The sequence below is a fragment of the Sinomonas susongensis genome, from assembly GCF_005877005.1.
GTDB lineage: Bacteria > Actinomycetota > Actinomycetes > Actinomycetales > Micrococcaceae > Sinomonas > Sinomonas susongensis.
Window position 1 is genome coordinate 1 of sequence record NZ_SSNH01000005.1, and the last position, 57,671, is coordinate 57,671.

The window sequence follows — 57,671 nt, forward strand, 5'->3', positions numbered from 1 at the left end:
GCCTGGACAGGGACGCGTCCCCCCACGACTCCGAGGCCTTCTTCGCATGCCCGACAGCGGTCTCGAGATCGGCCGCGTCCGCCAGGCGCAGCTCCCCCGACTGCGCCCCGGTCGCCGGGTTGAACACCGGCTGCGTCCGCTCGCCGACCCCATGGGTCTCTTCCCCGTTGAGGAAATGCGGAATGGTCTTGATCGTCATGCTGGTACTCCTTGAGGGCTTAGTGGGTGTTCAGGTCGTCGGGCACCGAGACCGCCTGCGGGAGGCCGGTCACCATGGACCGGTGGAGGGCGGTCCGCACAGCGATGTTCTGCTCTGTGAGCTCGCGGAACGGCATGGCGGGTCCGGCTTCGTGGATCAGCTCGCTGAAGGTCTCGATCTCGGCCTTGAAGCTGTCATCGGTGAAGACGAAGGCCTGTTCCCCGCCATCGCGCGCGCAGAGCGTGACGGTGACGGCCTCGTCTGGGTCTGGGTCGAATGCCCTGTCCATGGTGATCTGCCCGTGGGTGCCGATGATCTGCACGGTCTGGGCCCGCGGGCCTTCGAAGCCGCAGTCGAAGGTGCCGAGGATATCGCCGTAGTCGAGTACGGCGGCCATTGTCGTGTCGACGGGATCCGACTGGCTCGTGCCGTGCCCGTAGACCGTTGCCGGGGGACGTCCGACAAAGGCGTTGAGGGCGTCGACGCAGTAGGTCCCGACGTCGTTCAGGGCGCCGCCGTCCATGCCCGGGATGAGCCGGGGTTCCCCGGGCTGCCGCTTCATCGTGAAGTGGAAGCGGGCGTGGGCAGAGACGATGTCCCCGATCCGGCCCGACGAGATCAGCTCGCCGACCCGGGCCCGCTGCGCGTGGAACCGGTACATGAACGCTTCCATCACCCGCACCCCTGCGCGGTCTGCTGCGGCGAGGACACGCTGGAAGTCGTCGAGGGTTGCAACCAGCGGCTTCTCGCACAGGATGTGCTTGCCGGCGTCGGCGGCCCGGACGGCCCATTCCGCGTGGAGGCTGTTCGGGAAGGGAAGATAGACGGCATCGATGTCGGGGTCGGCGAGGAGTTCCTCGTGGCTTCCGTATGCCCTCGGGATGCCGAACAGCCGTGCCACCTCCGGGGCGCGACCGCTCGGACTGCTGATCGCGGCCGCTGTCGCGTTGGCGGCCTTGGCGACGGCGGGGAGGAACCTGTGCTGGGCGATGCGCGCCGTCGTGAGAACGCCCCAGCGGATGGTGCTCACGGTCCGGGCTCGTTCTCGAGGGATTTCAGGTAGGAGATCGACGCGCGGACGTCCGCGACCGGGCCCTCGTCGAGGGGCTCGCCAGCCAGGATCGTGTCCTGTTCCATGGTGAACCAGCCCTCATAGCCGGCGTCCAGGAGGCCGAGGACGATTTCACGGATGCCGACATCGCCTTTGCCCAGGGGGACATACATGCCCGCCTTGACGGCCTCGGTGTAGGTCAGCTCACCATCCTGGACGCGGCGGGCGAAGTCCACGCGGACGTCTTTGAGGTGAGTGTGGCCGATGCGGTCCGCGTACTCGCGGACGAGCTGCTGAGGATCGCTCCCGCCGATGAGCAGGTGACCCGTGTCGAGGCAGACTTGGGCTGTCGTGCCGTCGAGGAGGCGCCGGACGTCCTCCGGCGACTCGACCATGGTGCCGACGTGCGGGTGGACGACGACGGTGATTCCGCGGGCAGCGGCCGCCGCGACGATGCGGTCGAGGTTGCGGCCGAAGAGCGACCACCCCTCATCGTCGAGAACATGGCGATGATCGTATCCGGCGGCCCCGGTCTCAGCGGCAAGGACCATGACGGTCGCGCCGGCGGCTTCGTAGGCGTCCAGCTCAGGCGTCACCGCATTCATCGGATCCTTCTCGGAGTCGTGGAGGATCACAGGGAAGAAGCCCCCGATGGCCTGGAGCCCATGGCGGCCGAGCACGTCGGCGCGCGGTCCGGGTTCCGAGGGCAGGAAGCCAGCGGGTCCGAATTCGGTGGCGACGACGCCGAGCTCGGACATCTCGCTCAGGACCCGTTCAGCGTCGAGCTGATGGCCCCAGCCCGGGACCTCGCAGACTCCCCACGAGATGGGGGCGGCCGCGATCCGAGCGGAAATCCCTGTTCTGGTCATTCTGAACCTCCGATGACGTTCTGGTCCCAGTCGATGACGGAGCCCGTGACGACGCCGCTGCGGTCTGAGAGAAGGAATACGACGAATTCCGCAATCTCGTCCGGCTGGCCGAGCTTGCCCATGGGGACGTTCGAGCTGGCCTTCTCGAGCCAGTCGTCTCCCGCACCGTGGAAGCGCTTCTGGGTGTCGGCTTCCCCGGCAGTGGCGGTCCAGCCGATGTCGAGCCCGTTGATCCTGATCCGGTCCCAACGGTGAGCGTGGGCCGCGTTGCGGGTGGCCCCGGCGAGACCGGCCTTGGCTGCCACGTAGGGCGCGAGGTAGGGCTGCCCGCCATGCTCCGCGATGGAGAGGATGTTCACGATGCTTCCCGGGGCGCCGCGGCCTACGAGGTGCCTGATGGCCTCCGCCATGATGAAGAAGGGCGCCCGGAGGTTGATCGCGATATGCGCGTCGAACAGCTCGGGCTCCGTGTCGAGGAAGCTGCCCCGCGATGTGAGGCCCGCGCAGTTGGCGACGCAGTCGAGCTGCCCGAAATCGGCGATAGTGTCCGTCACCGAGGCCCGGGCCTGGGCGACGTCGGCCAGATCCGTCTTGAGGTAGAGGGCTCGTGTGCCTGCGGCCTCGAGCTCTGCGCGTACTCGTTCGCCCTCGTCGGCGTTCCGCCCCGTGACGGCAACGGCCGCCGCGCCCTGGGCCGCGGCCCGTCTCGCCACAGCCTCTCCGAGGCCCTGGGTGCCTCCGCTGACGAGGACGGTCTTGCCTGCAAGCTGAGGCTCGTCCATCACCACGCTCCCTGGACGTCGACGCTCTTGCCGGATGCTGCCGATTCCGTGGCAGCGTCGGCGAGGACGAGAGCAGCCATCCCGTCTTGGAAGCCCGGGGAGGGTGCCGCCCCGGTCCTGATCGAGGTGGCGAAGGCGTCGAGCTCCGCCCGGTAGGCGGCGTTGTAGCGTTCGAGGAAGAAGTGCTGGTACAGGCTGGCCTGCTCCGTGCCGGATGCACCGTACGCGCGGACGGAGTCCGCAGTGACGTTGCCGACCGACAGCATGCCGCCCGAGCCGAAGGCCTCGAGCCGCTGATCATAGCCGAAGACGCAGTGCCGGGAGTTCGTGATGGTGATCAGTTCTCCGCGCGATCCGCGGAGGGTCACGACTGCCGTGTCGTAGTCTCCGAGCTCGCGGATGTCCTCGCTGAACTGGTTCGATCCGTGCGCGGTGACCTCGACGATGTCGGGGACGAAGAACCTCGCCATGTCGAGGTCGTGGATGGTCATGTCTCGGAAGATCCCGCCGGAGGCCGACAGGTACCCGCGGGGCGCGGGCTCGGGGTCGCGGCTGACGATCGTCAGCTGCTCGAGGGCACCGATGTCCCCTGCCTCGACCCGCTGCCGCACCGAGGCGAAGCCGGGGTCGAAGCGGCGGTTGAACCCGAGCATGATCGGCACTGAGGCCCCCGAGATCCGGTCGCGGCACTCGCGGACGGTGGCCAGGTCGAGGTCGATCGGCTTCTCGCACAGGACTGCGAGACCGCGCTCGATGGAGGCTTCGATCAGCTGGACGTGTGTGTTGGTCGGCGAGCCGATGACGACGCCGTCCAAGCCCTCCATATCGAAGGCCTCTTCGGGAGACCCGACCGCCACGGTTTCGGTCTCGGCCGCGAGTTTGGAGGCTCCTTCGAGGAAGGGGTCGGCGATGACAGCCAGTTCGAGTCCGGGGTGGGCGGCGATGTTGCGCGCGTGGACCTGTCCGATCCGGCCCGACCCGAAGAGGGCGATGCGGTGTCGCTCAGGGGACATGGGGATGTTTCCTTTCGGTGCCTTTGGAGATGGTTTTCTTGCGTAGTTCATGACCCAGCCACCGCGGCGGGCGGGTTCCCGTCCAGGACGGCAAGGGCGCCGAGGACGGCATCCTTGACCGTGTTGGCCATGCTCTGCTGGGTGAAGCCCATGAGGTGGGGGGAGAGGGTGACGCCCGGGTGGTCGAACAGGGGGTGGTGGGCCGGGGGTTCCGGGTCGAAGACGTCAAGGCCGACGCCCCCGAGCTGGCCGGATTCGAGGGCTGCCAAGGCCGCGTCGAGGTCTACCAGACCCCCGCGGCTGCAGTTGACCAAGATGCTTCCCCGCCTCATCGAGGCGAGTCGGCCGGCGTCGAACATTCCCTGGGTCTCTTCCGTGAGCGGAAGGTGGAGCGTGATGAAATCGCTCTCCTTCAACACTTGTTCCACGGTGTCCCGACGGATTTCGGTGGGGACGTCCGCGAACGGGTCGTAAGCGAGGACACGCAGGTCGAAGGCGCGGGCAAGGTGCTCGACCCTTCTGCCGATGCGCCCGTAGCCGATGATGCCGAGAGTGAACCCGTCCAGGTCTCCGACCCTCACTTCGCGGCGGTCTTCCCACCTTCCGTCGCGCACGACGGCGGTGAGCTCGCCGAGGCGCTTGACGAGGGCCAGCAGGTGGGTGAAGACCCCTTCGGCGACCGAGCGGGTGTTGCTGCCCGGTGTGATCACCACCGGAATGCCGCGTCGCTTCGCGTCCGCGACATCGACGAGGTCGGTGCCGACGCCCGTGCGGGCGAGCACCTTGAGTCTGGGCATCCGGTCCAGCACCGACGGGTCAACCCTGTAGGCCGCGCGCACGATGGCGGCGTCCGCAGACGCGAGGTCTTCCTCGTCGGGCTCGGCGACGAACCGGTGCTTCGCGCTTAACAGGGGCTCGACGAGCGCGGGCTCCACTGGGCCCAGGGCCACGATGGTCTGAATGGTTTCAGGCATGGTTTTTCCTTCGGTCCTGCTTGGCAGATGCGGCACGCTTCAGATCGTTGTACTTGATGCGAGGGGGCGGCGGGAGGCCGTCTCCGTCAGTTGAGCCCGTGGAGGCTCGAACCCCGCACGACCAGATGCGGGGTGATGGTCTGCTGGCTGTAGGGCTCCTGGGTCGCCGCGCCGATCCTGTCCAGGAGGGTCTGGGCTCCGAGGAGGCCAATCGACTTGCTGTCCGGGTCGACCGTAGTGAGCGAGAGCCGCGGCATCGCGGCGACCGAGATGTTGTCGTATCCGGTGATCGCCACGTCGATGCCCAGTTCGTCCGCGGCGGTCATCGCACCCAGGGCTGCCAGGTCGTTCAGGCACACCAGCGCGGTGGGTTGCATGCGCCCCGAGGTGCTCAGGGCGCTCTGCGCTCCGGCGCGTCCCGCCTCCTCCCCGAAGTCCGCCGGGTACACCGCGGCAAGGCGCTCGAGGCCGTGGCGTTGCATGGCCTCCCTGTAGCCCGTGGCGCGCGCACTCGCCGCCGACCCGCCTTGGCCGCCCACGTGCGCGATCCGCTCGTGGCCGAGCGAGACCAGGTGGTCGACGACCATGGCGATGCCTGCCGCGTCGTCGCTTCGGACGATGTCCGCGGTGCCGACGTAGTCGGGGCCACCGCCGGCGAAGACGAGCGGTCCCTGGCCAAGGGCCTCGTGGAAGAGCGCAGCGTCCGGCACCGATCCGACCACGAGCAGGCCGGAGACGCGCAGGTCGCGGTAGGCCTGGAGGGTGGAACGGTCCACCCCTCCCTCCCTTGAGGCGGTCGCCGCGCTGAAGAGCACGGTGTGCCCGGCATCCTCGAGGACCGGACGGGCGGCGTCGGCAACGTCGAATGCCCAGGGGTTGTGCAGGTCGCTCACCAGGATCCCGACCGTCCCGTTGTCGCGGGTGGCCAAGGACCTGGCTGCGAGGTTCATCTCGTAGCCCATCTCGTCGATGACAGCGAGCACCCGAGAACGACGCTCCTCGCTCACCCGCGTGGAGTTGCGGAGAACAAGCGAGACCAGGGACTTGGAGACGCCCGCGGCCTCGGCCACGTCCCTGATTGTCGGTCGTCCTGCGGATGGTGCTGGCATGGTCAGGCCCGCGCCGCCGTGGTGCCGTCGATGTCCTCGAGCTTCTGCCACTGCCCACTCTCCGCGGAGGTCTCGGCAGCGGAGACGATGGCCGCGGCCGAGGCCGCGTCGTGGATGTTCGAGTTGGCCTGCTCGCCGCCGGCGACGGCCAGGAGGAACTTCTTTGCCTCGATGACCTTGAGGTCGTCGAATCCCATCGAATTTCCGGGGCCGGGCTGGAAGCGGGCGTAGTCGCCGTGCTTGGGGCTGGCGTTGACGATGGTGTAGCCCTGCTCGTCGTTGTTGCGCCCGAGGCAGACCTTGAGCTCGTTCATGCGCTCGAAGTCCCATTTGAGGGATCCCTCGGTGCCGTAGACCTCGATCTGGTAGCCGCATTCAGGACCGACCGCGACCCGAGACGCCTCGATGGTGCCCACAGCGCCTGCGCCGCGCGCCGAGGGGCCGAAGCGCACGAGCGCCGCGGCATAGTCCTCGTTCTCGACGTCGCCCATCTCTCCGTCCTCGATCACCGCGAAGTGTGTCCCGGTCCCCATCGGGATCTTGGGCCGCTGCGCGTACACGGTGTTCGTCAGCGCTGTGATCTCGGCAACGGGACCGACAACATACTGGCACAGGTCCGCCGCATGGCTGAAAAGGTCCGCGAGCACCCCGGTGCCGGCGAGCTTGCGGTCGAAGCGCCAGGACAGGGCGCCATTCGGCTCCGAGGCGTAGCCGGAGAAGAAGGCGGCCCTGACGTTGGTGATCCGGCCGAGCTTCCCGTCGGCGACGAGGTGCCGCGCGTGCTCGACCGCGGGTGCGTGACGGTAGTTGTAGCCGATCGAGGTCACGACGCGGGCCGCCGTGGCGGCCTCCCGCACGGCGTTGGTCTCCTCGGCTCCCCGCCCGACCGGCTTCTCGATCCAGAAGTGCTTCCCGGCCCGCGCCGCCGCGATGCCGATCTCCGCATGGAGGAAGTTCGGTGCACAGATGGAGACCACGTCGACCTCCGGGTGGGCGAGGACTTCGCGGTAATCGGTGGTGCCCTCGGCGAACCCGAGGACGTCGCGCGCGAAGTCGACGCGGCTGGGCTCGGTGTCGGCGGCGATCACGAGGCGCGGCTCGATCCCCAGCTCTGGGTAGACGTAGGGGACGGCGGTGTAGGCGCGGGCATGCAGCTTGCCCATCCACCCGACGCTGATGAGCCCGACGCCGATGGTCCTGGGTCTGATGGTCATGCTGAGGCCTTCCTTGTATCTACGAGAGGTGGTGTACGGGCCAGGTCGAAAGAGCTCCGGAGCGCCGCTGACAGGACGGTCGAATCGGAGCCGACCGCAACGAAGCGGAACCCCTCCGCAACGTACTCCGCGGCGGCGGAGCCGTCGAGGGCGAGGATCCCTGCGGCTTTGCCGTGCCGCTCCGCGGCCGTGAGGACCCGCTGCAGCGCGGCACGGTATTCGGGGCTGTCGAACCTCCTCGGGACCCCTAGGGCGGTGGAGAGGTCGAGTGGGCCGACGAAGAGGACGTCGGCGGCCTCGAGGGCGGCAATCTCCGCCACCTCGTCCAAGGCCTTGAGGTTCTCGATCTGGACGATGCCCAGGCCCTCCTGCTCCGTGGCGGACAGCGGGGAGGTGTCCATGCCCCAGCGGCACGACCTGTTGTAGGTCGCTACTCCGCGGTCGCCGTGGGGCGGGTAGCTCAGGTGTCCCAAGGCCTCCGCCGCCTGTCGGCTGCCCTCCAGGCGGGGCAGCATGATCCCCGCCGCACCCTGGTCGAGGACCCGCCCGATCCGGATGCGATCGTCGGTCTCGACGCGGACCAGTGTCGGCACCCCGTAGGCCCCCGCGGCCAGGACCGCTGGGCCGACCACTTCTTCCGCCCCCGATCCGTGTTCGAGGTCGACCAGGATCCAGTCTGCGCCGGAAGCTGCGCAGACTTCGGCAGCGGTCTGGGAACCGAGTCCGACAAACGTGCCGATCGTCGTCTCACCCGAGTGGATACGCCTGCGGAGGGATCCGCCGTCGAGAGGGCTGGCGCTCATCCGAACCACCGCTGACGGCCGCGGGCATCCTCGTACTCGGAGCGGAGCTTGCGGACCCATTCGTGCTCGGAGACCTCGGCAGGCGCGACGTCCCACCACACGTCCCCGCCGGGAAGATCCACGTGCGGGACAGTGGCGACGACGATGACCACCGGACCATGGGTTCCGCGGGTGGACTCGAGGGCCTCGCGTACCTCCTGGGCCGTGGTGGCGCGCAGGGCGGTGGCGCCGAGGCCTTCGGCGATCTTTCGGAGGTCGACCTCGAGGTAGGAGCCTTCGAGGCGCGCCGGAGCACCGTGAGCCGCGGTCGCCGGCTCCGTGACAGGACCGGGCTGCGCCCGATAGCGGAATTCGTTGCCGAACTCGCGCCCGCTCCGGTTCATCTGCAGGCGGTGGATCACCTGGTACCCGTGGTTCTCGGACACCACGACCGTCATGTCAAGCCCTTCCTGTGCCGCCGTGAGCAGCTCGGTCGGGGCCATGAGGAAGGTGCCGTCGCCGATGAACGAGACGATCCGCCCACCGGTGTTCCCCTCGGCGAGGCGGACACCCAGGCCCGCGGCGATCTCGTAGCCCATGCAGGAGAACCCGAACTCGAGGTGGCAGGCGCGGCCGTCAGTCGCGTCCCAGACCTTCTGGAGGTCGCCGGGAGGGCCACCTGCTGCCGCGATGATGGTGTCCCCGGAGCGGGCGTGCTCCTGGAGGAGGCCGATGAGCTGGGGCTGCGTCAGCACTGCTCCCGTCGCGGGCGCGTCGGGGTAGTCCTCCGGGCGGAAGGTCTCGTCCGGGTCCAGCCACTTCGCCCGGATCGGGGCCCACTCCTCGCGGGCAGCCTGGATCTCCTCGCGCCACGCCTCGGAGGTGCCGTGGCCTTGGAGCGCTGCCGCGAGTGCCTCGAGCGCAAGGCGGGCGTCGGCGAGGATGCCCGTGGCGCCCTGCTTGCGCGTGTCGGCATCGACGACGTTGATCGAGGCGAACTGCACCTCGGGGTTCTCGAAGATCGACTGGGAACCTGTGGCGAAGTCGGTGAGGCGGGTGCCGACGCTGATGACAAGGTCGGCCTGCTTCACAAGGTGGTTGGAGGCGAAGTTGCCTTCGAGGCCAACGCCTCCGACCTGCCACCATTCGTCCTTGGTGACTGCGCCCTTGCCGCCGAAGGTCTCGACCACCGGAAGGCCGATCTGATTGGCAAGTGCCTCGAGGGCCGCGTGTGCGTCGGAGTAGTGGATTCCGCCTCCTGCGATGAGGACGGGCCGTCTGGCGGCGCGGACCATCTCGGCGACCTCGGAGACCTCCTGGGGGTCCGGGAGGGGCCGGCGGATCTTCCAGTCGCGGGCTTCGAAGAACTCGGCCGGGAAATCGTAGGCGTGGGACTGGATGTCCTGAGGAAGGGAGAGGACGACGGCGCCGGCGTCGGTCGGGCTCGTGAGGACCCGCATGGCCTGCGGCAGCGCGGTGAGGAGCTGCTCAGGCCGGGTGATGCGGTCGAAGAAGCGCGAGACAGGGCGGAACGCGTCGTTGACGGTCGCGTCTGCCTCGGTGGGATGCTCGAGCTGCTGCAGGACGGGCCCCTGATGACGGGTGGCATACGTGTCGCCCGGAAGGAGGAGCACCGGAATCCGGTTCACGGTCGCCAGTCCTGCTGCCGTGACGAGGTTCAGGGCTCCGGGCCCGATCGAGGCAGTCACGGCAAGAATCGAACGCCGCCGTGAAGCCTTGGCGTAGGCGGTCGCGATGTGGGCCAGATACTGCTCATGGCGCCCCTGGATGAACGGCAGGTCCTCGGAGTACTGGTCCAGGGCCTGCCCGAGGCCCGCGACGTTGCCGTGCCCGAAGATCCCGAGCGCGGCCGGCACGAGGCGGCGTCGTTCGCCGTCGGCGACGGAGTGCTGGACGGAGAGGTACTTCACGATCGCCTGGGAAACCGTGAGCCTGACGGTGTTGGTCATAATCGTTCCTGTCGTTCTTCGCTACCAGGGGCGCCCATGCAGGACGACCGTCTTCTCCTCGGTCATCTCCTGCACCGCGGACCGGATGCCCTCCTTGCCGATGCCGCTTCCCTTCAGCCCGCCATAGGGCATGAGGTCGGCGCGCCAAAGTGGTGTCCAGTTGATGTGGATGTTGCCGGCGTCGATCTGGCGCATCGCCCGTACGGCCCCGGAGACATCCGAGGTGAAGATGCCCGCGCCGAGTCCGTAGGCGCTGTCATTGGCCAACGCGAGTGCGGACTCCATATCGTCTGCCCTCGAAACCGCCACTGCCGGCCCGAAGAGCTCGTCCTGGCTGAATGGGCTGCGGGGGTCGACGTCGGCCAGGACGCTCGGCTGCAGCACCGCGCCGGACCGTTCCCCTCCCGTCAGCACGCGCGCACCGCTGCGACGGGCTGCGTCGATCGATCCCTCCACCCGCTCGGCTTCCCTGGTGGAGATGAGAGAGCCGAGCCGGGTCGAGGCGGACGTCGGGTCGCCCACCTCGATGGCCTTGACCATCGGGACGAGCGCGTCGAGGAAGTCTGCTTCGACCCGCCGGTCGACGAGGACTCGCTGCACCGAGATGCAGACCTGCCCGGCGTTGATGAATCCGCCCGCTGCAACGGCCGATGCGGCGAGCTCGATGTCGGCGTCCGGCAGGATGATGACGGGGCAGGATGCTCCGAGCTCGAGGGAGAGTTTCTTCACCCCGGCCGTCGAGGCGATATGCGTTCCGGTTTCGGTCGAACCGGTGAAGGAGACCTTCCGGACACGGGGGTCGCTCACGAGTACGTCGCCGAGTTCTCCGCCGCTGCCGGTGAGGACCGAGAGTGCCTCGGGCGCGAGACCGGCGTCGACGAAGCATTCAGCGAGCTTGAGGGCCGTCAGGGGAGTGGACCGCGCGGGCTTGAGCACCACGGCGTTTCCGGCCGCGAGGGCTGGCGCGATCTTGTGCAGGACCAGGAGCGAGGGGTAGTTGAACGGCGTGATCGCCACGACGATCCCGCACGGCTGGCGGAGCGTGAAGCCGATCTTGTCCTGTCCGGTTCCGGGGTTGGCGTCCAGCGGCAGGCTGTCGCCGTACAGCTGCGTACCCTCATAGGCCGCCAGACGGATGATGGCACCGGCCCGCCCCGCCTCCCCACGTGCCTCCGTGATCGGCTTGCCGGTCTCGGCGGTGATGGTCTGGGCGATGGCCTCGGCGCGCTCGTCCGCCAGAGCCGCGGCGCGCAGGAGGATGTCAGCGCGGGCATGTGCCGGGAGATTCCGCTGGATCCTTGCTCCGACCTCGGCCCTGTCCAGAGCGGCCAGCGCATCATCTGGAGTGGCGACGGGGACGACGTCGACCACATGTCCGTCGAAGGGGGATATCACTTCTTCCTTGCGGCCGCTCGATGAGTCCTGCCACTTTCCCGACACAAGCATCTGCATGACGTGCCCTGCTTCCTTCCTAGTTCGCTGAATGGCTGCCGGTGGCGGCTGCCGCGGCCTCGGCCTTGGCTTCTTCGAGGGCCTCGCTGTGGCCTCCGAGCTGTTCGAGCTCGTGGGCGAGTTCGGCGAGTTCGGCGCCGCCGGCCATCTGGGCCGTGAGCTCCTCGAGCGTGATGTCCTTCTTGTCGTAGTAGCCGATCGAACGGCCGCGCTTGAGCAGGAGGAACCGGTCGCCGACGGGGAATGCGTGGTGAGGGTTGTGGGTGATGAAGATGACCCCGAGTCCCCGGTCGCGGGCTTGGAGGATGTACCGGAGCACGACCCCCGACTGCTTCACTCCCAGGGCTGCGGTGGGCTCGTCCAGGATCAGCACCTTCGCGCCGAAGTAGACTGCCCGGGCGATCGCGACGCACTGGCGCTCTCCGCCGGAGAGCTGTCCGATGGGCTGCTCGACGTCGCGCAGGTCGATGCCCATCTCGGCGAGCTCCTTCTTGGTGACCTCCTTCATCTTCGCCACGTCCATGCGCCGGAGTGGGCCGACGCCGGTGGTGAGCTCGGAGCCGAGGAAGAAGTTGCGCCAGATCGGCATGAGGGAGACCACCGCGAGGTCCTGGTAGACGGCGGCGATCCCGGCGTCGAGGGCTTCCCTGGGGCTCGATAGCCTGCGGTCCTCGCCCATGATGGAGAAGGTTCCCTCGTCGTGCTGGTGCAGGCCCGCGATGATCTTGATCAGCGTGGACTTGCCCGCGCCGTTGTCGCCGAGCACGCACGTGACGCGGCCGTTGTCCACGGCCATGGTCACATCGCGCAGGGCGATGACGTTCCCGTAGTGCTTGCCCACGCCCTCGAGCTTGAGCAGGTGCACGGCGCGGTCGGTGAGCGGGTCGGTCTCGCCCTGCAGAAGGGTCTCGTTGCTGATGTGGCGCCCGCCCTCGGGGGCGGTGTCCTTCGCGGCTGCTGTCTGCGGTTCCATGGTGTCCTCTCCTAGCCCTTGTCCGCGCGTCGCTTGACGATGAGGTTCACGATCGTGGCCAGCAGGAGCATCAGGCCCAGGAAGAACTTGAACCAGTCAGGGTTCCACTGCGCGTAGACGATGCCCTTGTTGGCCATTCCGAAGATGAAGGCCCCGATGGCCCCGCCGACCGCCGAGCCGTAGCCGCCCGTGAGGAGGCACCCGCCGATCACGGCGGCGATGATGTAGAGGAACTCGTTGCCCACGCCCTCGCCCGACTGGACGGCGTCGAACGCGAACAGGTTGTGCATGCCGAGGAGCCAGCCGCAGAAGCCGACCCCCATGAAGAGGCCGATCTTGGTCCTGGTGACGGGGACGCCCACGGCGCGGGCAGCGTTCGCGTCCCCGCCGGCGGCGAAGATCCAGTTGCCCACCCGTGTCCGCAGCAGGATCCAGGATGCCACGAGGACGAGGACCACCCAGTAGAGGATCGGGACCTTGATGTCCATCCCCGCCACGGTGAAGTCCGAGGCGAAGACCGCCTTCGCCGCACTGAACCCGTCCATCACGGCGATCGAGGGCGAGGAGACGGCCCCGCCGATCGCCCGCGTGAGGGCGAGGTTGAGGCCCGAGAGCATGAGGAACGTCGCAAGGGTGACAATGAACGACGGCAGCTTGGTCTTGATCAGGATCCAGCCGTTGAGGAAGCCGATTCCGAGCGAGACGACGAGCGCAAGGCCGACGCCGACCCAGACGTTCATGGAGAAATACCACGAGAAGAGCGAGGCGGTCAGCGCCGAGGTGATGACCGCGACGCCGGCCGACAGGTCGAACTCGCCGCCGATCATGAGCAGGGACACGCCGACGGCCATGATGCCGATGGTCGAGGAACCGTACAGCACCGTGGCGAACGCGTTGGGCTGGAGGAAGGTGCTGGAGACGGAGGAGAAGAAGACGAACAGGACGACGGCGCCCACGAGTGCGCCCACCTCGGGGCGGCCCAGGAGCTTCTGGAACGGGTTGCGGCGCCCGACCCTCTCGTCTGCGATCGGCGCCGGTGCCGAGGGCAGGGTTGTTGTTGCCATGGGAAGAACTCCTTGTCGGTCGGGTCGCGCAGCGCGGCGCGGCGCTGCGCCGCGCGGCCCTGTTCCTGGGTCTAGCGGATGCCCTGCTGGGCGAACTTGAGCACGTCTGAGGCGTTGGACTTGTCCACGATGGCCGGACCGGTCAGAACGGGCTTGCCGCCGCCGAGCTTGAAACCACCGAGCTTGTTCTGCCAGAGGGCGTCGACGGACATGTATCCCTGCAGCCAAGGCTGCTGGTCCACCGTGAAGATGACCTTGCCGTCCACGATGTCCTGGGCGAGCTCGGCGTTCAGGTCGAAGCTCGCGACCTTGGCGCTGCTCCCAGCGTCGGCCACCGACTTGAGGAGCGTGACAGAGAACGGAGCGCCGAGGCCGACGATGACGTCGGCGTCCTTCGTCGTCTGGAGCTTGGCCGTCGCCGTCGACTCGACGGACGTCATGTCGGTCCCGGTGACGTAGAGGATCTCGGTGTTGGGCTCCTTCTCCTTGACGCCGGCGCAGCGCTTCTCGAGAGCGACGTTGCCCTGCTCCTGGATGACGCAGATCGGGTGCTTGAAGCCGTCCTGGGCGAGTCGGGCTCCGACGGCCTCGCCCGCGAGCTGCTCGTCCGAGCCGAAGTGCGTGAACGCCCCGAGCGAGGCGGAGACATCAGAGCCCGAGTTGAGGGTCACGACGGGGATCCCTGCGCTCTGGGCCTTCTTCAGGACGTCCTTGAGAGCATCCGGCTTGGCGAGCGTCACCGCGATTCCGTCGACCTTCTGGTCGATGGCCTGCTGGACCAGCTGGGCCTGTCGGCCGCCGTCTGCGTCGCCGCTGTAGAGCAGGTCTACGTTGTCCTTCGACGCCGCCTGCTCGGCACCCTTGCGGACGATGTCCCAGAACGTGTCGCCAGCTGCAGCGTGGGTGATGAGCGCGACCTTGATCTTCGGCGTCGAAACAGCCTGCCCGCCGCCACCCGCGTTCGCGTCCGGCTGCTTGCCGCCCTGCGCGGAGCAGGCAGTCAGGGCGAGCATCGGGGCCAAGGCGAGGACCGCCAGTCCCTTCGACCATGTCTTCTTCAGCACAACCATCTCCTTTGATCTTGTGTGAGGTCCGGGCTCCTGCGAACGGTGCGCCCGTACTGTGACTCGCGTCACGAAGTGGACCGGTCCAACAGTAAGACGCACCTCTGAGCAATGTCAATGGACCGGTCCACTGATCGAGTGACCGGGACTGGAGTGCCTCGCGCGCAGCCGGCCAAGCGCCCCACCCTGCCGGGGTGGAGTGAGGGGCAAAGGTGCTCCTCGAACTGGTTCGTCAAGCACCGGGCGAGACGGAGATGAAGCAATAGCGTCACAATCGGGACTTAAGTCCCGGTTTTCGGCGGGGGTACGGCGCTTCAGGCTCCTGTTCCAAACTCTGGTCCTCCCTGCCCTACTGAATAGTCGCTTCCAAGGGGTATCTTTTGGACACCTGCGTTGGCGGGGGACACGGGGAGGCGCAATGCGGTGGACGGCCGGGGTGTCTGAACGGCACCATGCTGGCGCTCGTGCGTTTGCTTCGGATCGGGTCCAGTGGGCACGGAGCGTCCGCAGCGACGAGCTGCGGGCAGCACGTGAGGCATTGAGCAGTGCCCAGAGCTACGGGATCGTCGTGACGGGAGCGCGCGACATCGGCAAAGGAGCCTTCCAGACAGCCCTCGTCCGGTCGCTTGCGCCAGAGATGTACGCGCAGACCCTCCGCAGCACGATCGGCGGGACCGAAACCCCGTACGGTGCGCTGGCGCCCTTCCTCGCACGGCTTCCTGACGCCGCCCTCGAGAACCCCGCCGCCACCATGCGCGGCATCATGGAACTCTTGACTGCCGACGCTGCCGGACGCCCCGCAGTGATCGCCCTCGAGACGCCAGGCGGCCTGGACGAGCTGAGCACGGCGACGCTCGTGAACCTCATGACCACCGGGACGGCGAAGGTCATCGTCGTCGCGAACCGGACGAGCGACCTGCCCCAGGATTTCCACTGGATGCTCACCGAAGGCCGCATCCGTGAGATCCAGCTCGACCTCCTGAGCGAGGACAAGACGGAACAGGTCCTCGGCGAGGTCCTCGGCGGCATTGTGGCGCGGACCGTGGCGCGCATGCTGCATGCGATGGCCCACGGCAACCCCGAGCTCCTCTACCGCATCGTCGGTGACTTCCTGCAGAGCGGGCAGCTCCGCGTGACCGACGGCGTGTGGACGCTGGCGGAGGACGCCGAGACAACGCGCAGCCGGGAGATCGACGACGTCGTCCGTTCCCGGGTCGAGCGCGAGTCGCCGGAGGTGCAGGCCGTCATCGAGGCGCTCGCATGCGCGCGGCGGCTCCCGCTGCAGCGCATCACGACCGTCTTCGGCGTCGACGTCATCTCCGTGATGGACGAGGCCGGACTCATCGCCGTCGACGAGAGCGAGCACCACTCCGTCTCGCTCTCGGACCCCGTCATGGAGGAGGTCGTCCGCGGGTGGCTGAGCATCCCGCGCAGGCGGGAGCTGCGGGCGAAGATCCTCGGGAACGAGGAGCCGTCCCTTGCGGGCCTCGGCGTCGTCGAACTCCTCGGCTACGCCGCGTGGACCCGAGAGTGCCAGGTCGCTCTCGCACCGTCGCACGCCGTGGCTGCCGCGGGCGCCGCGCTCCGCCTCCACGATCCCCACTTCGCGCTCGACTGCCTCGAGGGAGTTCCGCGGACTCCCAGTTCGTGGGCCACGGTCCAGCTGCTTCGCGCCTACGCCTATCTGGCGCTCGGGCTCCCGGTGCAGGCCCACGTCCTCCTCGAGCAGGTGACGGAGGAGGAGCTCGCCGCCGTGCCGCCCGTGGCCTACGCCAACTTCATCGATGGAATGGCGGCGGTCAAGCGCTCGACGCCGGGACGGGACGGCGAGGTGGGGGCCCTGTTCGAAGAAGCGCGCGCCCGGCTCCTCGTGAACTCTGGCCTGAGCGACGTGCCCGACGACGAAGTCCGGAAGGCGCGTGCCGTGCTGGATCTCGCCGAGTTCGCGGACGCCGCCTACCGGGGTGAACAGGCCAAGGTGCTCGACCGGCTCGAGGCGGCCGCCGCGGGCGTGCAGGGGGGCGACGACGAGCTGAGGCTGCGCTCCGCGTGCCTGCTCATGCAGGCGCAGGTCGCCCTCGGGCGCGAAGACGAAGCGCTCGCGACGCTTCACCGCATCTCGAGCGAGCTCGCCGGCCCCGCAGGCACGTCCCGGGTCCGCCAGGACTTCGTCAACCGGGGCTTCGACGTCCTCCTCCTGAACGGCCACTGGCGCCAGGCGCTCGCGCTCGTGCGCTCGGCCGGCTACGAGACCGTCCCGAGCCTCCGCTTCGCGGGGGCCCACTACGAGTTCGCCTCGGGCCTTGCCCTGGTCTATGCGGGACGCGGCTCGGAGGCCATCTCGCCGCTGCTCGCCGCAATCGCGCAGCTCGAGCAGGGCAACGTGCGGGCAACGCTGGGCTGCGCCTACGCGGCGGCCGCCTTCGCGTTCGCCCAGCAGGGCGACAGTGCGGCGGCCCGAGCCTACCTCGATCGGCTCGAAGGCTGGTCCGCGCCGACGAGCTACACGCTGCGCGCCTCGGCCGAATTCTGCGCCGACATGGCCCGCCGGTGGATCGGCGAGCGGGGCGCCGCGCAGCGCCTCGTCGAGGCCGCGAAGGCTGACATCGCCGCGGGCCGCTGGACTATCGCTGGCATCCGGCTTGTCGGCGCGACCGTTGAGGGCGGGCCAGAGGAGCTGGCCCTGCTCGAGGAAGTCTGCGGACACCGGCAGGGCGCCCTCGCCGACATCGGACGACGGCTCGCCCGCGGAACGCGGCTCCGCAACCTCCAAGACCTTGTGGCGGCGTCCGACCTAGCCGCGGGGCTCGAGCTCGACACGCTCGAGTCGCGGTGCACCGCCGTCGCCCTCGACGTGGCCCGGGACACCGGCGACGTCCGCTCGGCAAGGATCCTGCAAGCCCGGCTCGACCGGCTCACCGGACTCGTGGAAGTCCTCCCGGTGGTGCCCCAGAGCCTCGGACCGCTGCTCACGGCGCGGGAGAGGGAGGTGGCCGTGCTCGCTGCGCGCGGCGAATCGAACCGGACTATCGCGGAGGAGATGGGCCTCTCCGTCCGGACAGTCGAGGGCCATCTGTACCAGGTCTTCTCGAAACTCGGCATCACGTCCCGCGCCGAACTGGCGGGACTCCTGTGAGCGGCCTAGCGTTCGTGGGGCGCTCGCGGGAGGTCGAGCAGTGCGCCGAGATGCTCCGCGGGGGTGTGCCAGCTCTCCTCATCCTCGGCGAGACGGGTGTCGGGAAGTCAGCCCTTGTCGCCGCAGTGCGGTCAGAGCTCGGGGACTACGCCGAGGCGTTCGAGATTCATGGGAGCCCGTCGCTCCAGCGCGTGCCGTACGGCGTCCTCGCTCCTTTCCTGGGCGGCCTGCCGACGGAGAAGGCCGGCTCGCGCATCGCCGTGCTGCGGACCTTCTGGCGCCGCGTCGAGGAACTGCGGACGCAGAGCGAGGGGCGCCTCGTCCTCATCATCGACGACGCGCACACGATTGACACGCTCACGGCCGAGGTGGTGGCCGAGCTGGTCGGGGCCGGGTGGGCCCAGGCCCTCGTCACGTCCCCCGACGGTGCACTGCTCCCGCCGCCCCTCATGCAGCTCTGGATCGACGGCGGAGCCGAGCGCCTCGACCTCGAGCCGCTCACCGCGGCGGAGGCCGCGACCTTCCTCGAGTCGGCGCTCGGAAGCCGGGTCCTCCCGTCCACGGCGCGCCGGTTCTGGCGCGACTCGCAGGGCAACCCCATGCTCCTCCGCTGCCTCATGGACGAGGCGCAGCGCGAGGGCGCCCTCGTCGAGCGGCGCGGGACGTGGCTGCTCGCCTCGGAACCCGAACGGCGCAGCGACGGCCTGGTCGGCCTGGTCCGGGACCAGCTCCAGCGGCTCTCGGCCGAGGAGCGGGAGGCGCTCATGCTCGTCGCGATCGCGCAGCCGGCGCCCCTGAACCTCATCGAGGAGAACTTCGGAGGCGACGTGGTCCGCAGCCTCGTGATGAAGCGGCTCGTCCTTCCGCCCGAGGGTCCCGAGGGCTCGGTGCGCCTGCGGCACGTCGTCTACGGCGAGGCGATCTTCCAGCTCATCCCGCTCATCCGCTCCCTCAAGCTCCAGCAGCTCGCCGCCGGCCACCGGGCGGAGCAGATCTCCACCGCCGACGGCCTCCTGTGCGCCGTCTCGTGGGCGCTTGGCTGTGGCCTGGCCCTCGAGGAGACTACCTTCCTGCGTGCGGCGCGGCTCGCAGCCCGCTTGGGCGAGAACTCCCTGGCCCTGCGCGCAGCGGACGCCGTGACGTCGCCCGAGCTCGAGGCGCAGGCGCGATTCGTGCGCGGGCTCGTCGCCTACACCGCGAACCACTACGGGGAGGCCGTCACGCTCCTCGAGCCATCAGGGAACCTCGGGCCCGAGGGCGTGCTCGCGTCGGGACTCCTCTGGCTCTACAGCCGGGACGCCCTCGGCCATGCGCACGACGACGTCGCCCGGGACCTCGAGCGTCTCGCCGAGACGGGCGGGCCGGGGCCGTGGGACCTGCTCCGACTCGTCTTCGCCTCGGTTCGCGGCGACTACGTGGGCCTCGAGGTCGGCCTCGTGGCGTGGCGGACGGCGTGGCGGGCCGGGGGAGCGACCGAGCGCTCCGCGGCCGAGCGCGGGATCGCGGCTGCGCTCGAAGCAGAGGTCCTCGCATGCCGGGGGCTCCTGCTCGAGGCGATGGCGACGGCCTCCCAGGCGCTCGAGCTCCTCTCCTCCGACGAGACGATGGGTTCGCTCTCCGAGTTCGCCGCCGTCAGGTTCGTCTATGCCGCGGTCTCGGCCGGGCACTGGAACGCCCTCGAGTCCGTCCCCGCGTGGTTCGCCACGCCGCCTCTGCACGAGGACTCGTTCCAGCTCGGCGCGACCCTCCAATGCGCGCGCGGCGTCGCCCTCTTGCGCCAGGGACGCTTCAATTCCGCGCTCGAGCTCCTCGAGCCCACCCTCGAGGAGCTGCGGGTCTGCGACTCCCAGCACGTGTTCCGGCTCTGCGCCGCGGGGGCTGCCTACGCGGCTGCCCGGCAGGGCGACTGGGGTCGGGCAGCGGACTTCCTCGAGGACGCGCGTGCGCCCCACCGGGTGGCGGCGTCGATGATCCGGCCGATCGCCGAGCTGTTCGAAGTCGCGGCGGCCTGCGCGATCGAACCGGACACCGGCTCGCTCGACGCGCTTGAATCCGCGGTCGATGTGGCGTCCCAGGGGGCCCGGCGGGATGTGTGCCTGCAGGGCCTCTTCCTCTGGTTCGACGCCGGCCGGACGGACCGCCTGAACGAGCTCCTCTCGGTGGCGTGGCCCATGGAGGGGCAGTGGGCGGAGGCCGGCGTCCTGCTCGGCGCCGCCTTCGACGAGGGCAGCGCCGACTCGCTCCGTGCGGCAGGCGACGCGCTGCGGAGCGCTGGCTTCCCCCGGCTGGCCCGGGAATGCTACTCGGAGGCCCTCGCCCAGCTCGAGAACGCTCCGTCCCGGGCCGACGCTCGTGCGGTATGGGAGGGGCAGCGGGCGTGCGACACCGAGCTGGGAGAGGCGGAGGCCGCCGCGCAGCCCGCGGCTCCCGTCGGCGAGCTCACTCGCAGGGAACGCCAGATCGTCGCGCTGGCCATCAGCGGCCTCAGCGACCGCGAGATCGCGGACCGGCTGACCGTCTCGGTGCGTACGGTCGAGGGGCACCTCTACCGCGCGTATTCGAAGTTGGGGGTGAGCAGCCGTGAGCAGCTTTCCTCCGCCGTCGGCCTCGCACCGGAGAATGAGTACACGGCTCCGCAGGGCAAGTAGTGGCGGTTCGGCCGACACGGTGCAAATGGGTAGTCGCCACTCATGCCCTCCGTCCCCAATCGTGCGAGAGTTGTGCCACAGCCGATCGGGTCGGCTGATGGCACCGCCACCAAGGACGGAGCCGGCGACGACGGAACCTCCCCGAGACCAAGGTTCCTCCCCCAGCCGTCGCCGGCTCCTTCTTGTGGGGAAACCGCTCCTTCTTGTGGGGAAACAGGATTCTGGGGGATCAGTCTCCCGGGCTGGCCAGGGCCGCGGGAACGCGTGGGAGAATGGATTGCGGCACATAGCCGTACCCTAATTTGCGAGACACGCTGCGAGACAGCAGTCCTCGGAATTCATTCTTCCCTGTGAAGGAGCCGCCACCGTGGCCCTCGTCAGTATTCCGGCCCCACTCCGGCCTGACTCCGCCGACCCCGCGCATCCCTCCGACCTCGACGATTCCGAGGTTGAGCGCATCCGCCACGACTTCCCGGCCCTCGGCCAAGAGCTCGGCGGACGGCCCCTCGTCTACCTCGACTCGGGGGCGACCTCGCAGAAGCCACGCAGCGTCCTCGAGGCCGAGCAGGACTTCTACGAGACGCGGAACGCCGCGGTCCATCGCGGTGCGCACGAGCTCGCCGTGCGGGCCACGGATGCGTACGAGGAAGCCCGGGCGGCCGTCGCCGGCTTTGTCGGAGCCGACCCTGCCGAGCTCGTATGGACGTCGAACGCGACGGAGGCGCTCAATCTCGTCGCCTACGCGTTCTCCAACGCCACGCTCTGGGCCGAGCGCGGCCGCGGGGGATCGGAGCTGCGCCGGTTCGCGCTGGGCCCCGGGGACGAGATCGTCGTCACGGAGCTCGAGCACCACGCCAACCTGATTCCCTGGCAGGAACTCGCCTTCCGCACTGGGGCCGCGCTTCGCTACATCCCGATCGACGACGACGGGCGGCTCGACCTCGCAGAGGCCTCGCGCATCATCGGGCCGAATACGCGCCTCGTCGCCTTCTCGCATGCCTCCAACGTGCTCGGCACGGTGAGCCCGGTCGAGGAGCTCGTCGGCCTCGCGCGCCGCGCCGGGGCCTTCACGGTGCTCGACGCATGCCAGTCGGTGCCGCACCAGCCCGTGGACTTCAAGCAGCTGGACGTCGACTTCGCCGCGTTCTCCGGCCACAAGATGCTCGCGCCCACCGGCATCGGCGCGCTCTACGGGCGCCGGGAGCTGCTCGACGCACTCCCGCCGTTCCTCGTGGGGGGCTCGATGATCACCACCGTCACGATGGAGCGGGCCGACTACCTCCCCGCCCCGCAGCGGTTCGAGGCCGGCACCCAACGCATCTCCCAGGCGGTAGCGTTCGCCGCCGCCGTCGACTACCTCCGCGAGACCGGGATGCAGCGCATCGCGGCACGGGAGGCGCGCCTCGGCGAGCGGCTGGCCGAGGGCATCGCAGCCCTCGACGGCGTGCGGCTCCTCGGGCCCGCGCCCGGCGAGGACTGGTACGGACACCCCCGGTTCGGCATCGCAGCGTTCGACGTCGCCGGGGTGCACGCGCACGACGTCGGCCAGTTCCTCGACAGCCGCGGCATCGCCGTCCGAGTCGGCCACCACTGCGCCCAGCCGCTGCACCGCCGGCTCGGCCTCACGGCCTCCACACGGGCGAGCGCCTACCTTTACACGACCGAGGCCGAGGTCGATTCCTTCCTCGCGTCCCTTGCCGAGGTCCGCGGCTACTTCGGTCTGACTTCCAAGGCGGGATCATGAGCCTCGACGCGCTGTACCAGCAGGTCATCCTCGAGCACGCGAAGGAGCGCCATGGGAGCGGCTTCGCGGACACGCTCGGTGAGGCCCAGGCCGCCGGCCTGGGCGAGTCGCATCAGCTCAACCCGGTGTGCGGCGACGAGGTGACGGTGCGGGTCGCGGTCGCCGACGGGGCGATCCAGAGCCTCCGCTGGGAGGGCCAGGGCTGCTCGATCTCGATGGCGTCGGCTTCCGTGCTGCATGATCTGGCCGAAGGCGCAAGCCCCGAGGAGTTCCGGCGGCTCGCTGAGGCGTTCCGGGAGATGATCCGCTCCCGAGGACAGATCCCGGGCGACCCCGAGGTGCTCGGCGACGCCGCTGCCTTCGAGGGCGTCTCCCGCTACGCCGCGCGGGTCAAATGCGCGATGATCGCGTGGGTCGCGGCTGAGGACGCGGCGCGCCAGGCTACCGGCTGAACCACCGCTGACAGAGTCTGGCCGGTTCAGCACGAGGCGCAGTTCCCTATTGCGGGACTGCGACTTCGGCGTACGCTATGGCTGACTCGGGGCCGCATGTCCCTGCCGCCTCCGAGGGGGGAGGCTTGCCATGCTGCGGGATTCCGCTGTCTGGGTTCAGCCGGCACGGCCTGTGAAGGCGCCAGCTGATCCGACCGAACGGCAGGCCGACAGGCTCCGCTGGGCCATGCTCGTGCGGCAGGGCGAGCTGGACGCCGCGGTGCACGCGATCAAGGACACCGGCTCGCTCGGCACGGTCATCACCGGACCGCCCGGCGTCGGCAAGTCGTTCCTCGCCAGTGCAGTCCTGTCCTCACTCGGTTCGGGCGTCTATCCGCTCCGCCTCCGCACATCGACCACCGGTCCGTCGTCGGCCTACGCGTGCCTCGGCGCCCTGCTTGCCCGCCTGCCCAAGGGGGCGTCGGCGTCGTCCACGGGGCTGCTCCTCGCCGTCGAACGCATGCTGCGGGAGGACGCCGCGGGGCAGCCCGTGGTGCTCGTCGTCGAATTCGCCGGCCCAATCGACGAGGCGAGCATAGGGGTCCTGCTCCATCTCCTCCTGAGCGGGACCGCCCGCCTCCTCGCCGTCGCCCAGCGGGCGACCGACCTCCCCGCCGACTTCCTGCGGCTCGTGCGCCGGCGCCGCCTCGCAGAGATCCCCCTGCGGGGCATCGGCATGCCCGAGACCCGACGCCTCGTCTCGGCCCTCGTGGACGGCCGGGTCGCGTCGTCGGCGGTCGGCGAGCTGCACCACGCGTGCGGCGGCAATCCCGCAGCCGTCCAAGGGATCGTCCGGCGAGAGCGGTCGAGCGGAAACCTCCACAAGCGCGGCGGGGTCTGGACGCTCGACGCGCCCGTACAGCCTGAACAGGGGAGCGGAACGGACGAGATCATCCGAGCCCGCTGGGCCCGCGAACCCCAGGACGTCCGGGAGGTGATCGAGCACCTCGCGGTGGCCCGGCGGGTCCCGATCGCGGGACTCGCCGGGCTCTTCGGCTCCGAAGTCCTCGTCGACATGGAGGACAGGTCGATCATCGCCGTCGACGGCTCCGAACACCGCTGCGCCTACCTGCGGGAACCACGCATGGCAGAGCTCGTGCGCGAGCGGCTGGGGCCGGACCGGCACCGCGAGCTCGCCTCGCTGACGTCGCTCGGAGGTGCGCCCGAGGAGTCCGGGCTCGACCGGGAGGACCTGGTCTCGTACGTCGAGTGGTCGCTGGACGTCGGCAGCAAGGTGGGCTCCGAGCTCGTCGTCCACGCGGCACGCGCCGCGATCGGCCTGTTCGAGCCGCTTCGGGCCCTCGACATCCTGGACCGTGCCGGGAACCTGCGCGAACCGCTCCTGGTCGAGGCGGCATTCCACCGCGCGTCCGCCCTCTCGCTCCTCGAGCGGAAGGACGAGGCACTCGACGTGCTCGATTCGCTGCCGCCGGATGTCGTCGAGCGCCTCGAACCCATTGCACGGGCGCGCCACGCAGCCGCGAAGTCAGAGCTCCTCACGTGGCTTCCGGAGCGGGGGGACGCGCAGGAGCCGCTCCACGCAGCGTGGGACGCCTCCGCCCGGACTCCCCAGGCGGACCCTGCGGCGGTCCGGGACGCAGGGGAGATCCTCGACCTCGCCGAGTTCCGCATCCGCGCGTTCAGAGGCGACTTCTCGCCCGTCCTCGATTCCCTCGAGTCCGCCTCCCGTCGCGTCGGGTCAAGCGAGGACTTCCGGCGCGAGAGCTCGCTTCTCCTCGCCCAGGGCTGGGCGGCCTGCGGGCGCGAGGCGGACGCCGCGGCGCTCATCGCGTCCCTGGCGCTCAACTCGCCGCAACGCGTGGACGAGGACGCATACGTCGCCGCTGCCTTCGCCGTCTGGATCGCGAACGGCGACTGGAAGCGCTGCGTCGACCTCTGCGAGAGCTACGTGGACCGCGGCGGGCGGCGGCTGAGCCTGCGGGGCGGCCTCGCCGAGCTGTTCCTCGCCCTCGCGCTCGCCATCGCGGGCCGGGCCAGTACCGCGCTCGGCCCGCTCCTCAACGCCATCGCCCAGCTCGAGGAGTTCCCCGCCCGCAATGCGCTCGCCACGGCGTACGCGGCGACCGCGTTCGCGTATGCCCAGCTCGGCGACACCGGGGAGGCAGAGGGCTATCTCCAACGTGCCCGGGACGCGGCAGGGAAAGCAGCTCCCTGGCTCTTCGGGTACCTCGCGGAGTTCTGCGAGGGCATGGCCCTCCGCTGGCTCGGGGATCCCGGAGCGTCCGCGTTCCTGCTCGAACGCGCCGCCGCCGAGGAAGCCGCAGGCAGGATCGCCGCGGCCGGCAACGAGGTCTTCGGGGCGAGCGTGCCCGGCACGGAGCGAGAGTTCCTGTGGATCGAACGCCTCGCACACCGCAGGCAGGGGGCGCTCGCGCATCTCATGGCCTCGATTGCATCGGCATCCCGCCGCAAGGATCCCGAGGCCCTCCTCGACGCGGCCGAGGTCGCCTACGGGATGGAACTCGACGAGATAGAGGCGCGCTGCGCGGCCCTCGCGCTCGACTTCGCACGGGACCGCGCCGACTCCGCCGCTGCCGGCCGCGCCCAGACTCGCCTGGACCGGCTCACCCGAGTCCTCCCGATGCTTCCGCTCGTGCCCCAGGTGCCAGCGCCCGTCCTCACCGAACGTGAACGGCAGATCGCCGTCATGGCGGCCTCGGGCGCCGCCAACCGGGACATCGCCGAAGCGGTCGGCGTCTCCGTGCGGACGGTGGAGGGCCACCTCTATCAGGTCTTCATGAAACTCGGAGTGTCGTCCCGGGCCGGACTCGACGGACTGGTCTGACGTGACGGACACGACCGCGAGCATGGGGGTTCACTTGGCGGGAACGTCATTCATCAGGGACACGGCGCGGCAGGATCTCGCCGCTGCCGCTGCGGAGGCGCTGCGGCGTGAAGGGCCAGCCGCAGTCCTTGTCGTGGGCGAAAGCGGCTCGGGCAAGACGCACCTCCTCGAGGGGATCGTCGAGGCCCTCGACAACGGCGTCGAGGTCATGCGCATCCACACGGGGCGAAGCCTCCGCTCGATCATGTACGCAGCACTCATCGAGCGACTGCCGCGGCTCGCACCGGAGGACGTCCAAGACCGGATCAGCGTGCTCCGGGCCCTCTGGGCCGAGCTGCACCGCATGGCAGACCAAGCGGCGGGCCGCCAGATCGTCCTGGTCGTCGACGACGCCCAGGACCTCGACGACGGCTCCGCCGGCCTGATCGCGGAGGCCGTCGCGTCGTCGTGGGTCCGACTGCTCGCCGCGGGAACGTCCCGCAATGGGCTGCCGCGCGACTTCCTGGACATGTGGCACGACGGGATCGCGGAGCGGATCGAGCTCGGTCCACTCACCCTCGAGGAAAGCCGCCTGGTTGCCGAGCGGAGGCTCGGCGGGCGGCCGAGCCTCACGGCGGCCAACGTGCTCCACGCGCTCAGCGGGGGCAACCCCCTTCACCTCCTCTCGCTCATCGACGAGGCCCTCGAGGCCGGCACGCTCGTGTCCCGGCAGGGCATCTGGATCCTCACGGGAGGCTTCACGAGCCGCGGCGACGCGCTCGCCGAGACCGTCCGCAGCTCGATGGAGCAGCTCACCCCGGCCGACCGCGAGGCCCTCATGCTCGTCGCGCTCACCGAACCGCTTCCGCGGGCAGCGGCCCGCGCGCTCATCGACAGGGACACGCTCGACAAGCTGTCCGACTTGGGCTGGTTCGCCGATCCGGGAGCCGACGGCCTCCGCATCCGCTTTCCCCTGGAGGCGGACGCCGTTCGGCGCATGACGACGGCGACGCGCCGCCTGCACATCTACCGGCACGCGCTGGGCCTCGGCGGCGACGAGATCCGGCAGCCCGCCAACGAGCTGCGCCTCCTCGAACTCGCCCTCGACACCGGCGCGACCCTCCCGGCCGCGGAACTCGTCCGTGGCGCTTCGGCGGCCGTCCGGCGGTTCCGGAACGAGCTGGGGCTCCGGGCGGCGTCCCTCATCGACCGTGACGCCGAGCGCTCGCTCGCGCGCGGCCTCGTCGCCCGCGCATACCTGAACCTGGGCGACCCCCAGGCGGCGCTGGCCGCACTCAACGTTCAGCCTGCGACCCCTACGGACGCTCGCGACGTCCTCACGGGGTCGCTCCTCAAGTTCAGCGCGAGGGTTGCCGTGGGCGAGCTCGACGGCGTCGAAGAGGACGCCGCGGCGCTCGAGCGTGCCGCAAATGCCGTCGACAGCAGCTCGGGAAGCGGGCTCCCCTTTGGCCCCGGTGCCAAGGAGTCCGTGCTGAGGCGTGCCCGGCTCCTGCGCGCGCTCGCGGCGCTCGAGCGAGCCGACTTCGACGCGGTCTCCGCCGCCGTCGCCCACGACGGGCGCCTCCCGCAGGCCTCCCTCCCGCCCGTCGAACGGAACCTCTGGCTCTTCCTCGAAGCCGATACGCAGCTCGCTGCGGGCCGGTACGAGACGGCCGCGCGCGCCGCCGGACTCGCCCTCTCGGACAGCGGTGGCGACGACGAGCACTTCCCGCTCGAGGAGTTCGGGCTCGTTCGGTACCTGAGCGCGGCCCTCCTTGCCGGCGACTGGGCAAGCGTCGACTCCGTCCTGAACTCGTACCCGGGTGCGCACATGCGGCCCATCGTCGTGTTCGGACCTGGCCTCTACTGCGCCCGCGCATATGCGTTGCTGCGGCAGAGCCGCGACGAGGAGGCGAGGCTCCTCCTCCACGACGTGGCCGAGAACCTTGAACTGCTCGATCCGCTTCACCTGCGCGGGGTCGCCAATGCGCTCGCCGCGTGGGCTGCCGCGGCAGGAGGCCATGCGGCGGAGGCCCGCGAACGCCTTGTCCGTGCCCAGCAGACCGCGGGCATCGGCAGCGCGGCCATGCGCGAGCTCGCAGCAATGCACAGCGCGGGGGCACAGGAGCTCCTCGCTCCCGGTTCCGGGCTTCCCGAGCTCGAGGCCATTGCGGAGGCCGACCGCGAGGCGGGCCGGCCGGGCTGGGAGCTCATCGCGCGGGTACTCGCGTTCGAACTCGGCGCGGTCGAAGGGGCCGAGCGCAGTGCTGAGCTCGCGGAAGCCGCGCAGGGGGCGTGGGCTGCCGCATGGGGAGCATGGGCGCGCGCGGTCGCCGCCGGAAGCGGCGACGGATACCTCGCGGCAGGGGACCTGTTTCAGAAGCTCGGCCTCTTCCGACGGGCACGCGCCGCCTACGCGCGTGCCGCGGGCTGCTTCGACAGCGCCGGCGACCGGGCCGCCGCCCGCAGGGCCGGCGCCGCCGCCCGGGCGTGCGAGGGGCTTCCCGGCTCGGGGGGCGCGGGAGAACAGGAGGAGGCGATCCTCGCCTCGCTCCGTCTGAGCCGACGCGAGCAGGACGTCGTCGACCTGGCCGTCGAAGGGCTCAGCGACCGGCAGATCGCCGACCGCCTCCACCTCTCGGTGCGGACCGTCGAGGGCCACCTGCACCGCAGCTACGCGAAACTGGGCATCCGGAGCCGCGACGAACTGCATGACGCCGTGCAAGAGTAGCAGGGCACGCAGTGCAGGAGTAGCAGGGCACGCAGTGCAGGGCTCGGGGCGTAGGGCCGGACAAGTATGCGGGCGGCCCGCTACCTGCGTCGTCTCCCGCGTGATTCCGGGCTTTCCCTGCCCCCTTCAGCCTTTTTGGGGTGACCCGCGGGGACTCATCGGGGCCGGTCCGAGTACTCGGCCTCCTGCCGCCCGGAGGACTGCGAGGCGTACGCGTGGTCCACTTCGGGCCTCCTGCGTACCCGGCAAGGGTTACCCCTCGGAACCCCTCCGAAAGCTCGGGTACCGACTACTGGTGACCTGCTGTGGCCGTAGGTCTGTACTGGTTGAGGGAGGAGCCGGTCAGCAGCATCGACGCCTTGGGGAAGCCAGAAGCAGGTCATCTCGGCCAGGAGCAGGTCATGTCGGTAGGCGCAGAACAGAACATCGGGAGCTCCATCCCGTCGTGGCGCGGGACGAGGCTCATGTCGCTCCTCGGTCTCGGATCGTCGGCGACGCGGATCGCGCGTTCGGCGCGGGCCCAGGTCTGGCCCAGGCGATACGCGCTCTACCTGCGCGTTGCCGATACCGTGATCGTGTTCGCGGCAGTGGCCATCGGACTCCTGTTCGGTGGCGCCGGCCCGCACACTGCGATCGCTCTCGTCCTGATCGCCGTAGTCTGGCCGATTGCCCTGGGCGTCTACGGAAGCCGCGACGGGTCCGTCTTCGGCATCGGCGCGGAGGAGTACCGGCGCGTCGTCGCGGCGTCCGTCCAGCTCTTCGCCGTCATGGCCATCACGGCGCTCCTCGTCTCGGACTGGCTCCCGGCCCGCGTCTTCACCCTCGTGTTCGGGACCGGCCTCTTCGGCCTGCTCATGGCCCGCTGGTCGACCCGGCGCTGGCTCAACGCCCAGCGCCAGAACGGGCTCTACCTGACGCCCGCTGTCGTCGTCGGCGAACCCGAGGACGTGCGCTACGTGATCCGACGGATCTCGGCGAGCAGCGGCGCCCCCTACAACGTCCTCGGTGCCGTCCTTCCCGGCGGCCGGCGCGGCCAGTCCCTCGCCGTCGACGGGAACCGGCTTCCGGTGCTCAGCTCCATCGACGACGTCGTGCGGACGGTCGCGCTCAAGAAGGCCGGCGCCGTCATCATCGCCGGACCCGTTCCGGGAGGGAACCAGTACGTGCGGGAACTCGGCTGGAACCTCGAACAGTACGACGCCGAGCTCGTCCTCGCGTCGACGCTCACGAACGTCGCGGGGCCGCGGATCCATTGGCGGCCCGTCCAGGGGCTGCCGCTCATGGAGGTCGACCTCCCGCACTACTCGGGCGCCAAGCATGTCGTGAAGCGGGGGATGGACATCCTGTTCGCTGCGGGGGCACTCGCGGTCCTCTCTCCGATCCTCGCGGTGCTGGCCTGCATCGTCCGCCTCGACTCGCCGGGCCCGGTCCTGTTCCGGCAGGAACGGATCGGCAAGGACGGCAAGCCCTTCAAGATGCTCAAGTTCCGCTCGATGGTGCCGACCGCCGAAGAGCAGCTCGGGAAGCTCGCCCAGGCAAACGAGGGCGCGGGCGTGCTGTTCAAGGTCAAGAACGATCCGCGCGTCACCCGGTGCGGCCGCTGGATGCGTCGTTTCTCGCTCGACGAGCTCCCGCAGTTCGTCAACGTCCTCAGGGGCGAGATGAGCCTCGTCGGCCCGCGGCCGCCGCTCGCGCGGGAAGTCGGACAGTACGAGCGCTTCACCCACCGTCGCATGCTCATCAAGCCGGGCATCACCGGCCTCTGGCAGGTGAGCGGGCGGTCCGACCTCGACTGGGACGACGCAGTCCGGCTCGACCTCTACTACGTCGAGAACTGGTCGCTCCTGGGCGACCTCATGATCCTCTGGAGAACCTTCCGGGCCGTGGTGGCCCCAATCGGGGCCTACTGACGGGGCCTGCTGACTCGGGGCCCCCTGATGCCGGCACTTGCCGGCCGGGTCACCGACACCGAACCGATCTTCACATCCTGCCGCATCCATCCAAACGCAACGACCCGCCGCACCCGTAAGGAGAGGCAATCATGGCAGACCTTCCCTACTCGCTCGTCCCACTGAGGACCGCGAGCCCAGCGAGCCAGCACTCGCGCCCGCTTGGCGTCGTCGTCGTCGGGGCCGGATACTGGGGGCCCAATCTGGCCCGCAACTTCCAGCGCTCTGAGGATTGGGAGCTCCGGGCCATCTGCGATCTGGACGTCGAACGCGCAGAGGGCCTCGCCCGGCAGTACGGCGTTGCCTCGTGCGGCTCGCTCGACGAGGCCCTCGACACCCTGGACTTCGACGCCGTCGCGATCGCGACCCCCGCGCGGACCCACCACGGGGTGGCGCTCACGGCCCTCGGAGCCGGCAAGCACGTGCTCGTGGAGAAGCCGCTCGCGGATCACTGGGACAAGGGTTCGGAGATGGTCACCACCGCCGAGGACAACGGCCTCATCCTCATGGCGGACCACACCTACTGCTACACGCCGGCGGTCCAGAAGATGCGCGAGCTGCTCCTCGAGGGCGAGCTCGGCGACATCCTCTACGTCGACTCCGTCCGGATCAACCTCGGACTCGTCCAGCCGGATGTCGACGTCTTCTGGGACCTCGCGCCCCACGACCTCTCGATCCTCGACTACATCCTCCCGGAGGGCCTGAGGCCCGACGCGGTGGCGGCGCACGGCGCGGACCCGCTCGGAACGGGACGCGATTGCGTCGGCCACCTCTCGTTCGACCTCCCGTTCGGCGCGATGGCGCACATCCACGTCAACTGGCTCAGCCCCACGAAGATCCGGCAGATGGTCATCGGCGGCACCCGCCGCACGCTCGTGTGGGACGACCTCAACCCGCAGCAGCGCCTGAGCATCTACGACCGCGGGGTGCAGCTTCCGCATCGCAGCCCCCGGGCGGGGGCCGAACGGCGTGAGGCAGCCATCTCGTACCGGCTCGGCGACACGTGGTCGCCGGCGCTGCCGGAACGCGAGGCGCTCGGCCAGATGGTCGCCGAATTCGCGTCAGCGATCCGCGGGGAGCGGCCCCCGGCCACAAGCGGAGCATCAGCCCTCCGCGTGCTCGGAGTGCTCGAGGCGACGAGCCGCAGCCTCCAGGGAAGTGGCGCGCAGGCCACGGTGAATCCGGCCGAGGGACTCAGGCTCGAAGAACCGTACGGGGCTCCGCTCGTGGAAGAAGGCGCACTCAGGCAGGGGGCAGGAGCATGACCGTCTTGGCCGGAGCCCGTGTGCTCGTGACCGGGGGAGCCGGGACCATCGGCTCGACCATCGTCGACCAGCTCCTGGACGCGGGCGTCGAGCACGTCGACGTCCTCGACAATCTCACGCGCGGTCGCCTCGCCAACCTCGACCATGCCCTCGCGACCGGGAGAGTCCGGCTCATCGAAGGCGACCTCCGGGACCGTGACACCGTGCACGATGCGACCGTTGGGAAGGACCTCGTCTTCCATGAGGCGGCCATCCGCATCACGCAGTGCGCCGAGGAACCGCGGCTGGCCCTCGAGGTGCTCGTCGACGGGACCTTCACAGTCCTCGAAGCGGCATCCCAGCACGGCGTCGACAAGGTGGTTCTTGCCTCGAGCGCATCGGTGTACGGCGAAGCGGACGAGTTCCCGACGCCCGAACGGCACCACCACCACAACAACGACACCCTGTATGGGGCCGCGAAGAGCTTCAACGAGGGGCTCGCCCGGAGCTTCCGGGCAATGTACGGACTGGACTACGTGGCCCTCCGCTACTTCAACGTCTACGGGCCGCGGATGGACGTCCACGGGCTCTACACCGAGGTCCTGGTCCGGTGGATGGAGCGCATCGCCGACGGGCGACCGCCCCTCGTGTACGGCAACGGCGAGCAGACCATGGACTTCGTCTACACGACGGACGTTGCCCGCGCGAACATCTACGCCGCCGAGGCGCTCGTGAGCGAGGGCGTCTACAACGTCGCGAGCGGGACTGAGACAAGCCTGCTCGCGCTCGCGGTCGCCCTCCTCGACGCGATGGACTCCGACCTCTCCGTGGAGTTCGGGCCGGAGCGCAAGGTCAACGGGGTCGCCCGACGGCTGGCTGACACGACGGCGGCAGCCCGCGACCTTGGCTTCCGCGCCGAGATGCCGCTCGAGGAGGGCCTCCGCCGCCTCGTCGCGTGGTGGCGGCCGCTCCGCGAGGAGATCGCGGCGGCCCGAGTAGTGGCGGCGTCGTGAGCACCGTCGACGAGGGCGTCGCCGCGCTCGAGCGCATCAACGTCATGAAGCCCTGGGTCGGCGCCGAGGAGGCCGACGCAGTCGCGGAGGTCATCGCGTCCGGTTGGCTGGCCCAAGGCCCGCGCGTCGCGGAGTTCGAGTCCGCGTTCGCTGCGGCACAGGGAGTGACGTGCGGGGTGGCGGTCTCGAGCTGCACGGCCGCGCTGCACCTCGCGCTGCTTGTCGCGGGCGTCAAGCCGGGGGACGAGGTGGTGGTTCCGTCCTTCTCCTTCATCGCGACCGCGAATGCGCCGCGGTATGTGGGCGCCGTGCCCGTGTTCGCGGACGTCGATCCCATGACCGGCAACATGACCGCCGAGACCGTCGCCGAGGTCCTCGGGCCCCGGGTGAGTGCCGTGGTCGTCGTCGACCAGGGCGGGATGCCGGCCGACGTCGGCCCCCTCGCCGAGCTCTGCGGCGCCCGCAGCATCGCGCTCATCGAGGACGCGGCGTGTGCCGCAGGCTCACGGTACCGCGGGCGTCCCGTGGGAATCGGCGCGGACGTCGCGGCATGGTCCTTCCACCCGCGCAAGCTGCTTACGACCGGCGAGGGCGGCATGCTCACGACCGACCGCGAGGACTGGGCGGCGCGGGCAACCCGGCTGCGCCAGCACGCCGCGAGCGTCTCGGCCGCCGAGCGGCACGAGGCCGTGCGCGCCCCAGCGGAGCAGTACACCGAGCTCGGCTACAACTTCCGGATGACGGACGTCCAGGCGGCGATCGGGATCGTCCAGCTGAGGCGTCTCCCGGCGATGATCGAGCGGCGCCGCGCCCTTGCGGCGGCCTACCGGGAGGCGCTCGACGACGTCCCCGGGCTCAGGTTCGTCGAGGACCCGCCCGAGGGCGAGTCGAACTTCCAGTCGTTATGGGCCGAGGTCGGCGACGATTTCCCGCTCACTCGGGATGGGCTCCTCGACGCGCTCGCAGTCGAGGGCATCTCGGCCCGGACGGGAATCATGGCCTCCCACCTCGAACCGGCCTTCGCCGGCCAGCCGCCTCGGGTGCCGCTCCCGGTGACCGAGCGGCTCACGGCCCGCACCCTCATCCTGCCCCTCTACCACGAGCTCGGAGAGGAGGGCGTGGAGCGCGTGGCCGACGCCGTCCGCCGCGCCGCTCAGACGCAGAAGGTGCCTGATACGCAGAAGGTGCCTGATACGCAGAAGGTGCCGACCCACCAGAGGCGGGCGGGGGAACTGACGTGACTGAGCTCCTCCTCGTCGCCGCGAGCGGCCTAGCCCGCGAGGTCATGTCCCTCGTGCGGGGCGGAGACGACTTCGACCTCCTCGGGATCCTCGACGACGATCCCATCCGCGCCGGCAGCCTCCTCGACGGCGCACACGTCCTGGGCCCGCTGGCCGAGGTGCGAAAGCATCCCGGTGCGCGGGTCGCGGTGTGCGTCGGGAGTGGGGCCATCCGCGCCGACATCGTCCGCCGCCTCGCTTCCCTCGGGCTTCCGCCCGGGCGGTTCGCCACGATCGTGCATCCGAGTGTCATGGTGCCCGAGGGCTGCACCGTGGGGGAAGGGAGCATCCTGCTCGCGAACGTCGTCATGACGGCCGCCGTCTCGCTGGGGCGGCACGTCGTCGTCATGCCAGGGGTCACGTTCACCCACGGTGACGTCGCTGACGACTACGCGACGTTCGGTGCCGGGGTCTCGCTCGGCGGATCCGTCGTCGTCGGGCGCGCGGCCTATCTGGGAATGAACAGCAGCATCCGGCAGCGCACCCGGGTGGGTGCGCGCGCCGTCATCGGAATGGGGGCAGCCGTCGTCTCGGACGTGCCCGAAGGGCAGACGTGGGTTGGCGTCCCCGCCCGGCCCATGTCCCAGGACGCCCACGTCGCGGGATCCAGGGGAGAGTCATGACAGCCGAGGCGCAGGCAGGCCGAGTCCAGAGGGTTCCCTTCGTGGACCTCGTCGCCCAACAGCAGGAAGTGAGCTCCGACGTCGTACCCGAGGTGGTGCGGGCGCTCGACACGGGCGCCTTCATCGGCGGACCGCAGGTCACGGCGTTCGAGGAGGAATACGCGGACTTCATCGGGGTGGGCGCCTGCATCGGCGTCGCCAATGGCACCGACGCGCTCGAGCTCGCGCTCAGGGCAGTCGGCGTCGGGCCGGGCGGTGAGGTGATCCTGCCCGCGAACACCTTTGTGGCAACCGCCGAAGCCGTCGTTCGCGCCGGGGCGCGCCCGGTGCTCGTCGACGTCGAGCCCGAAACCCTGCTCATCGACACCGACGAGGTGGGCCGGGCGGTGGGGCCTAGGACGCAGGCCATCGTCCCGGTCCACCTTTTCGGACAGACCGCGCCGGTCGAGTCGCTCGTGCCGCTCGCAGCGCACCGCGGCCTCGCCGTCGTCGAGGACGCCGCGCAGGCTCACGGCGCGAGGCACTACGGCCGCTCCGCCGGCTCGCTCGGGCACATCGCAGCAACGAGCTTCTACCCCGGCAAGAATCTGGGTGCCGCGGGCGACGGCGGCGCGGTCACCACCAACGACCCCATCCTCGCCGACATGGTGCGCCTCCTTGCCGCGCACGGAAGCCGTGTGAAGTACGTGCACGAGATCGTGGGATTCAACTCGCGCCTCGATGCCATGCAGGCCATCGTCCTGAGGGCCAAGCTGCGCAGGCTCGCCGATTGGAACGCACGACGGCGCGCGGCCGCCCGGCTGTACGCGGAGCTGCTCGACGGGGTGCCGGGTGTACGCACGCCCCGCAGCCGTCCCGGCAACGAGGACGTGTGGCACCTGTACGTGATCCGCGCCGAGGACCGCGAGCGCGTGCAGTCCGCGCTCGCCGGCGCCGGGATCGGGACGGGGATCCACTACCCGACTCCCGTGCACCTCACCGAGGCGTTCTCCTACCTCGGCTACCACCCGGGCGACTTCCCCGTGGCCGAGGAGGCCTCCTCGCAGATCCTGTCGCTGCCGATGTTCCCGCACATCACGCCGGAGCAGCAGAGGCTCGTGGCCGAGGTGGTGCGGGGATGCTGAGTGCGGCGATGGCCAGAGGGAAGCGACGCGACAGCAGCGTAGGCTCCGGAGCTCTGTGGAGCGGGATCAACACCCTGGTCATGCGGGTCGCCAATGTCGCGATCATGGTCGTCGCCGTCCGGCTCGTCTCACCGCGGGACTTCGGCGTGTTCACCGCAGCGTTGGTGGTCGGAACAATTGCGACGTCGATGAGCGAGCTCGGCGTCGCCTCCGCACTCATCCGCCGGGATCTCTCGGTGAGCGAGCTTGGCCCCACCGTGGTCACCATTGCGTGGGTCTGGTCTGGCTCCCTTGCGATCATGATGGTCGCAGGGGCGAGGCCTCTGGCCGACTTGCTCGGCGCCCCTGATGCTGAGACCTCGATCCGGGTTCTCGCTCTCGGAGTGGCCGCATCGGGCTTCTCCGCGGTCCCCGGCGCTCTCCTGGCCCGCGACTTCCGGCAGCGTTCGATCTTCACCGCCGGCGCTCTTGCCTTCGTGCCCTCGAGCGCTGTCCTCGTGCTCCTGGCCTTCGGCGGTTCGGGGCCGCTGTCCTTCGCGTGGTCGAAGGTCGTGACGGCGGTGGTCACGGGCGCGGTCATGCTGATTCTCGGGAAGCAGTGGGTGAGGCCGCGGTTTGAACGGCGCGCGTTCCAGTTCCTCCTGCGGTTCGGAGTCCCGCTCGCGGCAGCGAATGTGGTGGGCTATGCACTGCTGAATGCAGACTTCGCGCTCGTTGGCCACGCGATGGGCCCCGCGTTGCTGGGCGTGTATTCGGTGGCCTTCTCCATCGCATCCCTTGCGGTTTCCATTCTTTCGTCGGCGCTCAACTCGGTCGCTATGCCTGCATTCTCGAACCACGCTGGCGCTTCCGAGGGCCTGCGAGGCAGCCTTCGGGTGTGGGGCAGCGCCGTCTTCTTCATCGGCCTTCCGGTCTGCGGATTCACGTCGGTGTTCTCCCGGGAGGTCGTCTCGGTCCTGTACGGCCATCCGTGGGCCGCGGCCGGCCCTGTCGTCGCAGTGCTTGCGCTCTATGGCGTGCCCATGCTTTTCGAACTGATGCTGTCCAATCTGCTCGTTGCCATTGGGCGGACGGGAGCGGCTCTGCTGGTGCAGTGCGTATGGATCGTCGCGCTGTCGCTCGGGATGCTCATCGGACTCAACACCATGGGGCTTGTCGGGGTCGGCTGGGCCCACGTGGTCGTGCTCCTGGCCGTCGTGATCCCCGTCCAGGTCGTTCTCGTTCGCCGGTTGGCCCCGGGCGTCCTTCAAGGTCTCTGGCAGGTGACTGGGCGGCCCCTCGTCGGGACGTGCCTGGCTGCCATCTCCGCGTTCATCGTCTGCATCCCCGTATCCGTTGACTGGCTTCGGCTCTCCGTAGGCGGCGTCGTCGGCGGAGTGGTGTATCTCGGGTGCACCCGCCCCCTCTGGCGAGACCGGCTCCTCTCCCCGCGGAGCAAGGGGAACCATCGACGGGAGGTGTCCGATGCGCCGACCCGAGCCCAGTGAACTGAAGGGGCGTCCCCTGATCTCGGTGGTGATCCCCTGCTACAACTACGGCCACTATCTCCCTGGGGCGGTGGACAGTGCGCTCAGCCAATCCGATGTCGACGTCGAAGTGCTCATCGTCGACGACGCGTCGACGGATGGAAGCGCCATCGTCGCTCAGGAGCTGGCCGCCAGGGAGGCAAGGGTTTCCGCTGTTCTCCACACTGCGAATCTCGGGCATATCGCGACCTACAATGACGGACTCGGCAGGTGCCGAGGGGACTACGTGGTTCTCCTCTCCGCGGACGATCTCCTCGCGCCGGGATCGCTTGCACGCTCGGCTGCCCTCTTCGAGTCGTGGCCGGACACCATGCTTGTGTACGGCCGCGCTCCGTCCTTTGAGAAGGAGCCCGTCCAGCCCCGGAGGATCCGTGTCAACTGGACCGTATGGGACGGAGCCGAGTGGGTGGGGGAGGTCTGCCGGCGTGGAACCAACGTCATTGCGAACCCGGAGGCAATCGTCCGCCGTGAGGTAGTCGAACGCCTGGGCGGCTACGAGGCCGTCCTGCCCCATACGGCTGACCTGCACTTCTGGCTCCGCGCCGCCTCAATGGGGGGCGTGGGGCGCATCGGCGGCCCGCCTCAGGCCTTCTACCGGATCCACGGCGCCAACATGCATCTCGGTGAAAACGATCTGAGCGACCTTGTGGAACGTTCGGAGATGTTCGACGCACTCCTGGGGGAGCTGCCGCCCGGAGAACTCCGATCCCTCGTCGGGCGCGCGCTTGCCGAAGAAGCGCTTTCCCGGGCCGCACGAGAATATGACCTGGGACGCTCTGAGGGCCCTCTGGCGGAACAGTTTGTCCGATTTGCGCTGGCCCAGGGAGTGGACGTCCGGCAGCTGGAGGGCTGGAAGGCCTTGGACCGGCGCCGCGCTGCGCTCACCGGCCCTCGTGCGCAGGCCTTCTTCCTTTCCGTGCTCGGCCGTTCGCGCCGGTGGGCCGGGACCAAACTCGAGCAGGCCCGCATCAGCCGGACGGGGGTGGCCTGAGATGGACAGTTTCGAAGGAACTCTCGTGATCAATGCCGCCAATCGGTGGGACGACATGTGGATGGCCGATCAGCAGCTCGCTGTGGGTCTTTCCCGCCTCGCACCCGTCCTCTATGTCGACCCAGTCCAATCCCTCGCGACCCGGGTACGCCAAGGTGGCTGGAAGTCTGCTGTGCGACGGGCGCCGCGGCTCACTGTTCTCGGTCGGCGGCTTGCGCGCCTCGAACCGGAAGGGCTCCCGGGATTGGCCCGACGCGGGGTCGCCGAAGTGAACGCGCGCCTCGCCGCGCTGCAGGTGCGTGACGCCCTCGGGCGTCTGGGCGGCAGCGCGAGGGCGTCCATTGAGGCAAATGTGCTGACCCCAGTCTCGGGCCGAATAGGAGAGAGCACCAAGGTGTACTGGGCCCAGGACGATTTCGAGGCGATGGCTGCCCTTGTCGGAGGGGTCGCGGCTTCCTACGCGCGGGCTGACGTCCGCCTTGCCGCAGAGGCCGATCTGGTCATGGCTGCGAATCCACGTGTTGCCGAGGCGCTCCGCATCCGAGGTCGCGAGACCGAGTTGATTCCTTTCGGTTGCGATGCCGAGCACTTTGCCCGTGCTGCGGCACAGGATCGTCCCGAGGACATCGCCCTCCCGTCCCCTTTCGCGATATTCGTGGGTCATCTGGGCGATCGCCTCGACTTCTCGCTCCTGGAAGGCTTGAGGGACGCCGGGCTCCGCCAGCTCTTGATCGGCCCGGTGCACCCGAGCGTGGACCGCATGCGGTTCGACGCCCTTGTCGCCAGTCCCGAGGTCCAATGGCTGGGCAGTCGACCGTTCGACGATCTGCCCGCCTACCTCGGTCACGCTGCCGTTGCCCTCGTCCCCTACACGGCTTCGGCATTCAATCTCGCCAGCTTCCCGCTGAAGACCCTCGAGTACCTTGCCGCAGGACTGCCCGTCGTTTCGACGCCACTGCCCGGAGTCGAATGGATCGGATCTTCGGACGTCCATGTCGCGGGCGACCGTGACGACTTCGTATCCCGGGTGGGTCGGCTGTTGTCGGCTCGCCCAGATCCGGCGGGGGTCCAACGGAGACAGCAGTTGGCGAGGGGCCACAGCTGGAACGCACGGGCCCGATCGGTCGCCACGATGCTCGGGATCGAGATCGAGGAGCAAACGGGGGGAGGGGGACGCCATGCAGCGTAGTTCTCGGACCGACCACGTGATTGTCACCCGGTTCAACCTCCCGTCCCGCGGCTACGAACAGTCTGTACGCGAGCGGACGGGATGGCTCGAACAGCGGGTAGGGCTCTTCGAGAGATTCTGCCTCCCTTCAGTGATGGCACAGACGAGCGAGAACTTTGCCTGGATCGCATACTTCGACCCCGCGAGCCCCGACTGGCTCCGGGAACGGATTCAGCGGTGGCGCGATGCCAGCGTCATGACGCCGATCTTCAGGGCGGAGGTTCCTCCCGACGAGTTGCTCGAGGATTTGGCCGGAGTCTCGGGGGCGCGTCGAGAGCGGCTTCTCACAACCAATCTCGACAACGACGATGCACTCGCCGTCGACTTCGTTGAACGCCTCCAGTCGCTTCCTCACGAACCGGCTCCGGCGGCTCTCTATCTGGCGAGAGGACTCATCGCTGCCGCTCCTTCCCTCTACCTGCGGGTAGACCGCGCCAACGCCTTCTGCAGCGTCTCGGCCCGGTGGGAGGATGGCGCCACCTGCTGGGCCGACTGGCACAACGAACTCCATCGGCTCATGCCGACAAGGCTTGGATGGGGCCAGCCAGCGTGGCTTCAGGTCGTCCACGGGACCAATGTCAGCAATCGCGTGCACGGGAGGCTCACTTCCCCCGCTGCCTACAGCCACCTGTTTCCAGGCCTGCTCGACGAGTGGCCCCGGCCGACAAGGACCAAGCAGGCGCTCGACCGCACACTTCGTGGACCCCTCCGGCTCGGCCGGGAGGCAGCTCGTGCATCAGCAAAACGCGTCATCGTAGCGGCCGCAGGGCGGTCAGCGCTGGATCGTGTTCGACAACGGACTCGGGGAAGACAGGGGCCGCCAAACGCCCGGTAAGGATGAAAGACGATGAAACTCAGAATGGTGGGATGGGCCCTCATCCGTCGTTGGTATGCGGCAGTCGCAGGGCTGCTGGCTGTCGGAGCGGCGTGCCTGCTCGTGTACGGCGCCGTGCCGGCAGACTACAAGGCAAATGGCAGCCTCGTTCTGCTTCCTTCTCCACAGAGTGTCGGAGCGGCGGGCAATCCCTACCTCTTCCTTGGAGGCCTCGGACAGGCGATGGACGTGCTCACTCGCCGTATGACCGCTCCGGACACAACTGGAAGGTACGCGGCCACCTATCCGAAGATGTCCTACACCGCTCTGCCGGACGTCACTTCCGGCAGCTCGATCCTCGTCGTGACGGTGACCGCCCGGTCATCGGAGGACGCTGGGAGCGCACTCCAGAAGATCCTCGCCGACGTTCCGGCCGAGCTCACGTCGATGCAGGACGCGTTGCACGTTCCGGCGGCCTCCCGGATCTCCTCGATGCCGGTAGCGCAGCCCTCCGCGCCGACAGTCGACGTCAAGAGGCGGATTCAGGCGACCGGTGGAGTCGGGGCCGCGGGCGTCGTCCTGGTCATCCTGCTCACGGCTCTTCTGGATGGACTTCTCCTCAGGAGGTCCCGTCGTCTCGAGGCCGACCGGTGGAGGGCCAAGGCCCACCACACTGCTGCCCCTGAGCACGACGAGGAGTCGAGCCCCTATCTCGTTTCGGTGTATGCAGGGGAAACGGGCGAAGACGGCGAACGCGAGCCCGGCGTCGAGGCTTCGGGGAGGGCCGCGCATCGGAGCCCGAGCAGGAGCGCCCGATGATTCCGGCCGAATTCTTCCGGGAACTCGCCAGACGGTGGTACGTCGCCGTCGTCATGATTGCCGCGCTCGCCGCGGCCTGCGTTTCACTCTGGCCGGGTCAGCACGTCTACTCCGCTCGGAGCGCGGTGACGTTCCTGTGGCCTGGTTCCGTGTCCCTTTCGAAGGTCGACGACGGTGGGCTCGCGGCGCTCGTGAACTTCGCCGCGATGGTGAGGCTCGCAATCGACGACGGCCAAGCGCAGGAGAGCGCCTCCTTCGGCGGTTCCCTCGTAGGAGCTGGGGTGCGGAACGGGTTCACGGTCGTTCTCCCGAACTCGGGAGGCCAGTGGTCCTCGGAGTATGACCAGCCCAGGCTCACCGTGGAAGCAGTGGCAGCAACACCCCAGGCGGCGACAGCCAAGGCCGAGGCGCTGGTGGACCAGATCACCACTGCTGCTGCCGACCTGCAGCGCCGGCTCGCCATTCCAACCCAATCCTTCATCTCCACCTCAGCCGCCGCAGTCGACGTCGCAGACGGAGGGGCGTCGGTCGGGACCAGGATCCGCGGGGAGGCCGCAGCACTTGTGATCGGCGTTCTCCTGACCTGCACGGCCGTTGTCTCCGTCGACAGGGTCGCAGGGCTGCGCCGCCGAGGGGAGAAGGCAAGGTGAGCCGCTTCTCCAGGATCCTCAGCCAGGGGCCGGACGCGAAGACAGTCCTGACGATCTTCCTTGCCCTGTGCCTCGTGCCGTCCTACCTCACGTTCACCGTGATCGGAACTGTAGGCCGGCCCGCTACCCTTCTCGCCCTTGGCCTTTTCGCCTGGTGGCTGGCCGACAAGCTGCGGCGCCATGTTGCCGTCCCCTGGCCGTTTCAACCGGTGAGGTGGGCTCTCGCAGCCGTCGTCATTGCGGTCCTGGCGAGCTACGCGGGAGCAATGTTCCGCGGCCTTCCTGGCGCCGAGATAAGCCCAGCAGACACGGGCCTCCTGCTAGTTGCCGCATGGTGCGGCCTCTGCCTCGTGACGCACGATGGTCTGCGGACCATGGACGACGTCATCATCATGGTCCGCCGGATCGTTACCACCGGGGCGCTCATGGCTGCCCTTGGCCTGGCCCAGTTCATCACGAAGACCTCACTGCTCGCATGGATCAGCATTCCCGGAATGAGCGGTGACACTGCCGGAGCAATCGACCAGCGCGGAGGCTTCGTCCGCGCGGCAGGAACCGCCTCCCACCCGCTCGAGTACGGTCTCGTCCTGTGCGCAATTCTGCCCTTGGCGTTGGCGCTTGCGCTGGAGGACCGCGAAAGGGGAGTGCTTGCGAGGTGGTGGCCAGCAGCAGTGATCGGAACTGCAGCGGTGCTTTCCGTCTCACGGTCTGCCCTCATTGCGGCGGTCGTGGCGATAGCCGTGCTCTTCGTGTCCTGGTCCCCGCGCGTGCGCGCTGCTGCCTCTCTGATCGGATGTGGAATCCTCGGTCTGGTGTATGTCAGCGTGCCGGGCTTCGCGGGAACCCTTCTCGGCATGTTCACTGGCGCGGCAGGTGATCCCAGCGTTTCCTCGCGTCTGAACAGCTACGACGTCGCGTTCGGCATGGCTTCGAGGTCGCCGATCCTCGGGCGCGGATTCGGCACCCTCTTGCCGAGCTATGTCTATCTCGACAACGAGTACCTGGGGGTCATTGTCGAACTGGGCCTCGTTGGCCTGGCCGCCGTCCTCTGGTTCTTCGCGACCGGGATTGTCTGCGCCTGGGGTTCCAGCAGGCGTGCCCGGACGCCATTCCAACAGCAGCTCGGGAGCGCAATAGCGGCAGCCTTGTGCGCAAGCGCAGTGAGCTTCACGTTCTTCGACGCCCTCTCATTCCCGCTGTCCGCGGCTTTCACCTTCATGCTGCTTGGACTCGCTGGTGCCTACCATCGCGTCTCGTCCGCATCCCGGGGTCTCTTCGTCGGGCTCGACATCCGCCCTTCGCGCGACCGTTTAGAGCCGCTGCTCACCGTCTGACCGCCCTGATTCGCATCCGAGAACTCAAATCCGCGTCCGAGAACTCAAATCCGCGAACTCAACCATCGGCGGTAGGGGATCGCGGCCGGTGGGGGGATCGGATCCAACGTCACACCGGCGACGGCCGCCTCCTCGTGAGAGCGCGCCGGCCACCTCCTCGTGAGAGTGCGCCGGCCGGCGTCCTGTGAGAGGTGTGATTCAGGACCACCTCGACGACGGTGGGCATGCCCGAGGGGTTTGCCTCCTTGAGGTGGTTCGAACAGCCTATGGACCAGCGCCGATCCCGTCCGGGAGATCATGTGGAGTTCCCGTGCTCGGGGGACTTGCCGCCTGCTGGGCCGGCCAGCGCGAAGCCCACCATCTGTCCTGTGGCTTCCATCTGTCCTGTGGCTTCCATCTGTCCTGTGGCTTCCATCTGTCCAGTGGCTTCGGCAACGCGCACGTCCAATCCCGGGAGACCGACCGTGAAGACGCGTCAACTGCAACACCTCCATCACGGAGCTCAGCGCCACTGGTGGTCACGAATCAAGCCGTCGCCCTGGTCCTAGTCGAGTTGACATTGCCAGCTCAGCAGAACGGCCAAAGGACTGGGCCACGGCCAGCGCTCGCGCGCTGCCGTGGCCCAGTCCTTCTGGATTTGAGCTACGGAATCGTGAAGACGATATCTACCCAGTAGTTCGTAGCGTTGTAGCTGTTCGTCGGGAACCCGGATGCGCCGTAGCTGTAGAGTCCGTTCAGGTTGCTCCCAGCGCTCGCCAGACCGTGCAGCGGCGGTGAATCTGCCGAGGTCGAGAAGTACCCGCCGTTGGCGGAATAGAACCCGTTCGGTGCGTAGTACGAAACCACATACGTTGTGTTGGCCGAAATGGCGACCGGGGTCGACAGGGAAGCGGTCTGCCAGCCGCTGGCCGTTTCACCGCTGAACGTGACGGTGGCGAGCAGAGTTCCACTTGCCGTCCAGAGATGGCCGACGTGGGTCCCGGTGTTCTGGGCCCCCTTGTAGAACTTGATGGCACTCACCGATCCCGATACGTCGGCCGTGAACTGCATGCCAAGTTCGACGGCGTTCGCATCATTCACCGATGGCGTCGCTGGGGTCGCGGAGGATCCGAATACACTGCACGGGCACGTGTAGGAGGATCCCCCCGTCGAGAAGCTCCAGCTGTACGGGGATGTCATGGCCTGGCCCGTGGCGTTCTTCACTCCCGAGACTGTTGCCGTATAGGTCGTGTTGGCGGCAAGAGCCGAGCTCGGGGTGAAGGTGTAGGTGCCCGTGGCCGAGAGGTTGCCCACGCTCCCAGCGACGTTGGTTCCGCCAGAGCTGAGCGTGAACGTCGCCGCTGAGGTGTCGACCGACTGATCGAACGTTATGGACGCGGACGAGGTCACCGGGACACTCGTCGACCCTTGCGACGGCGAAACACTCATTACGGAAGGCGCAACGGTTGACCCTGCGTTGAAGACGGCGTCAACCCAATAGTTCGTCGCGTTGTAGGAGCTCGTCGGGAACGCTGAGGCTGATCCGTAGGCGTAGATGCCATTTCCTCCCGAGGACGTATTGTCCAAGCCGGTGATGGGAGCGCTGCCCTGCGTGGCGGAGAACCCGTTCCCGGTGTAGGCGTAGCCCCCGTTCGGAGCGTAGTAGGAAACAACGTAGGTCGTATTCGCGGTCACGGATACGGGCGTCGAGAAGTAGGCCTGCTGCCAGCCCGAGGCGGACTCGTTGACGAACGTCACCGTGGCGAGCTTGGTCCCGCTGGACGTCCACAGGTTGCCTACGTGCGTACCGGAGTTGAGCGGCCCCTTGTAGAACCGCACGCCGGTGATCTGCCCCGCGGTCGACACCTGGAACTTCATCCCGAGTTCGACGCCGCCCGAGTCGTTGGCGCTGGCCGTAGCGGGCGTGGAACTGGAGGGGAAGACCGTGCAGGGGCAGCTGTACGGGGGAACGGTGGTGAAGCTCCAGCTGTACGGAGACATCGTCTGTCCCGTCGAGTTGGTTGCCCCGCTTACCGTGGCCGTGTACTGCGTGCTGTTGGCCAAGGAAGCCGAGGGTGTGAAGGTGGCCGTCGTCGTCGAACTCGAGTAGGCGACCGAACCTGCAACCGGGTTTCCAGCCGCGTCTTTCAGGACGAACTGGATCGACGAGGCTGAGACATCCTGGCTGAAGGTGGCGTTGACGGCAGAGGTGACAGGCACCCTCACCGCTCCGGGCGCGGGATTGCTCGAGCTGATGCTAGGCGCGGGAGGAGCCGCGGCTGTGGTGAAGCTCCACGTGTAGGGGGCGGTCATCGCCTGTCCGCTGGAGTTCGTTGCACCGCTCACGGTCGCCGTGTACTGCGTGCTGAATGCCAGGTTCGACGACGGCTTGAATGTCACCGTCGTGTTGGCGGCATTGAAGGTCGCACTGCCGGAGACGGCATTGCTGTTGGCGTCTTTCAGAGTGAACGTCACCGAGGAGGCGGTCACTGCTTGATTGAATGTCGCACTGGGTGCGACTGTCGCGGTCACCCCGGTGGCCCCTGATGCCGGAGATGTCGAGGTGACCGCGGGAGCCGGCGGAGGTGCAGCTGTCGTGAAACTCCAGCTGTACTGGGACATTGCCTGGCCATTCGAGTTGGTCGCTCCGCTCAACGTGGCCGTGTAGGTTGTGCTGTTGGCGAGGGCCGCCGAGGGCGTGAAGGTTGCAACCGTGTTGTTGCTGCTGAGCGCAGTCGTTCCCGCGACTGGGCTGCCGCTGGCGTCCTTCAGGCTGAACGTCAGTGAAGAGGCGGTGATCGGTTGGTCGAACGTGGCGCTGGGCGTCGTGCTCACCGCAACACCAGTGGCGCCGGAGGTCGGAGATGTCGAGGACACGGCAGGGGGCGTCGGACCTGCAGGTGAGAAGACCGGGTCGACCCAATAGTTCTCAGCGTTGTAGATCTGGTTCGGGAAGACCGAGGTGCTGTTGTAGGCGTAGAAGCCGTTGGCTGCCCCGGGGACACTTCGGGTGAAGTGGAGCGGAGGAGAATCGACCGAATCGCTGCCCGCTGGCTGAGGCGACGGATTGTTGTAGAAGTATCCGGGATCCTCTGAATAATGACCGTTGGGCGCGAAGTACGAAACGATGTATCGCGTGCCAGATGTGATCGCGACCGGCTTGGAGAAGGTCAGAGTCTGCCAACCCGAAGCGGTTTCACCGGTGAAGGTGCCGCTCGCAAGAAGCGTGCCGGATGTCGTCCACAGGTTGCCGACGTGGGTGCCGGTGTTGGTGCTCGCCTTGTAGAAGCGGACGCCGGTGACGTTGCCGTTGACGTCCGAGTAGAACTGTGAACCCAACTCGACCGAGCTGGGATCGCCCGCGTCCACGTCGCCGGGCTTCGCGCCTTGCCCCAGAATCGAGCAGGGGCATGAGATGCCTACGGTTACGCCCGAGCCCGGCTTCTCGAGATTGCCGCTGTCGTCGACGGCACGTGACTCGATGGTCGTCGCGGGCACGTCGTGGGCTACCCAAGAGTAGGTCCAGTTCGTGGTGCCCGTGGCTGGGTGCCACGTCTTCCCGCCGTCCGTCGAGACCTCGACACCCGCGACGACCCCGCCGCCTCCGTCGGTGGCTGTGCCGGAGACCGTCACGAGAGTTCCGTCGGCAATGCTCGCCTTGGCCGCGGGAGAAGTGATGACTGACGTCGGCGCCGTGGTGTCGCTCGACGCTGCCGTCTGGACGAGTCCGGAAATGAGAGTGACGGCTTGGGCGCCCATGTCGGCAAAGAGATTGACCGTGGCCTGCTGCATGTTCGTGTCGGTGCTGCCTCCCGTATGGAAGTTGTCGAGACCCCAGGACCACTGGACAGTTCCGGCACCGAACACGAGGGCGCCGCTCGGGGCGCGGTACTCGGTCAGGTGATGGGTTGCGGTGTGTCCGGTCTGAGTCGTGCTCCCGTAGTCGGTGAACACTTCCGTGTTCGTGTCAGTCGTCGAAGACAGGTCGAAGAGCCCGGACGGACGGAAGCCGTTGTCGGCGTCGATGTCCCATTCATATCCGAGCGTGCCCAACCCTGAACCTAGGGTGATGGACTGGGAGCCCGTGAGATTCGCGACGGCAGTGTTCCTCCACATCCGCAGCTTTGCGTATTGTGCCGGCACGCTGATATCGGTCGTACCGGAGTTGACGCTGAAGTATTGGCCGGTGAGCGAGTTCTGGGGATTTCCACCCCCGCCGGCGGTCCCGAAGCGGGGATCGTCGTAGGCTCCCGTCCACGTCACTGGGTCAGTGGGCTGGTTGAAGTGCGTGTCCTTATAGGCGACCAGGGTGCGATTCGACGTCGTGGGCCCGGCTTGGCTGGACTCCCAGCGCGTCCGCCAGAACATCTCATTTCCCGTGAACATTGCGATGTTCACGCCCTTGTCGCGCGCGGCCTCGATATTGGCCCGTTGGTCGTAGGAGACGTACTCGTCGTGCCCTGATGTGACGAGCGCCTTGTGGCTGAGGAGCGATGAGGCGTTGGTCGCCGTGTCGACCCCGGCCTGGTAGCTCACGTCATAGCCGTTTTCCTCCAGGAACCCGATCATGGGCAGTTCGGCGTAGGTCACCCAGCTGCGGCCCTGATCATCGAGTGCAGTATGGAAGGGCCTGTTGTAGGAGACCTTGAAGGCGGCCTTGTAGCCCAAAGGGTTCCCCGGCGGGCACGCGACGGTGCACTGGTAGAGGCTGTTGCCACCGTAGGTGTTGTACGCCTGCCAGGTCTCGTCGTTGGTCTGGTAGAGGATCGCGGAGTTCGATGCGTCGTTGCGGACCACGAAGGTGATCCAGCTGTCGCCGCCCGTGTCGTCGCGGACGAGGTGAGCGATGTAGACACCCGAAACTGCCGTCGCCGGAACGGCCCAGGACGCGGAGACGGCCCAGTTGCCGCAGTCGACGAGACCCGTGTCGGAGAACGTCTGGCAGGCAGGCTGAGTCTGGGGGAGGGTCGCGCTGGGCTTGAGGCCAGAGGCGATCTTCCGGGCCCCGTTGCCTTGGTAGTACCCGAGCCGCAGGATGTCGAAGTGGTATGACTTCGCCGGGGTGCTGATCTTGAATTGCACCGTCTGGCCCACGTTGACGCTGATCTGGGTTGCGTAGCCCTGGATGGTCGAGTCCCCGTCTCCCGAGATCATCCAGTCCGTCTGCGGATCGCCGGGCTGGGTGTTCTCACAGGCCACGGCGCTCACAATGGGGGAGCAGGGGTCCGTTGCGGCCTTGGCGGACGGCGCGGAGGCCACGGGCACGGCGACGAAGACCGCCATCACGAGCAGCGCCGAGGCCCAGCCAGCGATGATCCGGCGGAACGAGCGCCGAGGGGAGAAGGGTGCAGTTGACTGGCCCATGATGACTCCTTGCTAGGCCCTGATGGTGCGCTGGGACGGGGAGGTGCCCGCTGCTGCGGACTGCCGGCTGCTCTCGTCGCGCTCCCAGTGCTGGGAGCCGGTGGAACCGATGAAGCGGGAGCGGGGCTGTCGCCGCCCGACGAGGGCGAACGATGCATAGACCGCGGCATCCAGGGCAGAGAGCGGTCCTTGCACGGAGGCGATGAGGCCTTGCAGCGTCCGCGTCGACGCAGCGGATGGCCCGCTGGTGGCGGCCCGGTAGACGCGATGCAGGGTGGAGACGAGTGATGCGGTGGTTCGCGGCGGCCTCACGACCACGGGATCGCCCTCGAGCAGCACTCTGTGCTCGGGTGCGAAGACGGTGTCCACGAAGAAGTCGTCGGCCGCGTCCTCGGGGAACGCCCCGAGGATCCGGTGGCCCTCTTCCGTCATCGCGTAGCACCCCGCGCCCCAGAGGGCCGCGCGGTTGGACGGGATCCGCACGCGGGCCCGGTAGTAGGCGGCGACGAGGGGGTCGCAGCCCGAGGTGTCGTAGCGGAAGTCGGGCCGCCCGGCCAAGTGCCTGCCCTCAGCGAGCTCGGCGAGAGTGGCGGCAAGCGCCGATGGGGGGATCTCGATGTCTGCGTCGAGGTAGACGCGCGGCCAACGGGTGGCGACGGCGTCGGCGGCGTTGAGCGCGCGGGCCTTGCCCGGTTCCGGGAGGTCGAGCACCCGCACGCCCGGATAGCCCGCCGCGATCTCGGCGGTCCGGTCGGTGCAGGCGTTGCAGGCGACGATCACTTCGACGCGCCCGCTCGCGAGCGCGGGCCGGAGCCCCTCGAGGGTCCGGGCGATGACGGCCTCTTCGTTGTGGGCGGGGATGATGACGCTGCCTTCGGGATGGTCCTGCCCAGGCCCGTGGGCGTGCCACGTCGAGTGCGGCAGCTGAGCCCATTCGCGTGGCCGGAGGAGCGTAGTGAGCGTCCGGCGGTGGCTGGCGTCGGTGGCCCGAAGGGCTTCGCGGACGACGACGGCGGCGGCGGCGAGCGCGGATAGCCCACCGGGGTGGTGCTTGCGCATGTAGCGGATGCGGTTGACCGCCATGAGCGCGGCGAGGCCGTCCGAGGCCCCGGATCCCGCTCCCGAGTGCATGACCCGGGCCGCGGGCTCGAACCACACGTCGAAGCCGCACCCGCGCAGGGCGCGGCAGTAGTCGGTCTCCTCCGAGTACATGAAGAACCGCTCGTCCCAAGGGCCTGCGGCGGCCGCGGCCTCGGCCGAGATCAGGATCGCCGCGCCGGTGGCCCAGTCCACGGTGTGCGCGTGGGCATAGCTCTCGGCGTCGTAGTCGGTCTCGGCAATCCATTGCGGGCGCCGGGCGAAGTGGTCCCCGAACAGCGCGTCGCCCCACGCGCGCACCGCCGTAGGTTCCCGACGCAGCGAGGGGTACCGCGCGCCGTCGTCCGTGAGCATGAGCGGCACGACGGCGCCCGCGCCGCTCCGCCGGAGCCGCGCCAGCATCGCCCCGATGGACGAGGGCAGGACTTCGGTGTCAGGGTTGAGCACGAGGTACGCCTCCGCTGGACCGGCCACCGCCATGGCCGCGTTGATCGCCCCCGCGTACCCCAGATTGCCGCCGGTGGCGAAGGCCACGACGTCCGGATGCCCTGCCGCGGCGTCGAGCGTCTCCGAGTCGGGAGAGTTGTCGGCGACGACAACCCGCAGGCGCAGCGCTTGGGCCTCCGGGCGCAGGGAATCGAGCAGCGGCCCGACGAGGGCTGCGCTGCGGTAGGTGGGGACGAGCACGGCGACGTCGGCCGGCTCGCCCCGGGGAACGAAGAGGGCGGGCTGGGACCCAGGCTCGTCGGCTCCGTCGCCAGCGCGGCCCCGCCCTGCGGGGTGGGCGGCACGGGCGGACGTCCTCGCTGCCGCAGCCCGTGCCGCGGCCGAGATGGCGACCGTTCCAGCGGCGCCCCAAGCTTCGCTGGAGCCGTTCCTCTCGGTACCGTTCCTCTCGGTACCGTTCCTCTCGGCACCGTTCCTCTCGGCACCGTTCCTCTCCGTGGCACTGTGGCGCCGGAGCCGCACGTAAGCCTCAGGCCCCTGGACCAGGTACCGTTCGGAGAGCCGTGCTGGCTCGAGGGCGAGCCGCCACGCCCATTCGAACCCGTGCTCGGCCACCCATACCGGAGCGCGCCGCACGCGCTCCGCGAGGAAGTCGACGACGGCGCCGAACGCGAGCAGGACGTGGGCGCCGGTCTCGGCGCCGTGCTCCGCGATCCACAGCTCCTGGCGCGGCTTGCCCAGCCCCACGACGAGCACGTCCGCCCTCGTTGCAGCGATCGAGCGGGCCACGATCTCGGACATGGAACGGTCCTCGAGCTCACCGCGGCTGGGCGCCCAGAAGCCGGCCACCCTGAGGGCCGGGCGCTGTTCGGCCAGGCGGCCGCGGAGGAGGACCTGCGCGTCCGGGCTCCCTCCGAGGAAGCCGACGCTCAGGCCCTCCGCCTCGCACCGGTCCAGGAGCGGCGCGATGAGGTCGCTGCCGGCGAGTCGCGGCCAGGGCCGTCCCGTGAGGCGTTCGGCGTGGGCGGCGAGGGGGGCGCCGTCGAGCAGCGTGAGCCACGCGACCCCGTCCGTGCCGTCCAGTACGTGCTGCCACCGGCCGCCCTGGCCGAAGTGGTACACGTGATCGAGGTTTGCCGAGACCACTCCGAGCGGACGGCTGCGTGTGCGGCATCCGCCGATGATCGCGTCGACGGCCTCGTCGCCGTCGAGCAGGGTGACGGCCGTGCCGCCGAGCATGACCGTGCCCCCGCGGGTCGTCGGGTGGGCCTGCTGGGGGAGGGCTTCCGCGCTCATGCCGGCTCCCTCCTGAGGCGCCCGTCCCGCTCGACATAGCGCAAGCCGGTCGCGGGGCACAGCCAGGCCTTCTCACTGGCACCGGCGTCACCGTCGGGCTTGAGCCGATACCCGGCCTCGCCGACCCAGCCGAGCTGACGGGCTGGGACGCCCGCCACGAGCGCGTAGTCCGGCACGTCCCTGACGACGACGGCGCCGGCGGCCACCGTCGCCCACTCGCCCAGGCGGACGGGGGCCACGCAGACGGCCCTCGCGCCGATCGAGGTGCCCCGTCCGACGCTGACCCCGACAGCATCCCAGTCGTCGGCGGTCTTCAGCGCTCCCTCGGGGGTGATGGCGCGCGGGTTGAGGTCGTTCGTGAACACCACGCCCGGGCCGATGAAGGCACCGTCCTCGACGATTGCGGGCTCGTACACGAGGGCGTAGTTCTGGATCTTGCAGCGGTTCCCTATCCTCGCTCCCGGGCCCACATAGACGCCCCGGCCGAGGACGCACTCGCGGCCCACGACCGCGCCCGATCGCACGTGGGCGTACTGCCACACCGTGGTGCCCTCTCCGACCTCTGCCCCGTCCTCGACCTCAGCAGTCGGATCAATCCGGACCATGTCCCCTCCATCCCCTTTTTGCCTGAGCAGCGCATACCGCTCAGCGCGGGCTCAGCAGCGCGTGCGCGGCATTGCCTGGCTGCGCCTGCTCCCACGGTCGTGAGGGGCGCCGGGAGCGACAAGGTGATTGGGATGAAACGGGTCTTCCGGCGCGCGGATTCAGGTGACGGCCGCGGCACAGCCCTCGGTCCTTGAGTACGGGCCTCGGTGCGGGCAAGTAGTCCTCAGCTGCCTCGGGGCCCGGTCTGCGTACCCGCTACTGGCATGAAATCCCGGGGTACAGGCCCGGTTTTCCGAGGGTTTCCTCCCGGCGCGCGCAAGCCGGCCCGGGTCTGGAACGGGCTCCATGCGAGGGTCGAGTCTCCCTTTTCTGACTCGATTCCAAGTATCCGGGCGTTCCCGGATGCGGTCTGCGTAGTCCAACCGGGTACTCGTGGGGAGCGTTCCGCGTACTCGCCAGAGGTGCTCCGACGACCCGCCCCCGGAAGCCGGGTACCGACTACTGGTGACCCGGCCGAATTCCCCGGCTGTACTGGAGGGCATGACGTTCGGTATTCGGTCGGATATGCGGGGTTTCCGAGCGGATGGGAAATTCCAGGGGAAGCTGGGGCCATTCCGCGAATACGCGTCTGCCATGGCCGAGGAAAGCAATAATGAGGGGAAGAATGCGTCGGCGGAGAATGCGGGCGAATGGCTGGGGGCGGTGGGCCCGCATGACGGCCCTAGCCCTCGCGGCGGCGCTCGCGGTGTTCGCCGGACTGCACGCTCTGGAGGACCAGGAGCAGAAGGATCTCCGGGCGCAGGCCGCTCAGCAATTGGGGCTTGCTGCCGGCACGGCTGGCTCTTCCGCGGCTTCCGCCTCCAGCCCGAGGGCCTCGGCCGCGCCCTCCCCCAAGGCGACCGGCAGGACCCCGACGTCCGCGGCGACGTCGTCCGTGCAGGCGACCAGTGCCGCCGTCGGCGGCTTTCAGCCCACGGATCTGCCGCCGCGGCACTTCGCCTGGCCGGCAGCGGGCCTGGGCGTGGACGTCGTGCCGATGCAATGGAGCGCCACCCAGACGGTGGATCCACCCCTCGACGCCAATGGATTCGATCCCGTGGGGCACTGGCTGACGGGAACGGGGGAATCGGCCAGCGTACGTCCCGTGGTCCTGGCCGGGCACACATGCCACCAGCAGGTGGCCCTGTGCACCGATGCGACCTTCCCGTTCAACCGGCTGAGCTACGCCGGCTGGGCGTTGGGGCAGCCGGCCTCCCTGACGGAGGCGAACGGGAGCATCGTGAACTGTGCGCTCGCGGACCGCAGGATCGTCGACAAGTCGAAGGCCTTTTCCTTCGCGAACGACCCCTGCGAAGTAGTTCTCTTTTCCTGCAATTACGACAATCCTGACGCGCAGATCGTCTTGCTGACTTTCCGCTGCGGGCAGTGCACGTGAAATTCGAAAAAGGTTGAAAGGAGGCGGTCTCCATGCCGCCGATTCGCACCCGCAAGACAAACTATGTGACGGGCCTCCTCGCGGTCGGGGCGAGCGCCTTCTTCGTCGCTGGAATCGCCACGAGCCCTGCCCTCGCCGCCCCGTCGTCGAACACCGGCACCGACAAGATGGCGGTCTGCCACCTGACGAGGTCGCAGACGCACCCATACCAGTACCAAGAGGTGGAGATGACCTCGCTGGCCACCTATCACTCCCAGGGCAAGTACCCGGGAGACATCTTCCCGACGTTCAGCTACGTGGACAAGGGGCAGACGATCACGGTGCCCGGACAGAACTGGACCACGGACGGCCAGGCGATCTACGCCGCTGGCTGCGTCGTCGCGACGCCCAGCCCCACGCCCAGCGTGACTCCCACCTCGACCCCGGGCTCTGGTCCGACGACGGAGGTGCCGGGCTCTGGTCCGACGACGGAGGTGCCGGGCTCGGGTCCGACGACGGAGGTGCCGGGCTCTGGTCCGACGACGGAGGTGCCGGGCTCTGGTCCGACGACGGATTCTGCGTCCCCGAGCGCGACGGCGTCCGCCAGTGTCACGCCGTCCGCCAGCGCCTCGCCGTCGGCCAGTGTCACGCCGTCGGCCAGCGCCTCGCCGTCGGCCAGCGCCTCGCCGTCGGCCAGCGTCACGCCGTCGGCCAGCGCCTCTGCGACTCCGGTCAGCGTCCAGGGCGGTGGAGGCCAGAGCAGCCCGGGCAACAGCAGCGCGGGCCAGAGCAGCGCTGGCACCAGCAGCGCTGGCAACAGCAGCACTGCCAACAGCAGCACTGGCCTGGGCAGTGCTGCCGGAACCTCACAGGTCCAAGGTGTGCAGTCGGCCGAGTCCACGCCGTCCGAGGTGAGCCTCACCGCGCAGACGGCAGCCGGGGCCCCCGCGCCGGACTACACGACGTCGGACGCGCTCTTCGCCTCGGGCGCCCTCATGCTCCTGGGAGCCTTCGCCCCCAAGTTCGCCGCCCGGCAGCGGGGCAGGCACTCGTAGCGGTCAGCAGGGCACTTCCCACGAGCGGCTACCGGACGTCTTCGGTGCTCCCGAAAACGTCCGGCACGCCGTCGCCGTCGGCGTCAAGGGTCTCCCGGTCCGCGACCCGGCGGTAGTGCCGGTTCCGGGCCCGGAGCACGACGGCGGCGAGCAGCGCCGCCGTGAGCGAGCCCGTGAGGACGGCCACCTTGGCATGCTCGTCATGGGGCGAGCCCTCTCCGAAGGCCAGCCCCGCGACGAGCAGCGACACAGTGAAGCCGACGCCCGCGAGGAGGGCGAGGCCGAACACATCGACCCATGCGAGGTCGGGATCCAGTTCGGCGCGGCGGGTCTTCGTGACGAGCCATGTGGAGCCGAAGACGCCGAGGGCCTTCCCCACGACGAGCGCAAGGATGATGCCTACGGCCACGGGGTCGGAGAGGGCGGAGCGGATCCCGGCGGCCCCGCCCACCTCGACTCCGGCCGAGAAGAACGCGAAGACAGGCACAGCGATGCCCGCGGAAAGCGGACGGAATCGGTGCTCGAAGTGCTCGGCCAGGCCGGGGCCGCCAGCCTTCTCGCTCCTGATCACCGGGACAGCGAAGCCCATGAGCACGCCGGCCACCGTCGCATGGATACCCGAGGCGTGGACGAGGCCCCACGTGAGGACGGCGAGGGGGAGCAGGAGGTACCACGAGCGCACTCGCCGCTGGACGAGCCATGTGAACAGGGCGAGGGGGACGATCGCGAGTGCCAGGAAGGCGAGGTTCAGGCCGCTCGCGTAGAAGATCGCGATGATGGCGATCGCGATCAGGTCGTCGACAACCGCGAGCGTGAGCAGGAACGTCCGCAGCGCGGCGGGCAGGTGCGTGCTGATGACGGCGAGCACGGCGAGGGCGAACGCTATGTCAGTCGCCGTGGGCACCGCCCAGCCGCGGAGTGCGTCCCCCATACCGCCGGAGCCAGCATTCACGAGCGTGAAGATGACCGCAGGGAGCGCGACGCCGCCGCACGCCGCGACAACGGGGACGATGGCTGACTCGGGCCTGCGGAGGTCGCCCGCGACGAATTCCCGTTTGAGCTCGAGCCCGGCGACGAAGAAGAAGATTGCGAGCAGTCCGTCTGACGCCCATTGGCCGAGGCTCAGGTCGAGGTGCCACGGGCCATAGCCGAGACGGAAGTCGCGGAAGGCGAAATAGCCGGGCGACCACGGCGAGTTGGCCCAGAGGAGCGCGACGACGGTCGCGGCCAGAAGGAGGGCACCGCCCACGGTCTCCTTGCGGAGGACGCCGGTGATACGGCGGTATTCGGAGAAGCTGCCCCGGGCCAGGCTGCGAAGGCGGGAGCGGGACAAGAGCGAAGGGGGGACCATGGGGGCCTCCTGTCGGCGGAGTCAGTCGAGTTGCTCGCCGACCAGACTTCCCGGCACACCTAGACCATCGTACCTACACGCTGCTCCGCAACTGCCGTCCGCAGTCGACGGACGACCCCGGGACGGGAGCTGCGGAGCAGCGGCGGAGAACTGGCACCCTACGCGAACATCGTCCTCACACCGACGACCGCGACCGCGACACCGAGGGTGACCGAGATCGCGACGAGGTACATGTGGACGGTGAGGAACCGCGTCGCACGCCCCGTCTCGTCGCGGGCCCGCGGATCCTTCATGATCCGCCGAAGGAACTGAGGCCACACGACGATGCTCCAGACCCGGCAATGATGAGGAGCCAGGAGAGGGCTGCGGGCAGCTGCATCAGGCGATCTCGCCCGCGAGCCAGGCAGCAGCCTGCGTGGCCTCGATGTTGAGCGCCTTGCCCACGAACGGCTCGGCCGCCTGGGCAATCTTGCCGCCGAGGAGCGGAATCGAGCTCGTGACCGCGCCCGTGAGCTCAATCCGCGTGCTCGAGCCGTCTGCTACCAGTCGCTGAGCAGCAGCGGCTTCGACAGGCGCGCCCGCGACCTTGACCGTGATGTCGGCCTTGCGCGAGCCGTCGGCCTCGGGGGCGCCCCACGTCTCGACCTGCGTGACGTTGACGTGCTCGCCGACGAACTTCCTCGCGAGCTCCGGGAGGCGACCGGTCGGCACCTGGCGGACGATCGTGGCCGTGAAGGCGGTCGCGGTGTCGCCGTCGACCGTGAACGACTCGAGCTTGCCGCCGACAAGCTCGCTCACGTGGCGCTGGAACGCCTCATCGGCGAAGACTGCGACGACCTGCTGGACCGGGTAGTTCAGGGTGGTGGTGGCTTCGAGGGCCATGGAGTCCTTCCAATCTGTCTGGGCTCAGACGCCCCTGGGGGATGGGCGCCGTGACTATCCTAGGGGGCGCGGCGGGGCCTCCGAGTCCACAGGGCCGCCGCCCCGGCGCCGATGAAGGCCCCGCACGTGTTCGCGAGGACGTCCCACACCGAGCCCGTCCGCTGCGGAAGGAAGAGCCACTGCGCCAGCTCGACGACGGTGGAAACGGAGCACGCGGCGAGGACTGCCCAGCGCACACGGGAGCCGAACAGGACCGCGAGAACGCCGAACGGGATGAAGAAGGCGACGTTCGCGAGCCATTCGAAGAGGTTGTAGCCGAACCACAGGGGGACCCCGTGGCGGTGCAGCCAGAGGAACATGCTCGCGAGCGTCCCGGCTTCGGGGCGGTCGACCGGCGTCGGCCAGAAGACAACCCCGGCGACGAAGGCAACGTAAAGGCCGCCCGTGACGCGCAACGCGATCCGCCGCCGGCGCGAGCCGGCGCGCAGGGGATCGCGGGAAGCGGAGGCGGCGTCCATGCGCCCATCGTAGGCGCCGCGGCCCCGGGGTAGGCTTAACGCATCCCCCGGACTGCTCAACAGTTCCGGGTTTCTGTGCTGCCCTGGGAGGTTCCCTGTGTCATCAAAGGCGCCGCGTCCGGTGGCACCTGATGTGCTGCCCGCCGGATCGGTCGACGTCCTCCGTCCGTCGACGCTCGAGGGACTGCGCCGTGCGCTCGCCGCGGACCCGACCATTGCCAAGCTCCGCGACTACGCTTCCAAGCCGGCAGATCGGCGCAGCCAGGACCTCCAGGTTGCGGCGCCCGCGGGAATGCGGCCCGTCATCATCGCCGAGATCCTCGACAGCCTGCCCGAGGGCGACGGCGTGCTGCTCGCCGTCGCCGCGACCGAGCGCGAGGCCGAGGACCTCGTCGACGCCCTCGGCGCCTACGTCGAGCCAGGGACGGTCGCGCTCTTCCCGAGCTGGGAGACCCTTCCCCACGAACGGCTCTCGCCGCGCTCCGACACGGTCGGCCGGCGCCTGTCCGTCCTCCGTCGCCTCGCGCACCCCGAGGCAGACGGGCACGCGGCCGGCGAAACCGGGAGCAAGCCGCTGCGCGTCGTCGTCGCCCCTGTCCGCGCGGTGCTGCAGCCCCTCGTGGCCGGGCTCGGCGAGCTGACCCCCGTGTCCCTTGCCGTGGGGCAGGACAAGCCCTTCGACGGCGTCGTCCGCGCCCTGGCCGCGGCGGCCTACGCGCGCGTCGACATGGTCACCCGCCGCGGCGAGTTCGCAGTGCGGGGCGGGATCATCGACGTGTTCCCGCCGACCGAGGACCATCCGGTCCGCATCGAGTTCTTCGGCGACGAGGTCGAGCAGATGCGCTGGTTCGCCGTCGCCGACCAGCGCTCGCTCACGGGGCCGCACGTGCACCACCCGACCGTCCTGTTCGCGCCGCCCTGCCGCGAGCTGCTCATCACGCCGTCCGTCATGAGCCGCGCGGCCCGGCTCAAGGGCCAGCTACCAGCCGCTGAGGACATGCTCGAGAAAATCGCT

The 57,671-nt window shown here is 69.0% G+C and carries 42 protein-coding genes and 1 pseudogene (1 of these 43 running past the window's edge); 22 read left to right on the plus strand and 21 right to left on the minus strand.

Annotated elements, in window-relative coordinates; translation table 11 throughout:
- The 14 genes from E6A21_RS07980 to E6A21_RS08045 form a co-directional block, all read right to left on the minus strand.
- A partial coding sequence (locus tag E6A21_RS07980; protein ID WP_138443628.1) for an aldehyde dehydrogenase family protein occupies positions 1-199 on the minus strand: 199 nt, incomplete at its 3' end.
- 19 nt (positions 200-218) lie between these two features.
- A complete protein-coding gene (locus tag E6A21_RS07985) occupies positions 219-1,229 on the minus strand; it encodes a Gfo/Idh/MocA family protein (RefSeq protein WP_138443629.1) in 1,011 nt (336 codons plus the stop codon).
- Positions 1,226-2,119, minus strand: coding sequence for a sugar phosphate isomerase/epimerase family protein (locus E6A21_RS07990; RefSeq protein ID WP_138443630.1), 894 nt, complete (start codon positions 2,117-2,119; stop codon positions 1,226-1,228). Before E6A21_RS07990 ends, E6A21_RS07985 begins: the two co-directional genes overlap by 4 nt.
- On the minus strand, positions 2,116-2,901 hold the full coding sequence (locus E6A21_RS07995) for an SDR family oxidoreductase (RefSeq protein WP_138443631.1): 786 nt from the start codon (positions 2,899-2,901) through the stop codon (positions 2,116-2,118). The genes E6A21_RS07990 and E6A21_RS07995 overlap by 4 nt, the downstream gene beginning before the upstream one ends.
- Positions 2,901-3,914, minus strand: a complete 1,014-nt coding sequence (gene iolG / locus E6A21_RS08000) for an inositol 2-dehydrogenase (RefSeq protein WP_138443632.1) — start codon at positions 3,912-3,914, stop codon at positions 2,901-2,903. Before iolG ends, E6A21_RS07995 begins: the two co-directional genes overlap by 1 nt.
- Positions 3,915-3,961: 47 nt before the next feature.
- Positions 3,962-4,888: a hydroxyacid dehydrogenase gene (locus E6A21_RS08005; protein WP_138443633.1), complete on the minus strand. Its 927-nt coding sequence runs from the start codon at positions 4,886-4,888 to the stop codon at positions 3,962-3,964.
- An 86-nt stretch (positions 4,889-4,974) separates the two neighbouring features.
- Positions 4,975-5,958 carry a LacI family DNA-binding transcriptional regulator gene (locus E6A21_RS08010; RefSeq protein ID WP_246036264.1) on the minus strand — a complete coding sequence of 328 codons (984 nt, stop codon included), beginning with the start codon at positions 5,956-5,958 and terminating at the stop codon, positions 4,975-4,977.
- Between the two features lie 41 nt (positions 5,959-5,999).
- Positions 6,000-7,211, minus strand: coding sequence for a Gfo/Idh/MocA family protein (locus E6A21_RS08015; RefSeq protein WP_138443635.1), 1,212 nt, complete (start codon positions 7,209-7,211; stop codon positions 6,000-6,002).
- Positions 7,208-8,014 carry an HpcH/HpaI aldolase family protein gene (locus E6A21_RS08020; protein ID WP_138443636.1) on the minus strand — a complete coding sequence of 269 codons (807 nt, stop codon included), beginning with the start codon at positions 8,012-8,014 and terminating at the stop codon, positions 7,208-7,210. The genes E6A21_RS08015 and E6A21_RS08020 overlap by 4 nt, the downstream gene beginning before the upstream one ends.
- Positions 8,011-9,963, minus strand: coding sequence for a 3D-(3,5/4)-trihydroxycyclohexane-1,2-dione acylhydrolase (decyclizing) (gene iolD / locus E6A21_RS08025; RefSeq protein ID WP_138443637.1), 1,953 nt, complete (start codon positions 9,961-9,963; stop codon positions 8,011-8,013). Before iolD ends, E6A21_RS08020 begins: the two co-directional genes overlap by 4 nt.
- Before the next feature lie 21 nt (positions 9,964-9,984).
- Positions 9,985-11,415 carry an aldehyde dehydrogenase family protein gene (locus tag E6A21_RS08030; protein ID WP_138443638.1) on the minus strand — a complete coding sequence of 477 codons (1,431 nt, stop codon included), beginning with the start codon at positions 11,413-11,415 and terminating at the stop codon, positions 9,985-9,987.
- Between the two features lie 19 nt (positions 11,416-11,434).
- Positions 11,435-12,388 (minus strand): ATP-binding cassette domain-containing protein, encoded by a 954-nt coding sequence (locus tag E6A21_RS08035; RefSeq protein WP_246036265.1) that lies wholly within the window; start codon positions 12,386-12,388, stop codon positions 11,435-11,437.
- Positions 12,389-12,399: 11 nt separating this feature from the next.
- Positions 12,400-13,452: an ABC transporter permease gene (locus tag E6A21_RS08040; RefSeq protein WP_138443639.1), complete on the minus strand. Its 1,053-nt coding sequence runs from the start codon at positions 13,450-13,452 to the stop codon at positions 12,400-12,402.
- A gap of 71 nt (positions 13,453-13,523) precedes the next feature.
- Positions 13,524-14,522, minus strand: a complete 999-nt coding sequence (locus E6A21_RS08045; RefSeq protein WP_246036266.1) for a substrate-binding domain-containing protein — start codon at positions 14,520-14,522, stop codon at positions 13,524-13,526.
- 532 nt (positions 14,523-15,054) lie between these two features.
- On the opposite strand from E6A21_RS08045, the gene E6A21_RS08050 reads away from it, so the two are divergent.
- The 19 genes from E6A21_RS08050 (at position 15,055) to E6A21_RS08140 (ending at position 42,646) form a co-directional block, all read left to right on the plus strand.
- Positions 15,055-17,652: a LuxR family transcriptional regulator gene (locus E6A21_RS08050; protein WP_138443640.1), complete on the plus strand. Its 2,598-nt coding sequence runs from the start codon at positions 15,055-15,057 to the stop codon at positions 17,650-17,652.
- Positions 17,649-20,300, plus strand: coding sequence for a LuxR C-terminal-related transcriptional regulator (locus E6A21_RS08055; protein ID WP_138443641.1), 2,652 nt, complete (start codon positions 17,649-17,651; stop codon positions 20,298-20,300). Before E6A21_RS08050 ends, E6A21_RS08055 begins: the two co-directional genes overlap by 4 nt.
- A gap of 367 nt (positions 20,301-20,667) precedes the next feature.
- The gene (locus tag E6A21_RS08060; RefSeq protein ID WP_138443642.1) at positions 20,668-22,044 is read left to right on the plus strand and encodes an aminotransferase class V-fold PLP-dependent enzyme; all 1,377 of its coding nucleotides are present in this window, start codon (positions 20,668-20,670) and stop codon (positions 22,042-22,044) included.
- On the plus strand, positions 22,041-22,496 hold the full coding sequence (sufU, locus tag E6A21_RS08065) for a Fe-S cluster assembly sulfur transfer protein SufU (protein ID WP_138443643.1): 456 nt from the start codon (positions 22,041-22,043) through the stop codon (positions 22,494-22,496). The genes E6A21_RS08060 and sufU overlap by 4 nt, the downstream gene beginning before the upstream one ends.
- Positions 22,497-22,668: 172 nt before the next feature.
- A complete protein-coding gene (locus E6A21_RS08070) occupies positions 22,669-25,341 on the plus strand; it encodes a helix-turn-helix transcriptional regulator (RefSeq protein WP_138443644.1) in 2,673 nt (890 codons plus the stop codon).
- A 1-nt stretch (position 25,342) separates the two neighbouring features.
- On the plus strand, positions 25,343-28,051 hold the full coding sequence (locus E6A21_RS08075; protein ID WP_138443645.1) for an AAA family ATPase: 2,709 nt from the start codon (positions 25,343-25,345) through the stop codon (positions 28,049-28,051).
- A gap of 401 nt (positions 28,052-28,452) precedes the next feature.
- Positions 28,453-29,961 carry a sugar transferase gene (locus E6A21_RS08080; RefSeq protein WP_138443646.1) on the plus strand — a complete coding sequence of 503 codons (1,509 nt, stop codon included), beginning with the start codon at positions 28,453-28,455 and terminating at the stop codon, positions 29,959-29,961.
- A 131-nt stretch (positions 29,962-30,092) separates the two neighbouring features.
- Complete coding sequence (locus E6A21_RS08085) at positions 30,093-31,265, plus strand: Gfo/Idh/MocA family protein (protein WP_138443647.1); 1,173 nt, start codon at positions 30,093-30,095, stop codon at positions 31,263-31,265.
- Positions 31,262-32,257, plus strand: a complete 996-nt coding sequence (locus E6A21_RS08090; RefSeq protein ID WP_138443648.1) for an NAD-dependent epimerase/dehydratase family protein — start codon at positions 31,262-31,264, stop codon at positions 32,255-32,257. Before E6A21_RS08085 ends, E6A21_RS08090 begins: the two co-directional genes overlap by 4 nt.
- Before the next feature lie 44 nt (positions 32,258-32,301).
- Positions 32,302-33,498, plus strand: coding sequence for a DegT/DnrJ/EryC1/StrS family aminotransferase (locus E6A21_RS08095; protein ID WP_138443828.1), 1,197 nt, complete (start codon positions 32,302-32,304; stop codon positions 33,496-33,498).
- Entirely contained in the window at positions 33,495-34,160 is a 666-nt protein-coding gene (locus E6A21_RS08100; protein WP_138443649.1) for a NeuD/PglB/VioB family sugar acetyltransferase, read from the plus strand. Before E6A21_RS08095 ends, E6A21_RS08100 begins: the two co-directional genes overlap by 4 nt.
- Positions 34,157-35,284 carry a DegT/DnrJ/EryC1/StrS family aminotransferase gene (locus E6A21_RS08105; protein ID WP_138443650.1) on the plus strand — a complete coding sequence of 376 codons (1,128 nt, stop codon included), beginning with the start codon at positions 34,157-34,159 and terminating at the stop codon, positions 35,282-35,284. Before E6A21_RS08100 ends, E6A21_RS08105 begins: the two co-directional genes overlap by 4 nt.
- Before the next feature lie 8 nt (positions 35,285-35,292).
- A complete protein-coding gene (locus E6A21_RS08110; RefSeq protein WP_281281570.1) occupies positions 35,293-36,771 on the plus strand; it encodes an oligosaccharide flippase family protein in 1,479 nt (492 codons plus the stop codon).
- Positions 36,749-37,801, plus strand: a complete 1,053-nt coding sequence (locus E6A21_RS08115; RefSeq protein ID WP_138443652.1) for a glycosyltransferase family 2 protein — start codon at positions 36,749-36,751, stop codon at positions 37,799-37,801. Before E6A21_RS08110 ends, E6A21_RS08115 begins: the two co-directional genes overlap by 23 nt.
- Positions 37,802-37,826: 25 nt before the next feature.
- On the plus strand, positions 37,827-38,990 hold the full coding sequence (locus E6A21_RS08120; protein ID WP_171041326.1) for a glycosyltransferase: 1,164 nt from the start codon (positions 37,827-37,829) through the stop codon (positions 38,988-38,990).
- Positions 38,980-39,864 carry a glycosyltransferase gene (locus E6A21_RS08125; RefSeq protein ID WP_138443654.1) on the plus strand — a complete coding sequence of 295 codons (885 nt, stop codon included), beginning with the start codon at positions 38,980-38,982 and terminating at the stop codon, positions 39,862-39,864. The genes E6A21_RS08120 and E6A21_RS08125 overlap by 11 nt, the downstream gene beginning before the upstream one ends.
- A gap of 12 nt (positions 39,865-39,876) precedes the next feature.
- A complete protein-coding gene (locus E6A21_RS08130; RefSeq protein ID WP_138443655.1) occupies positions 39,877-40,662 on the plus strand; it encodes a hypothetical protein in 786 nt (261 codons plus the stop codon).
- On the plus strand, positions 40,659-41,312 hold the full coding sequence (locus E6A21_RS08135) for a hypothetical protein (protein WP_138443656.1): 654 nt from the start codon (positions 40,659-40,661) through the stop codon (positions 41,310-41,312). Before E6A21_RS08130 ends, E6A21_RS08135 begins: the two co-directional genes overlap by 4 nt.
- Complete coding sequence (locus E6A21_RS08140) at positions 41,309-42,646, plus strand: O-antigen ligase family protein (RefSeq protein ID WP_138443657.1); 1,338 nt, start codon at positions 41,309-41,311, stop codon at positions 42,644-42,646. Before E6A21_RS08135 ends, E6A21_RS08140 begins: the two co-directional genes overlap by 4 nt.
- Positions 42,647-43,288: 642 nt before the next feature.
- On the opposite strand, the gene E6A21_RS08145 is transcribed toward E6A21_RS08140, so the two are convergent.
- The 3 genes from E6A21_RS08145 to E6A21_RS08160 are packed head-to-tail and all read right to left on the minus strand — an operon-like array spanning position 43,289 to position 51,435.
- On the minus strand, positions 43,289-47,989 hold the full coding sequence (locus E6A21_RS08145) for a DUF4082 domain-containing protein (RefSeq protein ID WP_246036267.1): 4,701 nt from the start codon (positions 47,987-47,989) through the stop codon (positions 43,289-43,291).
- 12 nt (positions 47,990-48,001) lie between these two features.
- The gene (locus E6A21_RS18130; RefSeq protein ID WP_246036268.1) at positions 48,002-50,830 is read right to left on the minus strand and encodes a WecB/TagA/CpsF family glycosyltransferase; all 2,829 of its coding nucleotides are present in this window, start codon (positions 50,828-50,830) and stop codon (positions 48,002-48,004) included.
- On the minus strand, positions 50,827-51,435 hold the full coding sequence (locus tag E6A21_RS08160; RefSeq protein ID WP_138443658.1) for an N-acetyltransferase: 609 nt from the start codon (positions 51,433-51,435) through the stop codon (positions 50,827-50,829). The genes E6A21_RS18130 and E6A21_RS08160 overlap by 4 nt, the downstream gene beginning before the upstream one ends.
- Positions 51,436-52,148: 713 nt before the next feature.
- Between E6A21_RS08160 and E6A21_RS08165 the strand changes: the two genes are divergently transcribed.
- Positions 52,149-52,871, plus strand: coding sequence for a hypothetical protein (locus tag E6A21_RS08165; RefSeq protein WP_138443659.1), 723 nt, complete (start codon positions 52,149-52,151; stop codon positions 52,869-52,871).
- 32 nt (positions 52,872-52,903) lie between these two features.
- Positions 52,904-53,905: a hypothetical protein gene (locus E6A21_RS08170; protein ID WP_138443660.1), complete on the plus strand. Its 1,002-nt coding sequence runs from the start codon at positions 52,904-52,906 to the stop codon at positions 53,903-53,905.
- A 28-nt stretch (positions 53,906-53,933) separates the two neighbouring features.
- Here the strand turns inward: E6A21_RS08170 and nhaA are convergent, their stop codons facing one another.
- From nhaA to E6A21_RS08190, 4 genes and pseudogenes are all read right to left on the minus strand, one after another.
- Entirely contained in the window at positions 53,934-55,256 is a 1,323-nt protein-coding gene (nhaA, locus tag E6A21_RS08175; protein ID WP_138443661.1) for a Na+/H+ antiporter NhaA, read from the minus strand.
- A gap of 158 nt (positions 55,257-55,414) precedes the next feature.
- A pseudogene (locus E6A21_RS08180) lies at positions 55,415-55,635 on the minus strand (SCO4848 family membrane protein).
- A complete protein-coding gene (locus tag E6A21_RS08185) occupies positions 55,635-56,138 on the minus strand; it encodes a DUF2505 domain-containing protein (protein ID WP_138443662.1) in 504 nt (167 codons plus the stop codon). Before E6A21_RS08185 ends, E6A21_RS08180 begins: the two are co-directional and overlap by 1 nt.
- Before the next feature lie 59 nt (positions 56,139-56,197).
- Positions 56,198-56,656 carry a VanZ family protein gene (locus E6A21_RS08190; RefSeq protein WP_171041327.1) on the minus strand — a complete coding sequence of 153 codons (459 nt, stop codon included), beginning with the start codon at positions 56,654-56,656 and terminating at the stop codon, positions 56,198-56,200.
- 121 nt (positions 56,657-56,777) lie between these two features.
- Between E6A21_RS08190 and mfd the strand changes: the two genes are divergently transcribed.
- Positions 56,778-57,671, plus strand: partial view of a transcription-repair coupling factor gene (mfd, locus tag E6A21_RS08195; protein WP_246036269.1) — the 5' end (the start) only. 2,799 nt of this gene lie beyond the right edge of the window; 894 of the gene's 3,693 nt are visible here — the first part of the coding sequence; its start codon is at positions 56,778-56,780; the stop codon falls past the right edge of the window.

What these genes read in the sequence shown, in the direction of transcription:
- E6A21_RS08085 (WP_138443647.1), top strand. Translation starts at nt 30,093, where the DNA reads ATGGCAGACCTTCCCTACTCGCTCGTCCCACTGAGGACCGCGAGCCCA.
- E6A21_RS08170 (WP_138443660.1), top strand. Translation starts at nt 52,904, where the DNA reads ATGCCGCCGATTCGCACCCGCAAGACAAACTATGTGACGGGCCTCCTC.
- E6A21_RS08040 (WP_138443639.1), bottom strand. Translation starts at nt 13,452, where the DNA reads ATGGCAACAACAACCCTGCCCTCGGCACCGGCGCCGATCGCAGACGAG.
- E6A21_RS08020 (WP_138443636.1), bottom strand. Translation starts at nt 8,014, where the DNA reads ATGAGCGCCAGCCCTCTCGACGGCGGATCCCTCCGCAGGCGTATCCAC.
- sufU (WP_138443643.1), top strand. Translation starts at nt 22,041, where the DNA reads ATGAGCCTCGACGCGCTGTACCAGCAGGTCATCCTCGAGCACGCGAAG.
- E6A21_RS08095 (WP_138443828.1), top strand. Translation starts at nt 32,302, where the DNA reads ATGAAGCCCTGGGTCGGCGCCGAGGAGGCCGACGCAGTCGCGGAGGTC.
- E6A21_RS08115 (WP_138443652.1), top strand. Translation starts at nt 36,749, where the DNA reads ATGCGCCGACCCGAGCCCAGTGAACTGAAGGGGCGTCCCCTGATCTCG.
- E6A21_RS07990 (WP_138443630.1), bottom strand. Translation starts at nt 2,119, where the DNA reads ATGACCAGAACAGGGATTTCCGCTCGGATCGCGGCCGCCCCCATCTCG.
- E6A21_RS08015 (WP_138443635.1), bottom strand. Translation starts at nt 7,211, where the DNA reads ATGACCATCAGACCCAGGACCATCGGCGTCGGGCTCATCAGCGTCGGG.
- E6A21_RS08090 (WP_138443648.1), top strand. Translation starts at nt 31,262, where the DNA reads ATGACCGTCTTGGCCGGAGCCCGTGTGCTCGTGACCGGGGGAGCCGGG.
- E6A21_RS08125 (WP_138443654.1), top strand. Translation starts at nt 38,980, where the DNA reads ATGCAGCGTAGTTCTCGGACCGACCACGTGATTGTCACCCGGTTCAAC.
- E6A21_RS07995 (WP_138443631.1), bottom strand. Translation starts at nt 2,901, where the DNA reads ATGGACGAGCCTCAGCTTGCAGGCAAGACCGTCCTCGTCAGCGGAGGC.
- E6A21_RS08035 (WP_246036265.1), bottom strand. Translation starts at nt 12,388, where the DNA reads ATGGAACCGCAGACAGCAGCCGCGAAGGACACCGCCCCCGAGGGCGGG.
- iolG (WP_138443632.1), bottom strand. Translation starts at nt 3,914, where the DNA reads ATGTCCCCTGAGCGACACCGCATCGCCCTCTTCGGGTCGGGCCGGATC.
- E6A21_RS08190 (WP_171041327.1), bottom strand. Translation starts at nt 56,656, where the DNA reads ATGGACGCCGCCTCCGCTTCCCGCGATCCCCTGCGCGCCGGCTCGCGC.
- E6A21_RS08145 (WP_246036267.1), bottom strand. Translation starts at nt 47,989, where the DNA reads ATGGGCCAGTCAACTGCACCCTTCTCCCCTCGGCGCTCGTTCCGCCGG.
- E6A21_RS08080 (WP_138443646.1), top strand. Translation starts at nt 28,453, where the DNA reads ATGTCGGTAGGCGCAGAACAGAACATCGGGAGCTCCATCCCGTCGTGG.
- E6A21_RS08160 (WP_138443658.1), bottom strand. Translation starts at nt 51,435, where the DNA reads ATGGTCCGGATTGATCCGACTGCTGAGGTCGAGGACGGGGCAGAGGTC.
- E6A21_RS08030 (WP_138443638.1), bottom strand. Translation starts at nt 11,415, where the DNA reads ATGCAGATGCTTGTGTCGGGAAAGTGGCAGGACTCATCGAGCGGCCGC.
- iolD (WP_138443637.1), bottom strand. Translation starts at nt 9,963, where the DNA reads ATGACCAACACCGTCAGGCTCACGGTTTCCCAGGCGATCGTGAAGTAC.
- E6A21_RS08045 (WP_246036266.1), bottom strand. Translation starts at nt 14,522, where the DNA reads ATGGTTGTGCTGAAGAAGACATGGTCGAAGGGACTGGCGGTCCTCGCC.
- E6A21_RS08005 (WP_138443633.1), bottom strand. Translation starts at nt 4,888, where the DNA reads ATGCCTGAAACCATTCAGACCATCGTGGCCCTGGGCCCAGTGGAGCCC.
- E6A21_RS08165 (WP_138443659.1), top strand. Translation starts at nt 52,149, where the DNA reads ATGACGGCCCTAGCCCTCGCGGCGGCGCTCGCGGTGTTCGCCGGACTG.
- E6A21_RS08105 (WP_138443650.1), top strand. Translation starts at nt 34,157, where the DNA reads ATGACAGCCGAGGCGCAGGCAGGCCGAGTCCAGAGGGTTCCCTTCGTG.
- E6A21_RS08110 (WP_281281570.1), top strand. Translation starts at nt 35,293, where the DNA reads ATGGCCAGAGGGAAGCGACGCGACAGCAGCGTAGGCTCCGGAGCTCTG.
- nhaA (WP_138443661.1), bottom strand. Translation starts at nt 55,256, where the DNA reads ATGGTCCCCCCTTCGCTCTTGTCCCGCTCCCGCCTTCGCAGCCTGGCC.
- E6A21_RS08130 (WP_138443655.1), top strand. Translation starts at nt 39,877, where the DNA reads ATGAAACTCAGAATGGTGGGATGGGCCCTCATCCGTCGTTGGTATGCG.
- E6A21_RS08185 (WP_138443662.1), bottom strand. Translation starts at nt 56,138, where the DNA reads ATGGCCCTCGAAGCCACCACCACCCTGAACTACCCGGTCCAGCAGGTC.
- E6A21_RS08135 (WP_138443656.1), top strand. Translation starts at nt 40,659, where the DNA reads ATGATTCCGGCCGAATTCTTCCGGGAACTCGCCAGACGGTGGTACGTC.
- E6A21_RS18130 (WP_246036268.1), bottom strand. Translation starts at nt 50,830, where the DNA reads ATGAGCGCGGAAGCCCTCCCCCAGCAGGCCCACCCGACGACCCGCGGG.